Source organism: Pseudomonas sp. NPDC089406 (genome assembly GCF_044900265.1).
Taxonomy (GTDB): domain Bacteria; phylum Pseudomonadota; class Gammaproteobacteria; order Pseudomonadales; family Pseudomonadaceae; genus Aquipseudomonas; species Aquipseudomonas fakonensis.
In genome coordinates, this window is the sequence record NZ_JBJDNC010000011.1 from 55,731 (window position 1) to 111,872 (window position 56,142).

Sequence of the window (56,142 nt, forward strand, 5' to 3'; positions counted from 1 at the left end):
GGACAGTTTCAGCAACGTACAGTTGCCGGTCGACGGCGGCCTGGACGACGCCGACGTGATCATCCTCCCGGCGTTCTGGGACGACTTCGACAACCTGCTGCAACGCTACCCGCAAGTGCTGCCCTGGCTGCGCGCGCAACACGCCCGTGGCGCGGTGCTGTGCGCCGAGGCCAGCGGGGTGTTCTGGCTGGCCGAGTCCGGCCTGCTGGACGGCAAGGAGGCGACCACCTACTGGCGCTTCTTCGGCAGTTTCGAGGAGCGCTTCCCCAAGGTGCGACTGAACCAGGACAAACACCTGACCGACGCCGACAACCTGTACTGCGCCGGCGGCACCACCTCGGCCTGCGACCTGTACATCTACCTGATCGAGCGCTTCTGCGGGGCCAACGTGGCCCGCGCCGTGGCCCGCGACATCCTCTACGAGGTGCAGCGCAGCTACACCCCGGGGCGCATGGGCTTCGGCGGGCAGAAGCTGCACCAGGACCTGATCATCCTGCAGATCCAGCACTGGCTCGAAGAGCACTTCGCCGACAAGTTCCGTTTCGAGGACGTGGCCCGCAACCACGGCATGAGCATTCGCAATTTCATGCGCCGCTTCCAGAGCGCCACCGGCGACAAGCCGCTGCACTACCTGCAGCGCTTGCGCATCGAAACCGCCAAGGGCCTGCTGTCGAGCACGCGCAAGAGCATCAAGACCATCAGCTACGAGGTGGGCTACGACGATGCGAGCTTCTTTGCGCGGTTGTTCCGCCAGCACACGGAGCTTTCGCCGAACCAGTACCGGCAGCAGTTCATGCAGGAGGCTTGAAAGCAGCGGCAAGTTTCTAGCTGCAAGCTACAAGAAAAAGCAAAAAGCCAGAGCAGTTCGCGGTCTGCTCTGGCTTTTTCTTGTGGCTTGCAGCTTGCCGCTGCCGTCATTCTGCCGTCAAGGCTTGTGCGCGCGCGACAGGAACTCGTGGGACTGCATTTCCAGCAAGCGGCTCAGGGTACGCTGGAACTCGAAGCTCAGGCGCCCACCGGTATACAGGTCCTTCAACTCGACCTCGGCCGAGATGATCAGCTTGACGTTGCGGTCGTAGAACTCGTCCACCATGTTGATGAAACGGCGGGCAATGTCGTCGGTGGTCACGCCCATCTGCTCGACGTTGCTCAGCAGCACGGCGTGGAAGATCTTGCCCAGCTCGATGTAGTCGTTCTGGCTGCGCGGCCCGTCGCACAGGGCGCGGAAGTCGAACCAGGCAACGTCGTCGCAGGTACGCAGGGCGTTGATCGGGCGGTTCTCGATCATCAGCACGTCGTTCTCGACCGCCTGGGTGCACTCCGGGGTCAGCGCCTTGAAGCTGGCACGCATGCTCTGGTGGGCGGCGTCGTTGAGCGGGAAGTGGAACAGTTCGGCCTGCTCCAGGTGGCGCAGGCGGTAATCCACGCCGCTGTCGACGTTCACCACATCGGTGTACTGCTTGATCATGGCGATGGCCGGCAGGAAGCGCGCGCGTTGCAGGCCGTCCTTGTACAGGCCGTCCGGCACGATGTTGGAGGTGGCCACCAGCGACACGCCGTTCTTGAACAGCTCTTCCATCAGGGTGCCGAGGATCATCGCGTCGGTGATGTCCGAAACGAAGAACTCGTCGAAGCAGATCACCCTGGCCTCTTCGCTGAAGCGCTTGGCGATGATGGTCAGCGGGTTCTTCTCACCCTTGAGGGTCTTCATTTCTTCGTGCACACGCTTCATGAAGCGGTGGAAGTGCGTACGCATCTTCTGCTTGAACGGCAGCGCTTCATAGAAGGTGTCGACCAGGTAGGTCTTGCCTCGCCCTACCCCGCCCCAGAAGTACAGGCCCTTGACCGGGGTCTGCTCCTTCTTGCCGAACAGCTTGCCGAATACACCCGGCTTGTTGTTCTGCGCGTGTACCAGGTCGTCGTACAGGCGCTGCAGGTGACGCACCGCAGTTTCCTGCGCCGCGTCATGGAAGAAGTCGGGACGTTTCAGATCTGCTTGATAGCGTTCTAAGGGAGTCATGATTCGTTAGCGAGGCAACAAAAAACGGGCCGTCACTGTAGCGACCGGCCCGCTTGATGGCAATGATACATGCGGCCATTTGACTCATTGGACGCAATAGGCATGCCCCTGTAGGAGCGGCCTTGTGTCGCGAAAGGGCCGCAAAGCGGCCCCGGCAATATCAGCTTGATGCACAAATCGTGGGGCCGCGTTGCGGCCCTTTCGCGACACAAGGCCGCTCCTACAGGTGAGACAGGCTTACTCCTGAGCGGGCTGCAGCGCTTCGCGCAGGCTCTGCACCGCGGCGTCACGCGCATCGCTGTTGGCGAACTGCGGCCCTTCGGCCACCTGCTCGCCAGCCAGCCACAGGCTGAAGCCCAGGCCATCGATGCGTACATCTGCCTCACCGCCCTGCTGCAGCTGCTTGCTCACCGCACCTGCGCTCTTGCCATCGGCGAAGCTGCGCGACAGCAGCAATTGCTCGCCATCGGCGGCCAGCAGGCGGAAGCGGAAGCTGCCGTCCTCGTCACGGAAGCTGACAAAGCGCGCGCTCTTGGCAGCTTTTTTCTTCACTTCGGTGCCGGCCTGCACGCTGCTGCGGAACGAACGCAGGCCAACGGCCTCGCGCAGTTGCTCGAGGAACGGGGTGGCGGTCTTGCGGGCCTTGGCGGCGCCGGCCAGCAAGATGTCTTCGAGGTCCGAGGGGCGCGAAATCAGCTGGTGGTAGTGCTCGCGCTTTTCTGCCAGTTGGCCGTCCAGCAACTGGAACAGTCGTTGCTTGGCCTCGCCCCAGCCCAGGCCCTGCAGCAGCTCATCGCGAAACTCCGCGCACTGCGCCGGCGCAGAGAACGCCTGGAACAGGGTGAACAGGTGCGAGTTGTCCGGGTCTTTGGCCTCGCCCGGCGCACGGGAGTCGGTGACGATGCGCGAGATCGCGTCTTTCATCTCCTTGGCGCTGGTGAATAGCGGGATGGTGTTGTCGTAGCTCTTGGACATCTTGCGACCGTCCAGGCCTGGCAAGGTCGCCACGCTCTCCTCGATCACCGCTTCGGGCAGGGCGAAAAAGTCCTGGCCCTGGCCGAACAGGTGGTTGAAGCGCTGGCCGATGTCGCGGGCCATTTCCACGTGCTGGATCTGGTCACGCCCCACCGGCACCTTGTTGGCGTTGAACATCAGGATGTCCGCAGCCATCAGCACCGGGTAGCTGAACAGGCCCATGGTCACGCCGGCGTCCGGGTCTTCACCGGCCTCGACGTTCTTGTCCACCGAAGCCTTGTAAGCGTGGGCACGGTTGAGCAGGCCCTTGGCCGCAACGCAGGTCAGCAGCCAGGTCAGCTCGGGGATTTCGGGGATGTCGGACTGGCGGTAGAAGGTCACCTTGGCCGGGTCCAGGCCGCCGGCCAGCCAGGTGGCGGCGATTTCCAGGCGCGAGCGCTGGATGCGCAGCGGGTCGTCGCACTTGATCAGGGCGTGGTAGTCGGCCAGGAAGTAGAACGAGTCGACGCCCGGCTGCTGGCTGGCGAGGATTGCCGGGCGAATGGCACCGGCGTAGTTGCCCAGGTGCGGGGTGCCGGTGGTGGTGATACCGGTAAGGATGCGCGTGGTCATGGTGTTCGCTTATTCAGGCTTGGCTCAGTTCGAAAGGCGCGGCAGCAGCAGATCCTTCAGATCGGTCAGCTTGCCATGGAAGAAGTGTCCGCATTCTGCCACTTTCAGCAGCTCATGGGGGCGCGGCAGGGCCTCGGACCAGTCGTAGACCAGCTGCGGCTCGACCACCTCATCGCTGTCTGGCTGCACCAGGGTGATCGGGCAGCGCTGTGGCAACGGGAAGTCCGCCGTCAGGCGCATCACGGCCGGGGCGATCATGAACAGGTGCTGCAGGCTTGCCCCGGCGGCCTCCAGGCGGCCAGCCAGGCTGGTAGCGACAAAGCCGCCGAACGAGAAGCCCATCAGCACCAACGGCAGCTCAGGGTGCTTGGCACGCAGCCAGGCCGCAACGGCCTCGGCATCGGCCACTTCGCCTGCGCCCATATCGTGGCTGCCGGCGCTCTGGCCGACGCCGCGGTAGTTGAAACGCAATGTCACGTAACCCGCGTCACGGGCCGTGCGCTGCAGGGTCGAAACCACCTTGTTGAGCATGGTGCCGCCCTGGACCGGGTTGGGGTGGCAGATCAGCACCACGCCACGGGCATCGGCCACGTCCAGGTACAAGGCTTCCAGCGGGCCGCTCGGGCCATCGATGAACAAGGGGGTTTCGCGGATAAGCAAGGCACTACTCCGTGACCTCGGGGAGGGTCGACACGTCTAGCTGAGGAATTCTGTTCTGATTTGCGATCGCTCGCGGTATACAGCGCAGGTCTGAGCCGTTAACGTAAAGCAAAGCCGTTTATAGAGGAAGGACTCGTGGAACACTCGCTCCTTGTTTGGTTGCTGCCGACCCTGGCCCTGGTCATTGGTGTCGTCGCAGGTTTCGCGCTGGCCCGCCTGCTGCCCAATGCGGCGCCCAGCAATACACAGCGCCAGCTGGATGACATCCAGCAGCGTTTCGACACTTATCAGAACGAAGTGGTCACCCACTTCAACAGCACCGCTTCGCTGGTGCGCAAGCTGACCCAGAGCTACCAGGACGTCCAGGACCACCTGGCCGATGGCGCCAACCGCCTGGCCCTGGATGAGCTGACCCGCCAGCGCCTGCTGGCCGCGCTGCACTCCGAAGCCAGCCAAGGCCCGCGCGACCGCCTGACGCCGCCAAAGGATACCGCCGAAGTGCCACGCGACTACGCGCCGAAAACCCCGAACTCGCCGGGCATGCTCGACGAGAGCTACGGGCTCAAGCGTTGATTCGACCGACATGAAAAAGGCCGCGCAAGCGGCCTTTTTTGTGCCCCGTCGCCGGCAATGGCCTGCGCTCCTACAATGAATTGGGCCCACCTGCACCTACGATGCGCCCAGGCCTGAAGAGCCGGCTCCTGCAACGGCTCGCGCTCCCCTGTAGGAGCCGGCTTGCCGGCGATGGGGCCCGAACAGTTCAACACGCCTGCAACGCCTGGCGCACATCCGCAATCAAGTCCTCGATATCCTCCAGCCCCACCGACAAGCGCACCAGCCCTTCCGAAATACCATGCTCGGCGCGCTCCTGCGGCGTATAGCTGGAATGAGTCATGCTCGCCGGGTGCTGGGCCAGCGACTCGGCATCCCCCAGGCTCACAGCCCGGGCAAACAGTCCCAGCGCGTTCATGAAACGTCGCCCAGCTTCGATGCCGCCCTTGAGCTCAAAGGCGATCATGCCGCCCGGCAAGCGCATCTGCCGCATCGCCAGACTGTGCTGCGCGAAACTCGCCAGGCCCGGGTAGCGAATCAGCTCCACCTGCGGCTGGCGCGCCAGGTACTCGGCCAGTTGCTGGGCATTGGCGCAGTGGCGGTCCATGCGCAGGGCCAAGGTCTTGATGCCACGCATCAGCAGCGATGCATCATGGGGCGAGAGCACCGCGCCGGTCATGTCCTTGAGCCCCTCGAGGCGAATGCGATCCACCAGCGCTTTGCGCCCCACCACCAGCCCGGCGGTGATATCGCCGTGGCCCGACAGGTACTTGGTGGCCGAATGCACCACCAGGTCGGCGCCCAGTTCCAGCGGCCGTTGCAAGTAAGGGGTGCAGTAGGTGTTGTCGACCACGATGCTCAAGTCATGGCCACGGACGGCCTCGGCCACGGCGGCGATATCCACCAGTTGCATGTTGGGGTTGGCCGGGGTTTCGAAGTAGATCATCCGGGTTTTTGCAGTGATCGCCGCCTTCAGTGCAGCGATATCGCTGAGGTCGACATGGCGGATCTTCACCCCGAACTCACCGATACCATGGTGCAGGTAGGCGAACGTGCAGCCGTACAAGGTGCCGCCAACGATCAGCTCATCGCCCGGGCGTAGCAGCGTCCACAGCGTGGAAGTAATGGCCCCCATGCCCGAGGCCAGCGCCAACCCCGCCTCGCCGCCCTCCAGCGACGCCATGCGCTGCTCCAGCAGGGCCAGGGTGGGGTTGGAGATACGGCTATAGAAGTGCCCGGCCTCTTCGCCGGCAAAGCAGGCCGCGCCGAATTCGACAGTGGGGAAGGCGTAGGTGGCGGTCTGGTACACCGGCGGCACCAGCGCGCCGCCATGGCTCAGCGGGTCATAGCCGTGGTGGATGGCGCGGGTAGCAAAACCTGTGTGTCGGGAGTCGTCCATGGCAACAGCCTCTTGGGGTTTGTTATAAGCTTATGCCACCGGCCAGCTGCGATTTTTCCAATCTTGCCCAGCAATTCGCGGCAGTTCGGCAACAAAAACAACAAAAACCAACGCAGGAGGGCAAAGCATGCCTTCAACCCTTGACCGCACCGACCGCGCCCTGCTCGCCGCCCTGCAGGACAACGCCCGCCTGACCATCGCCGAGCTTGCCGACCAGGTGGCCCTGACCACCTCCCCCTGCTGGCGGCGGGTCAAGTTGCTGGAAGAAAACGGCTACATCACCGGCTACCAGGCCACCCTTTCGCCCAAGGCGCTGGGCTTTGGCATTACCGCGTTCGTCAGCATCATGATGGAGTCGCACACCAAGGACATGGCCCTGGCCTTCGAGCAGCGGCTGATGCAAATCCCCGAGATCGTCGCCTGCCACAACATCTCCGGGCGCTATGACTTCTTGCTGGAAATTCTGGCGAGGGACTTGGAGTCATTTGGTGAATTCACCCGCGAGGTGCTGCAACGCTTGCCGGGGGTGAAGGAAATCTATTCGAGTTTTTCTTACAAGGCGGTGAAGGAGCGGCGGGTGATTCCGGTATCGGAAATACACATATAGCCAGCGCCCACAGGTATTGCGTGACTTACAGGACTGCGCTGCACCGGCAGGGGGGCTGACTTGCCGGCGATAAGGCCAGTACAGGCGTGGATGGCACCGGCTGCGCCGGTGTTCGCGGGCAAGCCCGCTCCCACAGGGGATCGCACCAGTTTTTAGAAATTGAGCAAGACAGTGCTCGCACAGGGAGCGCATAACCCTCAGGCCTGCGCTGCACCTGTAGGAGCCGGCTTGCCGGAGATGAGGCCAAGGCAGGTAACGCAAGGCGGTTCCGCCAACAGCAATCACGCCCACGCCTGGAACATCAGCAAGGCAGTGTGCCCACCAGCAAATCGCACACCAATAAAAAACCCCGCCGAAGCGGGGTTTTTCACATCACATCAGGCAACCCGATCAGATCGCCCCACGCTGGCGCAGCACATCCAGCACCAGCTTCACGCCTTCATCGACGCTGACCGACTGGGTGTCGATCACCAGGTCCGCATCCAGCGGCACGTCGAACGGGAAGCTTTCGCCCGGGATGTTGTCGCCAGCGGCGGCATACAGGCCCTGCGGGTCGCGTTCGCGGCACACCAGCGGCGAGGCCTGCACGTACACGGTCACCAGGCGCTCCTTGCCGATCAGCGCCTTGGCCTGCTCGCGGCCTTCGGCGTCGGGGGCAACGAAGGCAGCCAGGGTCAGCAGGCCGGCTTCGTTGAACTGGCGCGCCACATGGGCGGCGCGACGCCAGTTCTCGGTACGCCCGGCACGGTCCTGGGGCAGGCCCTTGTTCAGGTCGTGGCGCAGGTTCTGGCCGTCGAGCACGTACACCGCACGGCCCATGTCGAACAGCTTGCGCTCCACGGCGTAGGCCAGGGTGCTCTTGCCCGCGCCAGACAAGCCGCTGAACAGCACGGTGGCCGGCTGCTGGCCAAAGCGCAGGGCGCGCTCTTCGGTGGCCACGTGGGCCAGCTTGCCATGCTGGCCGCTGCTGCCGTGTGGCAGTACCGGCGGGGCGATGATCATGCCGGCGCCGACGGTGCCATTGGTCAGGCGGTCGATGACGATGAATGCACCGGTGGTGCGGTTGCTGTCGTAACCGTCCAGGGCGATGGCGCTGTCCAGCGCCACTTTCACCCGGCCGATCTCGTTCAACTGCAGCGCGCTGGCAGCGCCCTGCTCGAGGGTGTTCACATCGACCTTGTGGGTGATGCTGGCGATCGAGCCCGGCACATAGCTGGTGGCGCGCTTGATGTCGTACTTCTTGCCCGGGAGCATCGGCTCCTCGGCCATCCATACCAGCATGGCGTCGAACTGATCGGTCACCTGCGGTACGTTGTCGGCGTGCACCAGCAGGTCGCCACGGGAGATGTCGATCTCGTCTTCCATGGTCAGGGTCACGGCCTGGCCGGGGCCGGCGTTCTCCAGCTCACCTTCGAAGGTGACGATGGACTTGACCCGGCTGCTCTTGCCCGACGGCAGCACGACGATTTCATCGCCCTTGTGCACCACGCCACCGGCGATAGTGCCGGCAAAGCCGCGGAAGTTCAGGTTCGGGCGGTTGACGTACTGCACCGGGAAACGCAGGTCGGTGACGTTGCGGTCGGCGGCAATCTCAACGCTTTCGAGAATTTCCATCAGCACCGGGCCGGTGTACCACGGCGACTGCTCGCTGCGGTTGACCACGTTGTCGCCCTTGAGCGCCGACATCGGCACGAAGTGCAGGCTCGACGGCTTGAGGTTGATGCTCTCGGCAAACTTCAGGTAGTCGGCCTTGATCGACTCGAACACCTGCTCGTCGAAGCCCTTGAGGTCCATCTTGTTGACCGCGACGACGATGTGCTTGATGCCCAGCAGGGAGGCGATGTAGCTGTGCCGGCGGGTCTGGGTCTGCACGCCATAGCGGGCATCGACCAGGATGATCGCCAGGTCGCAGGTGGACGCACCGGTGGCCATGTTGCGGGTGTACTGCTCGTGGCCCGGGGTGTCGGCGATGATGAACTTGCGCTTGGCGGTGGAGAAGTAGCGGTAGGCAACATCGATGGTGATGCCCTGCTCGCGTTCGGCCTGCAGGCCGTCCACCAGCAGTGCCAGGTCGACTTCTTCACCGGTGGTGCCGGACTTTTTCGAGTCGCGGGTGATGGCCTCGAGGTGGTCCTCGTAGATCATCTTGGAGTCGTGCAGCAGGCGCCCGATCAGGGTGCTCTTGCCGTCGTCCACGTTGCCGCAGGTGAGGAAGCGCAGCAGCTCTTTACGCTCATGCTGGGCCAGGTAAGCGAGGATGTCCTCGCTGATCAGATCAGATTGGTGCGACATGACGAAACCCTGAAATTAGAAGTAGCCTTGGCGTTTTTTGTCTTCCATCGAGCCTGCACCATCGTGGTCGATGACGCGGCCCTGGCGCTCGGACGTCCGGGTCAGGAGCATTTCCTGAATGATGTCGGTCAGGGTCTCGGCTTCGGACTCGACCGCACCCGTCAACGGGTAGCAGCCCAGGGTACGGAAACGCACTTTCTTCTTGACGATGCGCGCCTTCTCTTCATCGCTCAGATGCTCGAGGATGCGCTCGTCGTCGATCATGATCAGGGTGCCGTTCTTCTCGATGACTTCACGCTCGGCGGCGAAGTACAGCGGCACGATCGGGATGCCTTCGAGGTAGATGTACTGCCAGATGTCCAGCTCGGTCCAGTTCGACAGCGGGAAGACGCGGATCGACTCGCCCTTGTTGACCTTGCCGTTGTAGATGTTCCACAGCTCCGGGCGCTGGTTCTTCGGGTCCCAGCGGTGCTTGCTGTCGCGGAACGAGTACACCCGCTCTTTCGCCCGGGACTTCTCTTCGTCGCGGCGCGCGCCACCGAAGGCGGCATCGAAACCATGCTTGTCCAGCGCCTGCTTGAGGCCCTGGGTCTTCATGATGTCGGTGTGCTTGGAGCTGCCATGGGTGAACGGGTTGATGCCCTGCGCCACACCCTCAGGGTTGACGTGGGTGATCAGCTCCAGGCCCATCTCCTCGACCATCTTGTCGCGGAAACTGTACATCTCCTGGAATTTCCACTGGGTGTCGACGTGCATCACCGGGAACGGCAGCTTGCCCGGGAAGAAGGCCTTGCGCGCCAGGTGCAGCATGACCGCGGAATCCTTGCCGATCGAGTACAGCATCACCGGGTTGTCGAACTCGGCGGCCACCTCGCGGATGATGTGGATGCTCTCCGCCTCCAGCTGTTTCAAGTGCGTCAGATTGTCGACCATGGCTACTCACGAAAAACGATCTTATGGACGGCCTGCGGGCCGTGTTCGAGCGAGCCACTTTATCACAGCACCTGATTCTATTTAGGCGACGGGCTAGATCGAAACAATCTAACGATATGACTGGGGGTTTGGGTCAGGAGCATCACGTAACCGCTGAACAACCTCGAATCCTGTAGGAGCGGCCTTGTGCCGCGAAAGGGCCGCAAAGCGGCCCCGGCAATGCTGCATGATTCCAACACCCTGGGGCTGCTACGCAGCCCTTTCGCGGCACGAGGCCGCTCCTACAGGGACCGTGATTGCCTGTGGCAAGGCGATCAGATCGGGTTGGGGCAATCGATGAACAGGTGCTCCAGGGCAAACCGGCGCGCCAGGTAATCGCCCAGCGCCTGCACACCATAACGCTCGGTGGCATGGTGCCCGGCGGCGATGAAACTGATGCCGTTCTCGCGGGCACTGTGGAAGGTCTGCTCGGAGGCCTCGCCGCTGAGGAACAGGTCGACCCCGGCGGCAATCGCGGTATCGATGTAGCCCTGCCCGCCCCCGGTGCACCAGCCCACCCGGCGGATCATCTGCTCGCCCTCGATGACCAGCGGCTCGCGGCCCATGGCCTCCTGCACCCGGCGGGCGAAGTCACGCGCCGACACCGGTTCCGCCAGCGAGCCGACCAGCCCGACCACCTTGGGGTTGCTCGGGTCCAGCGGGCCTTCGACGGTGATATCCAGTTGCCGCGCCAACTGCACGTTGTTGCCCACTTCGGGGTGCACGTCCAGCGGCAGGTGGTAGGCCAGCAGGCTGATATCGTGCTTGAGCAGGGTCTTCAGCCGGCGCTGCTTCATGCCGGTGATGCAGGGGTTTTCACCTTTCCAGAAATAGCCGTGGTGCACCAGCACCAGGTCAGCATCAGCTTCCACCGCCGCGTCCAGCAGCGCCTGGCTTGCGGTTACACCGGTGACGATGCGGCTGACCTGCGGCCGGCCCTCGACCTGCAGGCCATTGGGGCAGTAATCCTGGATCTTCGCGCTGGCCAGATAGCGCTCGGCTTCCTCGACCAGGGTATTAAGGGCGACGGCCATGAAAATCTCCTCGAAATCTGCATTTTTGCGGGTTTCAACACCCGTATAATGGCCGCCATTATGGGCCGTCGACGGTTTCGGGGAAACCGCCGGCACGGGCCCGGGGTGGCGCCATTGGCGGGTAGACCCGCTCCCACAGGGGTAGCTGAACGCTGTGGGAGCGGGTTCACCTGCGAAACAGGCGCCGCAGATTTCGCGCCATGGATCAGCGGTGTATCATCGCGCGCGCTTGCGCCCCGGGCTGCACTGAAGTGGCCCCTGCCCCATTTCCAGGACTCGTTCATGTTCAAGGCTCTGCGTTACTTCGGCTGGCCCCTGCTTACTGGCGTACTGATCGCCATGCTGATCATCCAGCGTTTCCCGCAATGGGTCGGTTTGCCGAGCCAGGACGTCAACCTGCAGCAGGCGCCGCAGACCTCGCGCATCATGCAGGGCCCGGTCTCCTATGCCGACGCCGTGACCCTCGCCGCCCCGGCGGTGGTCAACCTGTACACCACCAAGGTGGTCAACAAGAGCGCCCACCCGCTGTTCGAAGACCCGCAGTTCCGCCGCTTCTTCGGCGACAACCTGCCCAAGCAGAAACGCTGGGAGTCGAGCCTGGGCTCGGCAGTGATCATGAGCCCCGAGGGCTACCTGCTGACCAACAACCACGTCACCAGCGGCGCCGACCAGATCGTCGTGGCCCTGAAGGACGGCCGCGAAACCCTGGCCCGGGTCATCGGCAGCGACCCGGAAACCGACCTCGCGGTGCTCAAGATCGACCTGAAGAACCTGCCGTCGATCACCATCGGTCGCTCCGACAACATCCACATCGGCGACGTGACCCTGGCCATCGGCAACCCGTTCGGTGTCGGCCAGACCGTGACCATGGGCATCATCAGCGCCACCGGCCGCAACCAGCTGGGCCTGAACAACTACGAAGACTTCATCCAGACCGACGCTGCGATCAACCCGGGCAACTCCGGCGGCGCGCTGGTAGACGCCAACGGCAACCTGGTGGGTATCAATACAGCGATCTTCTCCAAGTCCGGCGGCTCGCAGGGCATCGGCTTCGCCATCCCGGTCAAGCTGGCCCTTGAGGTAATGAAGTCGATCGTCGAGCACGGCCAGGTAATCCGCGGCTGGCTGGGCATCGAGGTGCAGCCGCTGAGCCAGGAGCTGGCCGAATCGTTCGGCATGCAGGGCCGCCCGGGCATCGTGGTGGCGGGGATCTTCCGCGACGGGCCGGCGGCACGTGCGGGGCTGCAACTGGGTGACGTGATCCTGAGCATCAACGGCGAGCCGGCCGGTGACGGGCGCAAGTCGATGAACCAGGTGGCGCGGATCAAGCCGACCGACAAGATCACCATCGAAGTGCTGCGCAATGGCCAGCAGCTCAAGCTGATTGCCGAAGTGGGGCTGCGCCCGCCACCGGCGCCGGTGGCCACGCAGGAAGAGAAGTAACGCGCCAAACGCCATCGCCGGCAAGCCGGCTCCTACGGGAAAACGCATCCCCCTGTAGGAGCCGGCTTGCCGGCGATGCTTTTTTCAATGTCAGTGCAAAATCTGACTCAGGAACAACTTGGTCCGGTCATTGCTCGGCCGGTCAAAGAAGTCATCCGGCGCCGCCTGCTCGACGATCTCGCCCTTGTCCATGAAGATCACCCGGTTGGCCACGGTGCGGGCAAAGCCCATTTCATGGGTTACGCAGAGCATGGTCATGCCATCCTCGGCCAGGCTGACCATGGTGTCGAGCACCTCCTTGACCATCTCCGGGTCCAGCGCCGAGGTGGGTTCGTCGAACAGCATGATCTTCGGCTTCATGCACAGTGCCCGGGCAATCGCCACGCGCTGCTGCTGACCACCAGACAACTGCCCCGGGTACTTGTGCGCCTGCTCCGGAATACGCACGCGCTCCAAAAAGTGCATGGCGATTTCCTCGGCCTTGCGCCGCGGCAGCTTGCGCACCCACATGGGTGCCAGGGTGCAGTTCTCGAGAATGGTCAGGTGCGGGAACAGGTTGAAGTGCTGGAACACCATGCCCACCTCGCGGCGGATGGCCTCGATCTGCTTGAGGTCGTTGGTCAGTTCCACGCCATCGACCACGATGCGCCCCTGCTGGTGCTCTTCCAGACGGTTGAGGCAGCGGATGGTGGTGGACTTGCCCGAGCCCGACGGGCCGCACAGTACGATGCGCTCGCCCTGGCGCACGTTCAGGTTGATATCCTTGAGCACGTGGAACTGGCCGTACCATTTGTTCACGCCCTGCATCTGGATGATGCCTTCGGGGCCGGCAGGCTGCTTGATCGCTTCACTCATTTCGAAACTCCTAACGCTTGTGGCCAGTGTCCAGCTTGCGCTCCAGATGCATGGAGTAGCGGGACATACCGAAACAGAAAATCCAGAACACCAGGGCCGCGAACACATAGCCCTCGGTCGCCATGCCCAGCCAGGCCGGGTCGGCAGCGGCTTGCTTGACGCTGTTGAGCAGGTCGAACAGGCCGATGATGATGACCAGGCTGGTGTCCTTGAACAGGGCAATGAAGGTGTTGACGATGCCGGGGATCACCAGCTTCAGCGCCTGGGGCAGGATCACCAGGCCCATCGCCCGCCAGTAGCCCAGGCCCATGGCCGCAGCCGCTTCGTACTGGCCCTTGGGGATGGCCTGCAGGCCGCCACGTACCACCTCGGCGATGTACGCCGACTGGAACAGGATCACCCCGATCATCGCCCGCAGCAGCTTGTCGAAGCTCATGCCTTCGGGCAGGAACAGCGGCAGCATCACCGACGACATGAACAGCACGGTGATCAACGGCACGCCGCGCCAGAACTCGATGAAGGTCACGCAGACCACCTTCACCGCCGGCAGGTTCGAACGCCGCCCCAGCGCCAGCAGAATGCCCAGCGGCAAGGCGCCGACGATGCCCACGGTGGCGATCACCAGGGTCAGCATCAGGCCGCCCCACTGGCTGGTGGCAACGGTTTCGAGCCCGAGCATGCCGCCGTGCAGCAGGGTGTAGGCGATGATCGGGTACAGCACCAGGAAGCCCAGGCCGTACACCGCCTTGCGCGGGAAGCGGTTGATGAACAAGGGCGCGGCGCCAAGCACTGCCAGCCACACGGTCAGGTCCACGCGCCAGCGCAGTTCTGCCGGGTAGTAGCCGTACATGAACTGGCCGAAGCGCTGCTGCACGAACACCCAGCAGGCGCCTTCCTTGGTGCAGTCGGCGCGGGTGGTGCCGACCCAGTTGGCGTCGATCAGCGCCCACTGCACCAGCGGCGGCACGATCAGCCACACCAGGTACAGGGCGAACAACGTCAGCAGGGTATTGAGCCAGCTGGAGAACAGGTTTGCCCGCATCCAGGCGAGCACGCCCACGGTCTTCACCGGTGGCGGCATATCAGGTTTGAAAACATGGGCTGTCACGGTTGGACCCTCACCGCTCGATCAGCGCAATGCGCTTGTTGTACCAGTTCATCAGCAGCGAAATGCTGATGCTGATGGCGAGATAGACGCTCATGGTGATGGCGATCACCTCGATGGCCTGGCCGGTCTGGTTGAGCACAGTACCGGCGAACAGCGAGACCATCTCCGGGTAGCCGATACCGGCAGCCAGCGACGAGTTCTTGGCAAGGTTCAGGTACTGGCTGGTCAGCGGCGGAATGATCACCCGCAAGGCTTGCGGGATGATCACCTTGCGCAGGGTCGGGCCCTCGCGCAGGCCCAGCGAGCGGGCGGCCTCGGTCTGGCCGTGGCTGACCGACTTGATGCCCGAACGCACGATCTCGGCAATGAACGCTGCGGTATAGATGGTCAGCGCCAGGGTCAAGGCCAGCAGCTCAGGGATCAGCACCCAGCCGCCGACGAAGTTGAAGCCCTTGAGCTGCGGCACTTCCCAGTGCACCGGGCTGCCGAACAGCAGCGCACAGACGCCGGGGATGCCGATAAACAGCAGCAGGCCCACCCAGAACTTGTGGAACGGCTCGCCAGTGGCATCGAAACGCTTGTTGGCCTGGCGCACCATCACCACGATGGCAACGATCGCCAGCACCAGCGCCACCACAAATGGCCAGAAACCGTCGGCCATCGAAGCGCCGGGCATGTTCAGGCCGCGGTTGCTGATGAAGAAGGTGTCGTCGATGTTGATGCTGCCCTTGGGCCCCGGCAGGGTGAGAAACACCGCGAAGTACCAGAACAGGATCTGCAGCAGCGGCGGGATGTTGCGGAAGGTCTCCACGTACACCGTCGCCAGCTTGTTGATCATCCAGTTCGGCGACAGACGCGCCACGCCGATGATGAAGCCCAGCAAGGTGGCCAGGAAGATGCCGATGAAGGTCACCAGCAAGGTGTTGAGCAGGCCGATGACGAACACTCGGGCGTAGCTGTCCGATTCCACGTAGGGGATCAGGTGCTGGGCGATGCCGAAGCCGGCGCTGCGCTCGAGAAAGTCGAAGCCCGAGGTGATGCCCCGGTGCTGCAGGTTGGTTTGCGTGTTGTGAAACAGGTACCAGCCCAGGCCAACCACGAACAATACCGTGATGACCTGGAACAGCCACGCGCGCACCCGTGGATCGCTAAGGGAAAACCCCTTTCGTGCGCCGATTTGATTTTGCATGAAGTGCCCCGGAAAGAAGGGTATGAAACGACCCGCGGCGGCAGGATGCCGCCGCGGGGTGCCGCCATCAGCGCACTGGAGGTGCGTACTGGATGCCGCCGTTGTTCCACAGGGCGTTCAGGCCACGGTCGATCTTCAGGTCAGTGCTCTGGCCAAGGTTCTTCTCGAACACTTCGCCGTAGTTGCCGACCTGCTTGACGATCTGCACGACCCAGTCCTTCGGCAGCTTCAGGTCCTTGCCGTACTCGCCGTCACCGCCCAGCAGGCGGGCGTTGTCCGGATTCTTGGTGGACTTGGCTTCGGCCTCGACGTTCTTCGAGGTGATGCCTGCCTCTTCAGCGTTGAGCATGGCGAAGAGGGTCCACTTGACGATGCTGAACCATTCTTCGTCGCCCTTGCGCACCACCGGGCCCAGAGGCTCCTTGGAGATGGTTTCAGGCAGTACCACGTACTCGGTCGGTCCGGCCAGCTTGGAGCGCTGAGCGAACAGCTGCGACTTGTCCGAGGTGAGCACGTCGCAACGGCCCGACTCCAGCGACTTGGCGCTTTCATCCGAGGTGTCGAAGGTGATCGGGGTGTACTTCAGACCGTTGGCACGGAAGTAGTCGGAAACGTTCAGCTCGGTAGTGGTACCGGCCTGGATGCAGATGGTCGCGCCATCGAGTTCCTTGGCGCTGGAAACGCCAAGCTTCTTGTTCACCAAAAAGCCTACGCCGTCGTAATAAGTGACGCCGGCGAACACCAGGCCCATGCCGGCATCACGCGAGCTGGTCCAGGTGGTGTTGCGCGACAGCACATCGACTTCGCCGGACTGCAGCGCGGTGAAGCGCTCCTTGGCGTTGAGCTGGCTGAACTTGACCTTGGTGGCGTCGCCGAACACGGCGGCGGCCACGGCGCGGCACACGTCGGCGTCGATGCCGACGATCTTGCCCTGGGCATCAGGTACCGAGAAGCCCGGCAAGCCGTCGCTCACGCCACACTGGACGAAGCCCTTCTTCTTCACCGCATCGAGCGTGGCACCGGCCTGGGCGAAGCTGGTGGCGCCCAGCGCGGCGGCAGCGGTCAGGACTGCCAGGGTGGTTTTCAACATCTTCATTCACAACCTCCAAATCGCTCTTGTTGTACGAGCCGGAATTGCACCGCACCCTTATGAGGCGCATCCGACCCTTGTTGGCTTGTTTTTGGGTCAATTGGCGCAATGGGCTGTTCTGTGACAGCCTTTGATTCATACGAGGGGTGTTACCCACATAGGCCCACCCCAACGCATGACTCGTACACAGCAAAGTGCGTACCACAGTTGCAGGCTTAAGCGATTAAGCGGGAGTCAAGTAGGAAAAGTTGTAGAGTTGCGACATCTTTTTCTGGCATTAACCCACCCTGCCTTCTTTTTATGCACTCAATCTGTACCTGCGCACTCTTTCGGAGCAGTGAATGACCCAGCCTTTGATTCTCGAACCGCAAAAAACCGCTGATGCCTGTGTGATCTGGTTGCACGGCCTGGGCGCCGACCGTTACGACTTCCTACCGGTGGCCGAATTCATGCAGGAACGGCTGGCCAGCACGCGCTTCGTCATGCCCCAGGCCCCGACCCGCGCGGTGACCATCAACGGCGGCTACGCCATGCCCAGCTGGTATGACATCAAGGCCATGACCCCGGCCCGGGCCATCGACGAGGCGCAGCTGGAAGAGTCGGCCGACCAGGTGATCGCCCTGATCAAGGCCGAACAGGCCAAGGGCGTCAGCCTGTCGCGGATCATCCTCGCCGGCTTCTCCCAGGGCGGCGCGGTGGTGCTGCACACGGCTTATATAAAGTGGCAAGAAGCACTTGGCGGGGTAATTGCCCTGTCCACCTACGCCCCCACCTTCAGCGACGAGCGCCAGCTCAGCGCCTGCCAGCAGCGCACCCCGGCCCTGTGCCTGCACGGCGTGCACGACCCGGTGGTGATCCCGTCCATGGGCCGTACCGCGTTCGAGTACCTCAACACCTGGGGCGTCGCCGCGCGCTGGCACGAGTACCCGATGGAGCACGAGGTGGTGGTCGAGGAACTCACCGACATCTACAACTGGTTGAGCCAGCAGCTCGGTTGAGCCCCCCGCCTGTAGCCCGCCGAGCATTCCACTACGCCGCGCCCGGTTCTTGCATTACACTGCCCGGCGTACATTCCTTAACCAGTTGACGAGACGATCGTGCTCAAGGCACTCAAGAAAATATTCGCCAAGCCGGACGCCGCGCCGCAGGCCGCCGAGCCTGTCGCCGTGAGCGCCCCTGCGCCGGCGCCGCAGGTTGCCAAGCCGGCCCGCGCCAGCGCCAAGCCCAAGCCGCCCATCAAGCCCCGCAGCGAGGCCAAGCCGGCCGAGCCCGAGGCCCCGCGCGCCGAGCAGCCCGCCGCGCCCAAGCCGCGCCGCGAACGCAAGCCCAAGCCCCAGGCCAGCCTGTGGAAGCCCGAGGACTTCGTGGTCGAGCCGCAGGAAGGCAAGACCCGCTTCCACGACTTCAAGCTCTCCAACGAGCTGATGCACGCCATCCACGACCTGGGCTTTCCCTACTGCACGCCGATCCAGGCCCAGGTGCTGGGCTACACCCTGCGTGGCCAGGACGCCATCGGCCGGGCCCAGACCGGCACCGGCAAGACCGCCGCGTTTCTGGTGTCGATCATTTCGCAGCTGCAGCAGGTACCACCGCCCGGCGAACGCTACATGGGCGAACCGCGCGCGCTGATCATCGCCCCCACCCGCGAGCTGGTGGTGCAGATCGCCAACGACGCCATCGCCCTGACCAAGTACAGCGGCCTGAACGTGATGAGCTTCGTCGGCGGCATGGACTTCGACAAGCAGCTCAAGGCCCTGGAGTCGCGCCACTGCGACATCCTGGTGGCCACCCCGGGCCGTTTGCTGGACTTCCACCAGCGCGGCGAGGTGCACCTGGACATGGTCGAGGTGATGGTGCTGGATGAAGCCGACCGCATGCTCGACATGGGCTTCATCCCGCAGGTACGCCAGATCATCCGCCAGACCCCGCCCAAGAGCGAACGCCAGACCCTGCTGTTCTCGGCCACCTTCACCGATGATGTGATGAACCTGGCCAAGCAGTGGACCACCAACCCGGCCATCGTCGAGATCGAGCCGGAGAACGTGGCCAGCGAAACCGTCGAGCAGCACGTCTACGCCGTGGCCGGCAGCGACAAGTACAAGCTCTTGTACAACCTGGTGACGCAGAACAAGTGGGAACGGGTGATGGTGTTCGCCAACCGCAAGGACGAGGTGCGGCGCATCGAGGAAAAACTGGTGCGCGACGGCATCAACGCCGCGCAGTTGTCTGGTGATGTGCCGCAGCACAAGCGCATCCGTACCCTGGAGAACTTCCGCGAAGGGCGCATCACCGTGCTGGTGGCCACCGACGTGGCCGGCCGCGGCATCCACATCGACGGTATCAGCCACGTGATCAACTTCACCCTGCCGGAAGACCCGGACGACTACGTGCACCGCATCGGCCGTACCGGCCGTGCCGGCAGCAGCGGTGTGTCGATCAGCTTTGCAGGTGAGGATGACTCGTACCAGCTGCCGGCCATCGAGGAGCTGCTGGGGCGCAAGATCAAGTGCGAGATGCCGCCGGACGAGCTGCTGACCGCGGTGCCGCGCAAGCATCACTGATACCCGGGGCTACCGAACGCTGCCCATGGACCATGCGCAGCATCAGCCAGCACCGCGACCCCTGTAGGAGCTGGCTTGCCAGCGATGAGGCCGGCAGCCTTCTTACAAGGCCCGGCCTTTGTTGTTTCAGGCCAGGCCCTATCGCCGGCAAGCCGGCTCATACAGCATCAGCCAGCGCCGCGAAACCTGTAGGAGCTGGCTTGCCAGCGATGAGGCCGGCAGCCTTCACACAAGGCCCGGCCTTTGTTGTTTCAGGCCAGGCCCCATCGCCGGCAAGCCGGCTCCTACAAAATCAGCCAGCGCCGCGAAACCTGTAGGAGCTGGCTTGCCAGCGATGAGGCCGGCAGCCTTCACACAAGGCCCGGCCCTTGTTGTTTCAGGCCAGGCCCCATCGCCGGCAAGCCGGCTCCTACAGCACCAGCCAGCACCGCGAACCCTGTAGGAGCTGGCTTGCCAGCGATGAGGCCGGCAGCCTTCTTACAAGGCCCGGCCCTTGTTGTTTCAGGCCAGGCCCTATCGCCGGCAAGCCGGCTCCTACAGCATCAGCCAGCACCGCGACCCCTGTAGGAGCTGGCTTGCCAGCGATGAGGCCGGCAGCCTTCACACAAGGCCCGGCCTTTGTTGTTTCAGGCCAGGCCCCATCGCCGGCAAGCCGGCTCCTACAAAATCAGCCAGCGCCGCGAACCCTGTGGGAGCGGGTTTACCCGCGAACCGGGGCGTAGCCCCGGCCATTCACCACCGGGCTACCACCGCCCCGCCGCATCCTGGTCACTTTGCTTGCCTTCCACCCAGCGCGGCCCTTCCTGAGTGTTCTCCTTCTTCCAGAACGGCGCCCGGGTTTTCAGGTAGTCCATGATGAAGTTGCAGGCATCGAATGCGGCCTGGCGGTGCGCACTGGCAACACCAACAAACACGATCGGCTCACCCGGCTCCAGCGCCCCGATGCGGTGCAGCACCTCGACCTTGAGCAGCGGCCAGCGGCCCTCGGCCTCCTCCACGATCTTGTGCAGCGCCTTCTCGGTCATGCCCGGGTAATGCTCGAGGAACATCCCCGCCACGTCCCGGCCATCGTTGAAATCACGCACATAGCCGACAAACCCCACCACCGCGCCCACGCCAACGTTGGCCGCGTGCATGGCATTGACCTCGGCACCTGGGTCGAACGCCGCTTGTTGTACCCGTACGCCCATGCTCAGCCTCCGGTCACCGGCGGGAAGAACGCCACGTCGTCGCCGTCCTCAACTGGCTCATCCAGCCGGCACAGCTCCTCGTTGCGCGCGCACATCAGGTTCTGCTCGGCCAGCACGGCATACTGCCCGCCCTTGGCCACCAGCGCCTGGCGCACATCGTCGAGCACCTTGAACTCGCCTTCCAGGCGCTCGGCATCGACGCCCAGCAGCTCGCGGTAGCGGGCGAAATACATGACCCTGACCTTCATTACCCTTGCACCTTGTAGTCGCCGCTCTTGCCGCCGGTCTTTTCCAGCAGGCGCACCTGCTCGATGACCATGCCCTTGTCCACGGCCTTGCACATGTCGTAGATGGTCAGCGCGGCAACGCTGGCGGCGGTCAGCGCCTCCATTTCCACACCAGTCTGCCCGGCCAGCTTGCAGCGGGCAGTGATGTGCACCACCTCCTCGCCCTCGGCGCGCAGCTCGACCTTGACGCTGGTGAGCATCAGCGGGTGGCACAACGGGATCAGGTCGCTGGTCTTCTTCGCCGCCTGAATGCCGGCAATGCGCGCCACGGCGAACACGTCACCCTTGGGGTGTTCGCCGTCGACGATCATGCGCAGCGTGGCCGGCAGCATGCGCACCCGCGCCTCGGCGATCGCCTCGCGGGCGGTCACGGCCTTTTCGGTGACGTCGACCATGTTGGCGCGCCCCTGGGAATCAAGATGGGTCAGCACTGCTCTGCTCCTGGGAAGGGAGCCGACAGTGTAAACCTGGCAGTCAGGAAATTTGTAAGAGAAAACGCTTGAAGGCAGCCTGGCGGCACACTGCCCGCCGTCGTTATCAAATTAAATCATCTTAAAATCAAACTAAATAAACACTTGTCATAATTAGCTTATGCATAAAAAGACTTTCCCACTTGGTTTTTATCGCATTAATTTCTCTGAAACACCCAACAGGTTGATGACAGGACTGACCTGACCACCCCTCTACCCCCTATCAAGCTGTACCCACGCCACGGGCCAGTGCCAGGATCAACGGATACTTCCAGCACATGCCAGCGATTACCCCTTCTGCGCGCTCGATGCTCGCCAGCACCCTGCTGCTCTCCGCGCTCCCCTTCGCTGCCGACGCAGCCACGCAAGACCCGACCCTGGGCACCGTCACGGTGATTTCCACCGGCCTGCGCGGCCAGGAACGCAGCGTGGCCGACAGCCCGGCCCCCATCGACGTGATCAACAGCGAGCAATTGCTCAGGACCGGTCGCGCCGAGCTGTCCGAAGCCATCTCCAAGCTGCTGCCGTCGTTCAACTTCGGCACCAATATCGCCGGCTACAACTCGGTCACCCGGCCGCTGAGCAACCGCAGCCTGGGCCCGGCCTACACGCTGGTGCTGGTGAACGGCAAACGCCGGCACAACGGCGCCACCGGCCAGCGCGGCTCGATCGACAACAGCGGCGCCAATGCCGTGGACATCGACCTGATCCCGGTCAGTGCGGTGGACCACATCGAAGTGCTCAAGGACAGCGCCGCCGCGCAGTACGGCTCGGACGCGGTGGCCGGGGTGATCAACATCATCCTGCGCTCGGACAACGCCGGCGGCCACGTTGAAAGCAGCTACGGCAAACTGTTCTCGGGCCAGGGCGAAACCATCAAGCTCGCCGGCAACCAGGGTTTTGCACTGGGCGACGGCGGTTTTGTGCACCTGTCTGCCGATGCCCGCAAGCGTGGCAGCGCGTCCTGGAACGACAAGGCCGACAGCAGCGTGCGGGCCTTCCAGGACCCGGCCAAGGAAGCGGCCTGGGACCGCGAGGCAATCAAGAACGGCGACCCCGAGCTCAAGGCGTTCAACCTCGCCTACAACGCCGAGCTGCCGCTGGACGGGTTGACCCTGTATTCGTTTTCCACCTACGGCGAGCGCGACGCCGAAGCCGCCAACTACTTTCGCCTGCCCACCGGCACCGCCGCCGTACCCGAAGTGTTCCCGGACGGCTACTACCCGCTGAACAACATCAAGGACCGCGACTACCAGCTGCTGTTCGGCGGCAAGGGCCAGGCGGCGGACTGGAACTGGGACCTGAGCACCACCTACGGGCGCAACAACGTGCACCACTCCAGCGACCTGAACATCAACCCGTCATTGGGTACCGCCTCGCCGACCCGCTTCGACAACCTGGCCACCTTCCGCTTCGAGCAGTGGACCAACAACCTGGACATCACCCGCCACTACGACAGCCTGTTCGACCTGACCACCCCGGTACAGGTATCGGCAGGCCTGGAACACCGCTGGGAGCGCTTTAGCACCTTTGCCGGCGACCCCGAGGCCTACATCACCGGCACCTACCCGGCAGCCTCCGGCGCACAGGCGGCCGTGACCATTCGCCCCGAAGACGAGGTCAGCCTGATCCGCAACAACTACGCCGGTTACCTGGACCTGGCCTTCGACCTCACCGAGCGCTGGTTCCTCGACGTGGCCGGCCGTGTGGAGCACTACGACGACGACTCGGGCAACACCTTTGGCCTCAAGCTCAACTCGCGCTACGAGCTGACCGACAGCGTGGCGGTGCGCGGCACCATCGGCACCGGCTTTCGCGCGCCCTCCCTGACCCAGATCGGCTACACCGTGGCCGACAACCGCGTGGCCACCGACGTCAACGGCAACGTGGTGCCCGCCGTGACCCGCCTTACCCCGTCCGGCAGCGCGCTGGCCAAGGCCCTGGGCGGCGACGACCTGAAACCGGAAAAGTCCCGCAACCTGGGCCTGGGGCTGACCTGGCAACCGGCGCCGCGCACCAGCATCACCGCCGATGCCTACCTGATCGATATCGATGACCGTATCGCCCTCACCACCAACATCTATGACCAGGGCAATGGCGCGATCAACAGCATCCTTGCGGCGCAGGGGGTGGCGCCGGGTACCTGGGTCAACTACTACACCAACGCTTTCGACACCCGCACCCGCGGCCTGGATATCGTCGCCGACCACACCACCTTGCTCGGTGCCTGGGGCGACATTCGCTGGAACCTGGCCTTCAACTGGAACAAGACCACCATCGAAGGCACCCGTGACACGCCGGCCGCCCTGGCAGGTTCGGGGGTCAACCTGGTGGGCCGCGACCGGGAGGGCGACCTGACCGACGCTTCGCCAAAAACCAAGTGGATCGTCGGCGCCAACTGGAAGCTGGCAGACCTTGCGGTGAACCTGCAAACCACCCGTTACGGCTCGGTCAAGACCCTGGCGGTGAACCCCAGCGGCGACCGCAGCTTCGGCGCGAAATGGATCACTGATCTGGATGTGAGCTACAGCTTCGGCGAACACCTGACCGCAAGCATTGGCGGCACCAACATCTTCAACGAGCGCCCGGATGACCACGCGGTGTACAGCGCCCTGGGCCTGGCGCCTTATGGCAACCCGCCGTTCTATCCGGGTGGGGGTTACTGGTACACCAAGCTTGCTTATGACTTCTGAGCAGGCAGATTGGGGCTGCGTTGCAGCCCTTCGCGGGTAAACCCGCTCCCACAGGTTAGGCGCTCACCTCAAGGCATGCGCCGTCCCTGTGGGAGCGGGTTTACCCGCGAAGGGCCGCAACGCGGCCCCAGTTGGCTCAGGCCAAGCCGGGCGCAACCCGCCCGGCCTGGAAGGTTTACAGATGCGACTCGGCGTACTCGGCCAGTACCGAGCGCGGTACACCCTGCAGGGTGATGTGCACGCCGTGGGGGAAGTCCTTGAAGCGCTCGGTGAGGTAGGTCAGCCCCGAGCTGGTCGCGGACAGGTAGGGGGTGTCGATCTGCGCCAGGTTGCCCAGGCAGACCACCTTCGAACCACTGCCGGCACGGGTGATGATGGTTTTCATCTGGTGCGGGGTGAGGTTCTGGCACTCGTCGATCAGGATCAGGCTCTGCTGGAAGCTGCGCCCGCGGATGTAGTTCAGCGATTTGAACTGCAGCGGTACGCGCTCGAGGATGTATTCGACGCTGCCATGGGTGCTCTCGTCATCCATGTGCAAGGCTTCGAGGTTGTCGGTGATGGCGCCCAGCCAGGGCTCCATCTTCTCCGCTTCGGTGCCCGGCAGGAAGCCGATCTCCTGGTCCAGCCCCTGCACGCTGCGCGTGGCGATGATACGGCGGTAGCGCTTGCTGACCATGGTCTGCTCGATGGCAGCAGCCAGCGCCAGGATGGTCTTGCCGGAGCCGGCGGCGCCGGTCAGGTTGACCAGGTGGATATCCGGGTCGAGCAGGGCGAACAGCGCCAGGCTCTGGTGGATGTCGCGCGGTTTCAGGCCCCAGGCCTCCTGGTGCAGCAATGGCTCCTGGTGCAGGTCGAGCAGCAGCAGCTCGTTTTCACGGATGCCTTTGATCCAGCCGACGAAGCCCTGTTCGTCGATGATGAACTCGTTGATGTGTACCGCCGGCAGCGCCTCGAGCAGTTGCACGCGGTGCCAGGTGCGGCCGCGCTCCTGGCGGGTGTCGACCTTGCTGACCCGGTCCCAGAAGGAGCCGGTGACCGAGTGGTAGCCCTTGGACAGTAACGAGACGTCGTCGACCAACTGGTCGGTGCTGTAGTCCTCGGCGGCGATGCCGCAGGCGCGCGCCTTCAGGCGCATGTTGATGTCCTTGGTGACCAGGATCACGTCCAGGTCGGCGCGCTTGCTGCGCAGGTCCAGCAACTGGTTGATGATGATGTTGTCGGCGAGGTTTTCCGGGAGCACGCGGTTGGGTTCGTTGCGCGTGCTCATGAGGATGGACAGGAAGCCCTTGGGCCCGCTCTTGCCACGCTGGATCGGCACGCCGCGTTCGACATCGCTGGGCGAGGCATCACCCAAGGTCTGGTCGATCAGGCGGATGGCCTGGCGGCATTCGGCGGCGATGGTGTGCTTGCCGGTCTTGAGCTTGTCGAGTTCCTCCAGCACCGTCATCGGTATGGCGACGTGGTGCTCCTCGAAGTTGAGCAGGGCGTTGGGGTCGTGAATCAGGACGTTGGTATCGAGCACATACAGGATTGGCTTGCTGGAGGAAGGGTTGCGTCCTTGGTCATCCATACTCGGTCACCTTATGTGGTAGCGACACGGCGCGAACTGCTGCGCCGCAGAGTGACCGCCGATCTCCCCGTATCCGCGTCGTTACGGGCGGGGAGCGCACCTGACAGGAGGGCCTGGATGACGCCACCTGTGCTGCAGGGTTCGGCTGTCTGACTTCTTCATACCGCAAAAACCATGACCGAAAAAAGACTTTTTACGCTTGGGTGAAGTTTATTTTTCCAATTGACGAACAGGGGTTGGCGGGGGGGCCGGGCGGGACTAAAGTCAGAGATCAGGTGTGCCTATAATGGCCTCATCGCCGGCAAGCCGGCTCCTACAAAGCGCATTGGCTGATCCCGATGCAACCTGTGGGAAGCGGCCTTGTGTCGCGATGGGCTGCGTAGCAGCCCCAGGATCTAGACCTCATGCAACATCGCCGGGGCTGCTACGCAGCCCATCGCGACACAAGGCCGCTTCCCACAGGGATCGTGCAAGCTTTTGGACATTGAGCAAGACAGTTGCTCCCGCAGGCCATCTATTCCCTCAAGCCATACCCCTGACAATCCTCCCAACCGATCCCGCTCTGCGCCGTATGCTGCAGCAACCACTCCAGCGCCGGCTGCGCCTTGGGCAGGCTGTCGCGGAACTGGATCACCCCCTTGCGCCACAACAGCATCAGGGTCATCACCCGCTGCGCCGAAGCCTCGGCGCTCAATGGCCCGTCATCCTGGGCGTCGATATCCCACAACGATACGCGCAACTGCTGGCTGGCCATGAAGCCTTCGCCATCGCTGCGCCGCTGCCCGTAGGGCGGACGGAACAGCGGCACGTACAGCTCGGGCAGGTCGGCCTGCACCTGCGCCTGGCTGCGCCGCAACGAATCCTGCCAGCCCTGCCACTGGGCGTGGGAGCGGTACTCCCAGCCCTGAATACCCACGCATTGCCCGGCATACAAGCTGGCCACCGGCCCCGCGTCGCGGCGCTGCTTGAAGCGGTTGCCGAGCACGAAGAAGATGCCCTCGAGCTTCTGCCGGCGCAAGTAGCCGGTGAGCGCGTCGGTGCTGCTACCTTCGGGGCCCGGGCCGCCGACGAATGTCAGCAGGAACATGCGGTCGTTCAACTCCTCGCCGTTGCGCTCGCGGCTGGAGAGTTTGTCCACCTCGCTGCTGGTCTGCGGGAACACCGCGGCCTTGCGCAGCTGTTCATCCAGGTAGCGGCTGTGGAACTGATGGCTGGGCTCGACCCAGCCGGTATAAAAGGTGCCAACATCAGTGGCGAAGATTGCCGCCTGCATGCGCAAGTCAGCCATCGACGCCACCGGGTAGCAGAACGAGGCATCCTGCCCGCAACTGCGCTGGGCCTGCTGGTAGCTGGTCCACAACCGCTGCCACAGGCGCGCCCGCACTGCGCGCACCACCGGCAGGTTGACCTGCCTGAGCCCCAGGCGCGTGGCCAGGGCCTGCTCATCGAGCATCTCGCTTTCGTGCAGCACCCGGGCGAACGACAGGATCTCGGCCCGCGAGGCCACATCGAACAGCGCCGGGCTGTCCAGCTGCTCGGGCCACAGGTTGCGGTCGAGGCTGACGAAATCCGCCGGGGCGGCCTGCACGCCAAGGCTGAGCAGCCCGGCCAGCAAGGCAGTAGCGATACGCACGATGGGCAATCTCCCTGATGAAGGCATGGCGCGCACTATAGCGCGCCGCGCCCTGATGTTCGGTGTCTATCGTCGCCATAGTTTGGCGAAGCCCGGCCAGCCCCGTAGAATCACCCGACGATTACAGGAGCCGAACCGATGCTGACGGTGATTTCCCCCGCCAAGACCCTCGACTACGACACCCCGCCGGTCACCCAACGCCACACCCTGCCGCAGTACCTGGACGACTCTCAAGAGCTGATCGTGCAGCTGCGCGAGCTGTCGCCGGCGCAAATCGCCGAGCTGATGCACCTGTCGGACAAGCTCGCCGGCCTGAACGCCGCGCGCTTCGGCAGCTGGACCCCGGATTTCACCCCGGCCAATGCCAAGCAGGCACTGCTGGCGTTCAAGGGCGACGTATACACCGGGCTGGACGCCGAAACTCTCAGTGAGGACGACTTCAGCTACGCCCAGGAGCACCTGCGCATGCTCTCCGGCCTATACGGCCTGCTGCGCCCGCTGGACCTGATGCAGCCCTACCGCCTGGAGATGGGCACCAAGCTGGCCAACGCCCGCGGCAAGGACTTGTACGCTTTTTGGGGCACGCGCATCAGCGAATGGCTGAACCAGGCCCTGGCCGAGCAAGGTGACGACGTGCTGCTGAACCTGGCCAGCAACGAGTACTTCAGCGCGGTGAAAAAGAGCGCGCTCAAAGCGCGGGTGATCAACGTCGACTTCAAGGACTGGAAGAACGGCCAGTACAAGATCATCAGCTTCTATGCCAAGAAAGCCCGCGGCATGATGAGCCGCTTCGTCATCGAGCAGCGCATCAATGACCCCGAGCAGCTCAAGGCCTTCGACGTGCAGGGTTACTACTACAGCGCCGAGCAGTCCAAGCCGGACCACCTGGTGTTCTTGCGCGATCACGCCGAAGACTGACCCGCCGCAAGCCCGCGACCGGGCGCAACCCCTGTAGGAGCCGGCTTGCCGGCGATAGGGCCAGCAGCCACAACACTGGCCTGTGCTTTTATTTGCAGGCCCGGCCTCATCGCCGGCAAGCCGGCTCTCATAGAACAAACTACAACTCATTGATTTAGCAGGGGCCTGTGGGAGCGGGCTTGCCCGCGAACACCGGCGAAGCCGGTGCCAGACACCGCGTCGCCTGCTTCGCGGTGGTTCGGCACCCCGACAAGCCCGCTCCCACAGGGGCTGCGGCGGGCTCGTGCCCAGTTCTCTGCGCGACAGCGCAGCCCTAGAGGGCTGTGTGGTCTCCTACAGGTATCGTGCCCGGCTGCGGGCACAGTTTTTCACGGCAGCAGCACCTCCCCTGCCGCCAGCCCCTCGACCTGTACCCCTTGCACCACTGCCTGCCCGACCACCACCGGCACTTGCTGCCCGGCATGCCCGGCGTCTGCCCGATACACCACATAATGCCGGCCAGCCGGGTCGGTGCGCAGGGCTTCTTCGGGCACCGCGATACCCTGCTCGCTGCGATACAGCACAACCGCCACCTGCACACGCATACCCAGCCTCACCCCCAAGGCCAGCGGTTCCGGCTGCGCGGCAAGCTGCACCAGCACATCGAACCAAGCGCCCTGCCCTTCCCCCTCCCTGGCCTGCAAACCCAGCGACACCACCTCACCCTGCAGCACCTGCCCGGCGAACCCATCCCCGGTGACCTCGACCAGCATGCCCTCGCGCACCTTGGCCAGATCGCCCTGCTCCAGCGCTGCTGAAACCTGCAAGCGGCCCAGCTCGACCAGCCCGAGCAATGGCATGCCCTGGCTGGCGAGTTGACCGGCTTCCACCAGCCGCTGACGGTCTTGCGCCTCACTGGCCGGGCGGGTCACCAGCCCGGTAAACGGCGCTTTGAGCACACGCTGGTCGCGCAGTGCCGCCAGCCCGTCGTAGCGCGCCTGGGCATTGCCAAGCTCCATCCGGGCGATGGCCAGGTAATCACCCGCGCCCCGCGCCAAAGTCTGCTGCAATTCGTCCTTGGCACTGACCTGCTCAAGGCGCTGGGCGCTGACTTGCTGGCTCAGGGTGTCCAGCTCCTGACGCGCGACAATGCCGCGCCCGAACAAACGCCGGGTATCCTCCAGCGCCGCCTCGCTGTGCTGTAGCGCACGTGTGGCTACGGTCAACGCACGTTGTGCCCGGGCCACCTCCGGCCCGTCCGCCCATCCCTGCAACTCGCGCAACGCACGGCTGGCCTTGAGCCGCTGGGCATCCGCTTCGCGCAACTGGATGTCCAACTGCGTGGTATCCAGCTCCAGCAAGGGTTGGCCCTCGACCACCTGCTGCCCCTCCTGTACCAACAACACCTGAACCGAACCCTGGAAAGGTGCAGCCAAGGTGACCTGCTGCGCGGGCTGAATACGCCCCAGCAGCCCCAGCCGGCGCTCGAGCACCTGCGGCTCTGCGCGCACCCAGCGCCCCTGCTCGGCAAGCTCGCCAGCGCCCTGCCAGGGGTGCCATGCCATCAGCAGCGCAACCACGGCAAACGCCGCCAACAACCCCAGCCCCAGCCTAGTCATTGAGCGCCACATCCCAGCTGTCCAGCGTGGTGCCCAGGGCCAGGTCGAGCGCAGCCTGGGCATTCAGGTAGGCAATCAGGGCATCCAGCTGAACGCTCTGGGCATCACGCAAATCACCCTCGAAGCTCAACACCTGAAAGTTGCTGGAACGCCCCAGCGCAAGCTTTTCCTGTTCGATTTCCAACTTGCGCCGGGACAGTTCAAGCGCACGCCCGGCGATCTCCTGCTGGCGCCAGCGCACGTCGATATCACGCACCGCATCGGCGACCTGGCGTTGCAGTTGCTGGCGGCTTTCGGCCATGCGCTCCTGCTGGCTGGCCAAGGAAACCTCCGCGCGCACCAGCGCTTGCCCACGGCTGAGGTCGCCAATGGGGATCTCCAGTTCCAGCCCCACATACTGCTCCCAGTCACGGCGGCTGCCGGGGCGCTCACGGGCCTGGCTGGCCCCGGCCAGCAGCGACAGGTCCCAGCGCTGCTCGTCACGCGCCAGGTGCACACCCATACGGGCCTGCTGCTCTGCAATCAGTTGCATCAGGTAACCGGGCTGCAGCGCTTCGGCCTGCAACAGGGCCTGGCCGGCATCCACCTGCAGGCGCTGCACCTGCGGCAGCTCGGTTGCCTGCAAGGGCGTGGCCAGGTCCAGCGCCAGGGCCTGCAGCAGGGCCAGCCGGCTGGCGTGCAGGTGGTTGCGGCTGCCCTCCAGGGCCAGCTCCTGGCTGGCCACCTGGGCCTGGGCCTGAACGATGTCGAAGGCCGGCATGCGCCCGGCAGCGATCAGCGCGTGGTTCACTTCGACCAATTGGTTGGCGCGCAGCAGGGCGTCGCTGGCAATGCGCAGTTGTTCCTGGGCGCGCAGCAGCTCACGGTACAGGCCGATGGTGTAGGTGATGGTCTGCGCCACCGTATCCTTGAGCGCCAGGCGGTTGGCCTGCTCGCTCAACTGCGCCTGACGCAAGGGCGCGCTGGCGACCTCGCGGCCCGCCCCGCGCAGCAACGGCTGAATGACCATCAGGTTGGCCCCATCGCGATAGCGCGGGCCAGCCGCATTGGCGCGGGTATGCCCGTAGGCCCAATCAAGGCTCACCCGTGTGCCATAGGGGGTCAGCAGGCTGGCCGCCGGCGCAAGGTCGGCCTGGCGGTAGCGGTCGGCGTGGTTGCGATTGCCCAGGTAGCGCGCCTTGAGCGTCAGTTGTGGGGCAAAACGGTCATAGGCCACGCGCAAGTCGAACTTCTGCGCAATGCGTTCAAGGTAAGCGCTGCGTATCGCCCGGTTGTCACGTAACGCCAGGGCCACGGCATCGGCCAGGGCCAACTCCACCTGCGGCGCCTGCGCCGCCGCGTAGGCCCTGGCCGATACCGAGCCCGCCTGGCTCGGCTGCGACGGTGCCAGGCTTTGCCCGGCAACGGCGGGCAAACCGAACAGCAGTACCAGCAGCCCACGCAGCTCAATCATCGCGCAGCGCCACCACAGGCTCCAGGCGCGCGGCCGCCAACGCCGGCTGCAACCCGAAGAACACCCCGCAGCCCAAGGCGCTCGCCACCCCCAGGGGTATCGACCAGGGGTCGAGGCGCAGCAGCCAGCCGCTGCCAGCGGTAAAGGCCCAGGCTGCCAGCAGGCCGACCAGCGCACCGAGCAAGGCACCCGCAACCGCCAGCAACGCGGCTTCGAGCAGAAACAGCCAGGCGATATCCACAGGCCGTGCGCCCAACGCCATGCGCACACCAATTTCGCGGCGGCGCTCACTGACATTCATCAGCATCACGTTCATCACCCCGACCCCGCCCACCAGCAGGGCAATCGCCCCGAGCCCGGCAAGCAGGCCGGTGAACAGCCGGGCCTGGCGCGCCATGCCGTCGAGCAACTGCTGCGCCAGCAGTACTTCCACCTGCACCGTCGGCAACCGCCCTTGCAGAAACACCTGCAGCACCCTTGCCGCCTCGGCCACGCCCGCGCCGTCGCCCGCCAACGCCAGTACCACGCTGGGCTGGGCCGAAGCCGACAATCGCCGAAGGCCCGGTAGCGGCATCAGCAGCGCATCGTCCACGGCTACCGGCACCATCGGGTTATAGCCCTGTGGCGCCAGCACGCCGACCACCTCGAACAGGTAGCGCCCCAACTGCAAGCGGCCACCCGCCGAGGCGCCCAGCTGCTGCGCCAGGCCCGCGCCCAACAGCACGTGGGTGCTGTCGGCATCCCGGGCTGCCAGCAGCCGCCCCTGCTGCACCTGCAAGCCCAGCACCCCGGCCAGGGCCGGCGTGCTGCCGACCACCATCACCGACTGGCAGGCGCTGGTGCTACGTGCATCGGCCACCGCCATGGCCATCGGCGCCAGGCCGCGCAACGCAGCCGGCAGCGCCTGCAGGTCCAGCACGGCGGCCACGCGGCTTGCACTGTCTTCGACCGGGATGAGGTTGGCCACCATCAACTCGCTGCCCATGCCCTGAAACAGTTGCTGCGCATGCATGGCCGCGCTGTGCCCGACATTGAGCAGCGCCACCACCGCTGCGCAGCCCACCGCGATACCCAGCACCGCCAGCCACGCCCGGCGCCCGAGCTGGCGCAAGCTGGCCACGCTCTCGCCCAGGCGCATCTGCAACCCGGGGCCATAGTGCTCAGGCGGCCCGCACATCGCTCACCTGCCCGCCGCACACCTGGAGGCAGCGCTGCATATGGCTGGCCATGCCGGGGTCGTGGGTGACCATCACAAGAGTCAGCCCGCGCTCGCGGTTGAGCGCCTTGAGCAACAGCAGAATGTCGGCGGCGGTGGTGCCGTCCAGGTTGCCGGTAGGCTCGTCAGCCAGCAGCAGGCGCGGCTCGGTCACCAGTGCCCGGGCGATGGCCACCCGCTGGCGCTGGCCACCGGACAACTGCGCCGGGTAATGCAGCCTGCGCGCCTGCAAACCCACCGCCGCCAGTTGCAGCTCAGCCGCCCGGCGCGCCGCGTGCAGGCCGATACCCCGGTAGCTCAACGGCAGCGCGACGTTGTCCAGCGCCGTCAGCCGCGCCAGCAAGTTGAAGCTCTGGAACACGAAGCCCAGGCTGCGATTACGCATGATCGCCCGTTGCGCCGCGCTGGCCCGGGTCATGTCATGGCCATCGACCAGCAGCCGGCCACTGCACGGCTGGTCGAGCAGCCCGATCAGGTTCAGCAAGGTGCTCTTGCCCGACCCGGACGGCCCGACGATCGCGCAGGTTTGGCCAACGGGGATGGATAACGACACCTGGTCGAGAATCGACTGACCACCGAGGTGGCGGGTGATGCCTTGAAGAGTCACGCTGTCGGCCATCAACTTGAACCTTTGCAAAGGGCATTTTCGCTCGGGGCGGCACACGCCACAGGTAGCTTGAAAACCAAGGCGCTCACAGCTTCTTGTCGCTTTCGGGGTTTTGCGGATTTGCAGGCTGATCCTGCTCCAGCGCATCTGCCTCCTCTGCCCACTCATTGACCATCAAGTCGAACAGCGATAGGCGGACATCGGGAATCTCAATCCCAAGCCCTTTCGACTTCAAAAGGATGTCCATTTCATAGTTCCCATACTGCGCAACCTCTATGCGCGGCAGAGAGTTGTAGAACGCCAAAACCTCCAGATCGCCTTGATCGCTCCTACCTGTCAGTTGATATTCCGCACGCATTCTGTCGATCACGCCACTGGACCAGCGCTCGTGCTGAACATCGCGCTCATCTCGTGCCGCACGTCTTTCATTGACGGTAAACGCACCACTCTCATCGTAAATAATCAGGCTCAACTGCTCACGGCTGAAACCTTTGAAGGGGTTTTCGCCCTTGCCGTTGGAGAAATCCGTAGCGCGGCGAGCACGCTCGAGCAGCTCTGGGTCTGTGGTGTCCGGTAGCGCGTTGTCATGAATGTCCTTGGCGACGTTATACGTCTGGCCGAACAACTTCTGCATCACAGCCGATGCAAAGGCTGCGAGCTCCTTGCGTGAAAGCGTGGCATCACGAGCGGCCGCTCGCTCCGCAGCGGCACTCAACTGCTTGGCCAGGCTGGAAAGTTCCGGTCCCTCCTGTTCACTCTGCAACTCTTCGTTTGTTTTTGTATCAAGGCTGCCGGCTACTCGTTGCACACCTGAAAGCGAGGAAACACCGGGGGCCAATCCATTACTTCGAATGTTTTCTACCACTTTTGTTCTCCTGAGCTTCACCCCAAACTGCGCCGCCCTAACGAGGAACAGCGCAGTTGAGTGACGGGCGAAAAGCTTTTATTTCATGGTGAATTCAACAGCCCATGAGTAATCCGCACTGGTTCGAGTGATGGTCGCGGTACAGGTCGCACCACCGCTTGGGGTTGCAGTCTTGGTCCACTGGGGTTGCTTGATTCCGCCTGCTAACGTACGCATCAGGTAGGTGGTCCGAATGCGCAAGTCTTACCGCCGCTGGTGTAACGCAGCTGAGCCCCATTCACATCGGGGCTGACAATCCGCTGCACCGTTACTCTGGTAGCCGCCCCCGGTTTGACCTCTCGATCAGGCTTTGGATTGGCAATCTGATGCGTGCTGATTTCATTGCTCGTAACGAGCTTGAGTTCAGCGTTCTGGCTTCCCAGGTTCTTGAAGGTCACCTCCACTGGCGGGCCAGCGTGTGCCAAGCCAGCGACAAGCAACGAGGCCACCGCAAAAACGCCCTTCGACATCACATTTTTCATCGATCCATCCCTCTCAACATCCCTTTTTGTATGAGCCCAGGCGCTACGACTGCGCGCCCTGCCCACTCTTTTTTGAGAAGCGCACCGGGAGACCCCATTGGCCAGCCAGCGGTAGTTCCCTTCGAGCACCTGCCCGCACCAAAACGGGGCGAACATGCGTGCTGTGCCCGGCACAACCACCGCACCAACCTAGCCAATTTTATGGCGTCAAGAAACAAACATTGCGTTCCTTATTTCCGATCGCCATAAGACCGTTCGTACAAAAATTGACGGATTTTGAAAAAAATTTTTACATGCTGGCACATGAGCATCCCGCTTCGTTTTCGCCCTTTATAACCGGGGGTGAAACTAAGCAGTGCCATCAAAGTGCGAGTATTTTTCACTGAAAAAATATTTAGAAATCTTTCATCCGCGCGGAACCCAGCCAGGAACTTCTGCTACGACCAATGGCTCATAGCACCCGTAACGAGTTTCAAGCGTGCAACGTGAGAAATGACTTACAGATGACAACAAGCGGGTATCCACTACCCGCATGGAAACCCAGGCAGGCGCAACGGGTAATACCCTAAAGCCCTGCCCATCATGGAGAGACGCGCCCCCTTAAAATCGTCCTAGTGGTTGATTTCAAAAGATTTTTTAATTTGAAAGAACAAGCACAGCAGTTCGCGAAGTGCGTTCTGCAATAAAGACGGCTGCATTTCAGGGCACGCCTTTTTAATACTGGCCTTTGACTGCCAACTTTGAGTGCATAAGTTTTTGCGCTCCGGATTTATTCATGCCTGCGCGCGGTGAAGTGTGCTCTCGCCATGGCACCGTGCGCCCGAAAACTGCTGGTCAATCAACCCGGTCGGCTCTTGCGAGCAAGGGCTGGCGTGATTAAACACACGAGGTGAATGCGATGCGTATCAGCATCTTTGGTTTGGGTTATGTGGGTGCAGTCTGTGCAGGTTGCCTGTCGGCACGGGGCCATGAGGTGATTGGTGTGGACGTGTCCCGCACCAAGATCGACCTGATCAACCAGGGCAAGTCGCCCATCGTCGAACCGGGCCTTGAAGAACTGCTGCAGCAAGGCCTGGCCAACGGTCGCCTGCGTGGCACCACCGACTTCGCCGAAGCCATCCGCGCCAGTGACGTGTCGATGATCTGCGTGGGCACCCCAAGCAAGAAAAACGGCGACCTGGGCCTTGAGTACATCGAGTCGGTGTGCCGCGAGATCGGCTACGTGCTGCGTGACACCACCCGCCGCCACACCATCGTGGTGCGCAGCACCGTACTGCCGGGCACCGTCAAGAACGTGGTCATCCCGATTCTGGAAGACTGCTCGGGCAAGAAGGCCGGCGTCGACTTCGGCGTGGCGGTGAACCCCGAGTTCCTGCGTGAAAGCACCGCGATCAAGGACTACGACCACCCGCCGATGACCGTCATCGGCGAACTCGACAGCGCCAGCGGCGACGTGCTGCAGGCCCTGTACGAAGAACTCGACGCCCCGGTGATCCGCAAGCCGATCGAAGTGGCCGAGATGATCAAGTACACCTGCAACGTGTGGCACGCCACCAAGGTGACCTTCGCCAACGAGATCGGCAACATCGCCAAGGCCGTGGGCGTGGATGGCCGCGACGTGATGGACGTGGTCTGCCAGGACAAGGTGCTCAACCTGTCGCAGTACTACATGCGCCCGGGCTTCGCCTTCGGCGGCTCGTGCCTGCCCAAGGACGTGCGCGCCCTCACCTACCGCGCCTCGAGCCTGGACGTGAAAGCGCCGCTGCTCGACTCGCTGATGCGCAGCAACGAGTCGCAGGTGCAAAACGCCTTCGACATCATCGAAAGCCACGACAAGCGCAAGGTCGCGCTGCTGGGCCTGTCGTTCAAGGCCGGCACCGACGACCTGCGCGAAAGCCCGCTGGTGGAGCTGGCCGAGCGCCTGATCGGCAAGGGCTACGAGCTGAACATCTACGACCAGAACGTCGAGTACGCCCGGGTGCATGGCGCCAACAAGGAGTACATCGAGTCGAAGATCCCCCACGTTTCCTCGCTGCTCAACGCCAACTTCGAACAGGTGGTAGGCGACGCCGACATCATCGTGCTCGGCAACCGTGACGAGAAATTCCGCGCCCTTGCCCAACAGGCACCGGCCGGCAAGCAGGTGATCGACCTGGTCGGCTTCATGAGCAAGCCGACCTGCACCACCAGCCGCACCGAAGGCATCTGCTGGTAAACCCGCACGGGCGGCGCGTCCCTCCCCAGCGCGCCGCCCTGCCTACCCCGAATTCTCGACGGATGCCGAACATGCAAAGGTTCCAGACAGTGCTGCTGCAGTGCGCCGGATGGCTGGTCTACATGAGCCTGCTCATGCTGATCGCCCTAGCCCTGCCCAGCGATATCTTCGACTCGCAGTCGAAGCACTTCATCTTCCTGGTCGGCGCTGTCGGCATCTGGCGCTACTCCATGGGCGCCACCCATTTCATCCGCGGCATGCTCTTCCTGTACATCGTCTACCCCTACCTGCGCCGCAAGGTGCAGAAGCTCGGCAAGGCCGCCGACCCGTCCCACGTCTACCTGATGGTCACCAGCTTTCGCATCGAGGCACTGACCACCGCCCAGGTGTACAGCTCGGTGATCCGCGAGGCCATCGAGTGCGGCTACCCCACCACCGTGGTGTGCTCGCTGGTGGAGATGAGCGACGAGCTGCTGATCAAGAGCCTGTGGGCCAAGTACAACCCGCCCGAGCACGTCACCCTGGACTTCGTGCGCATTGCCGGCACCGGCAAGCGCGACGGCCTGGCCTATGGCTTTCGCGCCATCTCGCGGATGATGCCCGACGACCACGCCGTGGTGGCAGTGATCGACGGCGACACCGTGCTGGCCGAAGGCGTGGTACGCAAGACCGTGCCGTGGTTCAAGCTCTACCCCAACGTCGGTGGCCTGACCACCAACGAATTCTGCGAAGTGCGCGGCGGCTACATCATGAGCGAGTGGCACAAGCTGCGCTTCGCCCAGCGCCACATCAACATGTGCTCGATGGCCCTCTCCAAGCGCGTGCTGACCATGACCGGGCGCATGTCGATGTTCCGCGCAAGCGTGGTCACCGACCCCGAGTTCATCGCCGACGTCGAAAGCGACTCGCTGATGCACTGGCGCCTGGGCCGCTTCAAGTTCCTCACCGGTGACGACAAATCCAGCTGGTTCAGCCTGATGCGCCTGGGCTACGACACCTTCTACGTGCCCGATGCCGCCATCAACACCGTGGAGCACCCGCCCGAGAAGAGCTTCATCAAGGCCAGCCGCAAGCTGATGTACCGCTGGTACGGCAACAACCTGCGGCAGAACTCCCGCGCGTTGGGCCTGGGCCTCAAGCGCCTGGGGCTGTTCACCAGCATCGTGCTGCTCGACCAGCGCGTATCGATGTGGACCAGCCTGCTCGGCCTGACCGTGGCGGTGATCGCCAGCTTCAAATTCGGCCTGCAGTTCCTGCTGGTGTACCTGCTGTGGATCGGCATCACCCGCCTGATCCTCACCATCATGCTGCTGTGCTCGGGCCACAACGTAGGCCCCGCCTACCCGCTGATTCTCTATTACAACCAGATCGTCGGCGCGGTGATGAAGATCTACGTGTTCTTCCGCCTCGACAAGCAGTCCTGGACCCGCCAGCCCACTGCCCTCAAGCGTGACCTCGCCAGCTTTCAACAATGGTTCAACACCTGGTCCTCGCGGACCATGACCTTCTCGGCCGCGAGCATCTTCGTCGCCGTGCTGTTCATGGTCGTGTGAGCCCACCCCGGATCGGATAACAGGAACGAAATCACCATGAATACCGCCGTGAACGTCAATGTCGTGCATGAGTCCGAAGCGCAGCGCCAGCACGCCCGGGTGCGTATCCCCGCCAAGCTGCGCTACCGCGACGCCAACAACGACCCGCAGGAAGTGAAGGTCGATGACCTGTCTGCCGGCGGCCTGTCGTTCCACGCCAAGGGCGCCCTGCCGGTGGACGAGGTGATGCGCGGCCGTCTGCAGTTCGTGGTCGACAACCTCGGCCTGTCGATGGATGTGGAGTTTCTGGTGCGTACCAGCAACCCGCAAACCGGGCGTACCGGTGCCGAGTTCCAGAACCTCGAGCCACGCGACATCGCCACCCTGCGCCACATCATCACCACTCACTTGTCCGGTGAGCTGATCAGCGTCGGCGATGTGCTCAGCACCCTGCAGCGCGACAACTTCACCAAGGCGCGCAAGCAGCGCGACGGTGGCTCGGGCCTGTCGGCGTTCGGCCGCCTGCGCGCCGTCACCGTCACCGCCGGGGTGTTCGCGGTCGGCCTGGTGGCCTTCGGCTTCGTTGCCAAGTCGCTGTACGGCCTGTACTTCGTCAGCCATGCCGAAGCCGGCGTGGTAGCGGTGCCTGCCACCAGCGTCACCATGCCCCGCGACGGCAGTGTGCAGAGCCTGGTCGAAAGCGGCACGGCTGTGGCCAAGGGCGCGCCGCTGGCGACCTTCAACACCAGCATGCTGGACTTGCTCAAAGGCCACCTGGACGACTCGCAACTGGAGCCGGCCAAGGTCGAGGAACTGTTCGGCAAGCAGCTCTCCGGCACCCTGACCAGCCCGTGCGATTGCGTAGTTTCGCGCCAGCTGGTGGATGACGGCCAGTACGCCAGCAAAGGCCAGCCGGTGTTCACCCTGGTACCGCGCACCAGCATCCCCACCGTCGAGGCGCGCTTCAGCTACCGCCAGTTCGACGAAGTGAAGCCAGGCACCCGGGTCAACTTCCAGATCGCCGGCGAAAACGACGTGCGCACCGGCCGCATCGTCGGCAGCGAAAGCCTGGACACCGACAACCTGGCCTCCGACATCCGCGTGCAGATCAAGCCTGACGAAAGCCTGCCGGCAGAACTGGCCGGGCGCCCGGCCTCGGTCAACAGCGACCGTGGCCCGTCGCTCAACTGGCTGATCGACAAGGCCGTGGCCCGCGGGCTGTAAGAGGGACAGAAGATGAACAACAACCACCTCGCCACCTGTAGGAGCCGGCTTGCCGGCGATCGGGTGCACAGCACCCGCCCAGCAGATGCAGCGCCTGAACGGGCCAATCGCCGGCAAGCCGGCTCCTACAAGGGCAACCTCAACCTGGGCCTGTGCAGCCTGGCCCTGGCCATCACCCTGGCCGGCTGCGCCGGCCTGCCCGACCAGCGCCTGGCCAACGAAGCGCTCAAGCGCGGCGACACCGCCACCGCCGAGCAGAACTACAAGGCCCTGGCCGATCTGGGCTACAGCGACGCGCAAGTGGGCCTGGCCGATATCAAGGTGGCCACCCGCGACCCGGCCAAGCTCAAGGAGGCCGAGGCCACCTACCGCGACGCCGCCGCCACTTCGCCACGGGCCCAGGCGCGCCTGGGCCGCCTGCTGGTGGCCAAGCCCGACAGCACCCAGGCCGAACGTGAAGAAGCCGAAACCCTGCTCAAGCTCGCCGCCCAGCGCGGCGAAGGCAACACCCTGATCCCGCTGGCGATGCTCTACCTGCAATACCCGCAGAGCTTCCCCAACGTCAACGCCCAGCAGCAGATCGATACATGGCGCGCCGCCGGCAACCCCGAGGCGGGCCTGGCCCAGGTACTGCTGTACCGCACCCAGGGCACCTACGACCAGCACCTGGGCGAGGTGGAAAACATCTGCAAGGCCGCACTCAGCAGCACCGACATCTGCTACGTGGAGCTGGCCACCGTGTACCAGAAGCGCGCCCAGCCCGACCAGCAGGCCGCCCTGCTCAAGCAGCTGGAGTCGGCTTATGCCCGTGGCACTGTCCCCGCCAGCCGGGTCGACAGCGTGGCCCGTGTGCTCGCCGACCGCAGCCTTGGCCAGACCGACGAAAAAACCGCAAAAGAGCTGCTGGAGAAAGTCGCCCCGGCCAACCCGGCCTCGTGGGTGACCCTCGCCCAGTTGCTCTACGACTTCCCCGAGCTGGGCGACACCGACCAGTTGATGGCCTACATCGACAAGGGCCGCGAAGCCGAACAACCGCGCGCCGAGCTGCTGCTCGGCCGCCTGTACTACGAAGGCCGCAGCGTGCCCGCCGACGCGCCGAAAGCCGAGCAGCACCTGCAGGCCGCGGCCGATGCCGGCGAAATCAGCGCCGACTACTACCTCGGCCAGCTGTACCGCCGTGGGTACCTGGGCGACGTGGCACCGCAAAAGGCCGTCGACCACCTGCTGGCCGCCGCCCGCGGCGGGCAGAACAGCGCCGACTATGCCCTCGCCCAGCTGTTCAGCGAAGGCCACGGCATTCGCCCGGCGCCGACCAACGCCTGGGTGTTCGCCCAGCTGTCCCAGGCCAACCCCACGCCGCAGTCCACCGAGCTTGCCCAGCAACTCGACCAGCAACTGAGCCCTGAGCAACGCAGCCAGGCCCAGCAGTTGCTGGCGCAGGAACAGAAGGCCCGCGCCAGCCTGTTCCAGGGCGCCAACAGCACCCTGGCCCTCGAGGCCCTGCAAGACGACGAAAAAGCAGTAGACGCCGAGGACTCGCTATGACGCTCAATCCCTTCGTGAAAGCCGGCATCGGCCTGAGCTTCGCCCTGCTGTGGTCGATGCCGACCCTGGCCGCCGAGACCGCGCAGAAGAACTTCGGCCTGGACGTGAAAATCACCGGCCAGTCCGAAGACGACCGCGACCTGGGTACCCGCTCCGGCGGCGACGTCAACGGCCTGGGCCTGGACCTACGCCCGTGGGTGTACGGCGAGCGCGGCAACTGGAGCGCCTACGCCATGGGCCAGGCGGTCACCGCCACCGACACCATCGAAACCGACACCCTGCGCCAGAACGACGACGGCACCAGCACCGACACCGCCGCCGACGGGCGCAAGCAGGACAAAAGCTACCTGGCCATGCGCGAGTTCTGGGTCGGCTACAGCGGCCTGACCGCCTACCCCGGCGAGCAACTGCGCTTCGGCCGCCAGCGCCTGCGCAGCGACGACGGCATGTGGCGCGACACCAACATCGAGGCGCTGAACTGGACCTTCGACACCACCCTGCTCAAGGCCGATCTGGGCGTGGCCCAGCGCTTCAGCGAGTACCGCACCGACCTCACCGAGCTGGCCCCGGAAGACAAGGACCGCACGCACCTTTACGGCAACGTCGCCACGCAGTGGACGCCCGGCCACTGGGTTGGCCTGCGCGCCCACCACACCCATGACAGCGGCAGCCTGAAAAGCCCCGGCGAAACCGTCGATGCGCTGGACAAGACCCGCACCGGCGACCTCACCTGGCTGGGCCTGGAAGCCAACAGCGACGCCTACAACTGGCGCAACGACCATACCGTCAACTACTGGGGCAGCGTCACCTGGCTGACCGGCGATCGCGACACCCTCAGCACCCAGACCGTGGGCAACGACCAGGTGGCCACCGGCAAGCAGAGCGGCGACGTCAACGCCTGGGCCACCGACCTTGGCATTCGCCTGCGCCTCGACCCGCAATGGCAGGTGGGCGCGGCCTACGCCCGCGGAAGCGGCGGCGGCGGTGATGACGGCTCGAACAACTTCGAGCAGACCGGCCTTGAGAGCAACCGCTCCAACTTCACCGGTACCCGCTCGCGGGTGCACCGCTTCGGCGAAGCCTTCCGCGGCGAGTTGGGCAACCTGCAGGCGGCCACCCTGTTCGCCAGCTGGCAGCTGCGCGAGGACTACGACGCAAGCTTCATCTACCACAAGTTCTGGCGCGTGGACGGCAAGCAGAACATCGGCTCCAGCGGCATCAACGCGGTGGTCGACGACGGCGGCGTGAACCGCCCGCTGATCAACGGCGAAAAAGACCTCGGCCAGGAAATGGACGTGGTGGTGACCAAGTACTTCAAGCAAGGCCTGCTGCCGGCCTCGATGAGCCAGGCGATCGACGAGCCTTCGGCCCTGGTGCGCCTGCGCGCCGGTGTGTTCAAGCCGGGCGATGCCTACGGCAAAGAAGCCGACTCGTACATGCACCGCGCCTTCGTCGACGTGATCTGGCGCTTCTGAGGCCGGGAGAGGACCCTTATGAACCTGCACCCGAACCTTCGCCACAGCCTGCTCGCCAGCGCCCTGCTGCTGGCCAGCGGTATGGTGGCCGCCGCAGAACCTGCGGTGATCGCCAAAGAGCTGCAACAGGCCAAGACCTACACCGTGGCCAGCGCGCCGATCGAGCCGCTGCACATGGACCCGCCCAAGCTGCCTGACCTGTCCGGCTACACCGCCGAAGCGGTGGAGAAAAAGATCGACCGCCGCCACAAGGGCAAGGTCAGCGTGCGCCGCATGCTCCAGGAGCAGTCGCTGAAGGAGTTCATCGGCGGTGACAACAAGGGCGCCGAGTGGGTGCGCCGCCAGCACGGCATCCCCCAGGCGATCTTCATCGACGACGGCCATGTCGACCTGGTCGAGCTGAGCAAGAAGGTGCCCAAGCAGTACCTGCGCGAAACTGCACCGGGCGTGTACCTGGCGCGCCTGCCGATCGTGGTCGGGCAAAAGGGCGTGCTGGAGATCGACGGCAAGGTCAAGCAACTGCGCCTGTCCGAAGAGGGCGGCTCGTTCATCGTCAACGATGGCAAGCTGTTCGTGCGTGACACCCAGGTGACCGGCTGGCGCGAACAGGCCAACGGCCCGGCCACCTTCCGCAAGCCTGACGAGTTTCGCCCGTTCCTGCTCAGCTGGGGCGGCACCGAGACCTACATCGTCAACAGCAAGATGGAAAGCTTCGGCTACTCCAAATCCAAGTCATACGGCGTGAGCATCTCGCAGTACACCCCGAACATGGCCAAGCAGATGGGCCGCAGCGAACCCACCGGCTGGATCGTGGGTTCCGAGTTCAGCGACATGTGGTACGGCTTCTACTGCTACGAGACCAGCGACTTCGTGGTCAAGGACAGCACATACCGCGACAACATCGTCTACGGCATCGACCCCCACGACCGTTCGCACCGCCTGATCATCGCCGGCAACACCGTGTTCGGCACAAAAAAGAAGCACGGGATCATCGTTTCGCGTGAGGTCAACGACAGCTGGATCATCAACAACAAGAGCTACGACAACAAGCTCTCGGGTGTGGTGATCGACCGTAACAGCGTCAACAACCTGATCGCCTACAACGAGATCTACCGCAACCACACCGACGGCATCACCCTGTACGAAAGCGGCGACAACCTGATCTGGGGCAACAAGCTGATCAACAACCGCCGCCACGGCATCCGCGTACGCAACAGCGTGAACATTCGCCTGTACGAAAACATCGCCATGGCCAACGGCCTGGTGGGGGTGTACGGGCACATCAAGGACCTTTCCGACACCGACCGCGACATCGCCCTCGACCCGTTCGACACCAAGGTGTCGCTGATCGTGGTCGGTGGCGAGCTGGCGGCCAACGGCTCCGGCCCCTTGTCGATCGACTCGCCGCTGTCGGTGGAGCTGTACAAGGTGTCCATGCTGATGCCGCGCAAGTCCAGCGGCATCAGCCTCAACGGCGTGCTTGGCGAGCGCCAGGACGAAATCCTCGACCTGCTGGTGCGCCAGCAAAAGGCTGTGCTGATCGACCCGGTCGAACGCCAGACCGAAATGATCGACTAAGGAAGCCCAGACCATGACCCCACACCTGATGAAATTGCTGGGCCTGTCCGCTGCCCTCCTGGCCATCAGCCAGGGCGTGCGCGCCGAAGAGGTCGTTGCACCGACCTTCAGCGCCGAGCCTTGCTGCCAGCTGTGCCCCGAAGCCCACGATGCCAGCCGCTACACCACCCGCTACCAGCAGAACTTCACCACCCTGGTGCAAGCCCAGGGCGACTGGCTGTTCCGTACCCGCGAAGACCTGCGCACCGAGTTCGACACCACAGCGCTCGGCTACAAGCGCCTGCAGCAAGTGCACGATGCGTTCAAGAAGCGCGGCGTGGAACTGGTAGTGGTTTACCAGCCGACCCGGGGCCTGGTGAACCGCAACATGCTCAAGCCTGAGGAAAAGGCCGCCTTCAACTATCAAAAGGCCCTGCACAACTACCAGGCCATGCTCGCCCGCTTCAGCAAGATGGGCTACAACGTGCCCGACCTGTCGCCGCTGACCAACGAACAGTTGGCCGCCGCCGACCAGGGCAAGGACTTTTACTTCCGCGGCGACCAGCACTGGACGCCCTATGGCGCCGAGCGCGCGGCAAAAATCGTCGCCGACACCGTGCACAAGATGCCGGCCTTCGAGGGCATTCCGCGCAAGGAATTCGAAACCAAGAAGTCCGGGCGCATGGGCAAGACCGGCACCCTGCACAACGTCGCAGGCCAACTGTGCGGCACCAGCTACGCGGTGCAGTACATGGACCAGTTCGCCACCGAACCCAAGGGCGCCGCTGGCGGCGACGACCTGTTCGGCGATGCCGGCAACGCCCAGATCACCCTGGTGGGCACCAGCCACAGCGGCAAGAACTACAACTTCTCGGGCTTCCTCGAGCAATACATCGGCGCCGACGTGCTCAACGTCGCCTTCCCCGGCGGCGGCCTGGAAGGCTCGATGATCCAGTACCTGGGCAGCGAAGAGTTCCAGAACAACCCGCCGAAGATCCTGGTGTGGGAATTCTCGCCGCTGTACCGCCTCGACCAGGAAACCATCTGGCGGCAGATCCTTGGCCTGCTCGACGACGGCTGCGACGACCGCCCGGCGCAGATGAGCGCCAGCGCCACCCTCAAGCCCGGCACCAACGAGCTGATGGTCAACGGCAAGAACGGCGTGATCAAGGACCTGGTCAACCGCAACCACCAGCTCGACATCAAGTTCGAGGACACCTCGGTGAAGGTGCTGCAGGCCACCCTGTGGTACCTGAACGGCCGCCACGAAGACATCAAAATCGAGAAGCCCGAAACCTCCGACACCGATGGCCGCTTCGTCTTCCAGATGCGCGAAGACGAAGACTGGGCCAGCCAGAACCTGCTGGCGCTGGAGGTGCAAGGGCCGGAAAGCGGCACCCAGAAAGTCGAAGCGAAACTGTGCAAACGCAATAACTTCGCCAGCCCCGCGCAACATACCGCGCAGGCCGGCCAGTGAGGCGACCCATGACATCGTTCAGCCGCAAGACCGCACCCGCCCTGCTCGCCCTCGCCCTGTTCGGCACGGCAGCGCAGGCCGCGCTGGTGCCGCCCCAGGGCTACTACGCCGGTATCGACAAGCTCAAGACCGGCGACGGCAACTTTAGCTGCGAAGCGGCGCCCAAGCCGTACACCGGCTCGCTGCAGTTTCGCAGCAAATACGAGGGCTCCGACAAGGCCCGCGCCACCCTCAACAAAGCCTCGGAAAAGGCCTTCCGCGATTCCACCGCCGACATCACCACCCTTGAGCGTGGCGTCAGCAAGATGGTCGGCCAATACATGCGCGACGGCCGCCCGGCCCAGCTCGACTGCGTGCTCGGCTGGCTGCAGAGCTGGGCCAAGGCCGATGCGCTGGAGTCCACCGACTACAACCACACCGGCAAATCCATGCGCAAATGGGCGCTGGGCAGCATGAGCGGTTCGTGGCTGCGCCTGAAGTTCTCCAACTCCCAGCCGCTGGCCGCGCACCAGGCCCAGGCCGAGCAGATCGAAAAATGGCTGGCGCGCCTGGCCGAGCAAACCGTGCGCGACTGGAGCGACCTGCCGCTCGAGAAGATCAACAACCACAGCTACTGGGCGGCCTGGTCGGTGATGGCCACCGCCGTGGCCACCGACCGGCGTGACCTGTTCGACTGGGCAGTGAAGGAATACAAGGTCGGCGCCAACCAGGTCGACGAGCAGGGCTTCTTGCCCAACGAAGTCAAGCGCAAGCAGCGCGCCCTGGCCTACCACAACTACGCCCTGCCGCCGCTGGCGATGATCGCAAGCTTTGCCCAGGCCAACGGCGTGGACCTGCGCGCCGAGAACAACTTCGCCCTGCAACGCCTGGGTGAAGGCGTGCTGGCCGGCGCCCGCGACCCGATCCAGTTCAGCAAGCGCGCCGGGGTCAAGCAGGACCTGCATGACATGAAAATCGAGAGCAAGTACGCCTGGCTCGAACCCTGGTGCGCGCTGTACCACTGCGTGGGTGACAGCCTTGAGCGCAAGCATGAAATGCAGCCGTTCAACAGCTTCAGGCTGGGCGGCGATGTGACCCGGGTCTACGACCCGAGCGCGGAGATTAAAAAGTAACACCATCCCTGTGGGAGCGGGTTTACCCGCGAAAGGGCCAGGCCTGCCTTCTGCCGTGCCTGTGCCGGCCTCTTCGCGGGTAAACCCGCTCCCACAGAGGTACTAGGTTGCCTTCCGGTTTTGAACTGGGGGGTTTGGGGGGCGCTGTGCCCCGAGTGCTGTGCATAACTAGGAGAACCGGGATGGTCTTCTCGTCCAACGTGTTCCTGTTCCTGTTCCTGCCGGTTTTCCTCGGCTTGTACTACATAAGCGGGAACCGCTACCGCAACCTGCTGCTGCTGGTTGCCAGCTACATCTTCTACGCCTGGTGGCGGGTGGACTTCCTCGCCCTGTTCGCCGGGGTCACCCTGTGGAACTACTGGATCGGCCTGAAAGTGGGCGCCGCCGGGGTACGCACCAAGCCCGCGCAGCGCTGGCTGCTGCTGGGGGTGGGCGTCGACCTGTGCATCCTCGGCTACTTCAAGTACGCCAACTTCGGCGTCGACAGCCTCAACGCGATCATGACCTCCATGGGCCTGGAGCCGTTCATCCTGACCCACGTGCTGCTGCCGATCGGTATCTCGTTCTACATCTTCGAGTCGATCAGCTACATCATCGACGTGTACCGCGGCGACACCCCGGCCACCCGCAACCTGATCGACTTCGCCGCGTTCGTGGCGATCTTCCCGCACCTGATCGCCGGCCCCGTGCTGCGCTTCAAGGACCTGGTCGACCAGTTCAACAACCGCACCCACACCCTGGACAAGTTCTCCGAAGGCTGCACCCGCTTCATGCAGGGTTTCATCAAGAAAGTGTTCATCGCCGACACCCTGGCGGTGGTCGCCGACCACTGCTTCGCCCTGCAGAACCCCACCACCGGTGATGCCTGGCTGGGCGCGCTGGCCTACACCGCGCAGTTGTACTTCGACTTCAGCGGCTACAGCGACATGGCCATCGGCCTGGGCCTGATGATGGGCTTCCGTTTCATGGAGAACTTCAAGCAACCCTACATCAGCCAGTCAATCACCGAGTTCTGGCGCCGTTGGCACATCAGCCTGTCAACCTGGTTGCGCGACTACCTGTACATCACCCTGGGCGGTAACCGCAAAGGCACCTTCAACACCTACCGCAACCTGTTCCTGACCATGCTGCTGGGCGGGCTGTGGCACGGCGCCAACTTCACCTACATCATCTGGGGCGCCTGGCACGGCCTGTGGCTGGCCATCGAGCGCGCGCTGGGCCTGGACACCAACCCGCAGCGCTTCAACCCGGTGAAATGGGCCTTTACCTTCCTGCTGGTAGTGGTCGGCTGGGTGATCTTCCGCGCCGAGAACCTGCACGTGGCCGCACGCATGTACGGCGCCATGTTCAGCTTCGGCGACTGGCAGCTGTCGGAACTCAACCGCGCCCAGCTCACCGGCCTGCAGGTTGCCACCCTGGTGGTCGCCTACCTGACCCTGGCGTTCTTCGGCCTGCGCGACTTCTACCGCAACGCCACCCCGGCACAAGCGCCACGCACCCCGGTGCACATCAATACCGACGGCTCGATCGGCCTGGACTGGACCCGGGTAATGACCCGCGCCCTGGTGCTGCTGCTGTTCGTCGCCTCGGTGCTCAAGCTCTCGGCGCAGAGCTACTCACCGTTCCTGTACTTCCAGTTCTGAGGCCTCGATCATGAACCGGACACTTCGCATCACCTATTCGCTGTCGTTCATGGGCCTGCTGGTGGGCCTGGGCGCCTGGTCGGTCGGCGGGCTGGAAAGCTTCAACCGCACCGAACAGATGACCCTGCTCAACGGCAAGCTGGCCAAGGCCGCCGAAACCCACTACGACGAGCAGTTCCCGATCAAGCGCATCGGCACCAACCTGTGGGCCGCGCTGGACTTCAAGCTGTTCAACGAAGGCCGCCCGGGCGTGGTGCTGGGCCGCGACCAGTGGCTGTTCACCGACGAGGAGTTCAACCCCACCGCCGGTGCCCAGCAACAGATGCAGGACAACCTGGCGCTGGTGCGTGGCGTGCGCGATGCGCTGCAGCGCCAGGGCGTGCAACTGGTGCTGGCGATCGTGCCGGCCAAGGCGCGGCTGTACGCCGAATACATCGGCAAGGAGACCCCGGCCAGCCTGCACGACGACCTGTTCAACCAGTTCCACGCCCAGGTGCGCCAGGCCAACGTGCTGGCCCCCGACCTGCTGGCGCCGCTGGAGCAGGCCAAGGCCCGTGGCCAGGTGTTCCTGCGCACCGATACCCACTGGACGCCGATGGGCGCCGAGGTGGTGGCCCAGGCCGTGGCCGAGGCGGTCAGCCGCCAGCAACTGCTCAGCGGCGAGCCGCAACAGTTCATCACCGAGGCCGGCGCCAGCGCGCCCTACAAGGGCGACCTGACCAACTTCCTGCCGCTGGACCCGCTGTTCAGCAACCTGCTGCCGACCCCGGACAACCTGCAACAGCGCAGCACCCACCCGGTGCAGGCCGAAGGCCAAGGCGGTGACGCGCTGTTCGGCGACAGCCAGATCCCGGTGGCGCTGGTGGGCACCAGCTACAGCGCCAACCCGCACTGGAACTTCCTCGGCGCGCTGCAGCAGGCGCTGCGCAGCGACGTCGCCAACTACGCCGAAGACGGCCATGGCCCGCTGTTGCCGATGCTCAAGTACCTGCAAAGCGATGCCTTCAAAGACGCCCCGCCACAGGTGGTGGTGTGGGAATTCCCCGAACGCTATCTGCCGATGAAAAACGACCTCAGCAGCTTCGACCCGCAGTGGATCGCGCAGCTGAAGAACTCCCGCAAATCCGAAGAAAACCTGGCCTTGTCGTCCAACCGGACGGACCACTGATAGAGAGGAACACGCACATGACTAGCAAAACCAAAATTGCCAAAGCCCTCACCCTCGCGGCCGGCCTGACCCTGGCTTCGATGCAGGCCTTCGCCGGCGCCGACGCCGCCCTGTATGGCCCAAGCGCGCCCAAAGGCTCGACCTTCGTGCGCCTGTACAACGCCGCCAGTGCCCCGACCGCAGCCTCGGTGGGCAACACCCAGATCAAGCAGGTCGGCGCCCAGGCCAGCAGCGACTTCAGCTTCCTGCCAGGGGGTGACTACACAGCCCAGGTGGGCGGCAAGAGCGTGCCGGTGAAGCTGGCCGCCGACAAGTACTACACCCTGGTCAACAACGCAGGCTCCAACCCGCAACTGATCGAAGAGCCGCCGTTCAAGAACAAGCAAAAAGCCCTGGTGCGCGTGCAGAACTTGAGCGACCAGCAACTGACCCTGAAGACCGCCGACGGCAAGACCGAAGTGGTCAAGCCGGTGGCCGCCAAGGGCCGTGGCGAACGTGAAATCAATCCGGTCAAGGTCAACCTTGCCCTGTATGCAGGCGACAAGAAAGTCGGCGACGTCAAACCCGTCGCCCTGGAGCGCGGCGAAGCGGCCGTGCTGTATGTCACCGGTTCCGGCAACAGCCTGTCGCCGGTGTGGGTAACTCGCCCCGTGGCTAGCAACTGATCCCCCTGCCTCTTAAAAACTATTGGAGAAACATGATGATCCCGGTAATTCTTTCTGGTGGTAGCGGTTCGCGTCTGTGGCCTCTGTCGCGCAAGCAGTTCCCCAAGCAGTTCCTGGCACTGACCGGCGAACACACGCTGTTCCAGCAGACCATCGAGCGCCTGGTGTTCGAAGGCATGGACACCCCCATCGTGGTCTGCAACAAGGACCACAAGTTCATCGTCCAGGAGCAGCTGGGCGCCCTGAAACTTGAAACCCAGGCCATCCTCATGGAGCCGTTCGGGCGCAACACCGCCCCTGCGGTGGCGATGACCGCCATGAAGCTGGTCAACGAAGGCCGTGACGAGCTGATGCTGGTGCTGCCGGCCGACCACGTGATCGAGGACCAGAAAGCCCTGCAACGCGCCCTGGCCCTGGCCACCGTGGCCGCCGAGCGTGGCGAGATGGTGCTGTTCGGCGTGCCGGCGACCAAGCCTGAAACCGGCTACGGCTACATCCGCTCCAGCCAGGATGCGCTGCTGCCCGAAGGCGTGGCGCGGGTTGCGCAGTTCGTCGAAAAGCCTGACGAAAAACGCGCCAACGAGTTCGTCCGCGCCGGCGGCTACTTCTGGAACAGCGGCATGTTCCTGTTCCGCGCCAGCCGCTTCCTCGAAGAGCTGAAAAAGCACGACCCGGACATCTACGACACCTGCCTGCTGGCCCTGGAGCGCAGCGACGAAGAAGCCGATGTGCTGAGCATCGACGAAGCCACCTTTGCCTGCTGCCCGGACAACTCCATCGACTACGCGGTGATGGAAAAGACCCAGCGCGCCTGCGTGGTGCCGCTGTCGGCCGGCTGGAGCGACGTGGGCTGCTGGTCGTCGCTGTGGGAAGTGCACGAAAAGGACGACAACGGCAACGTCACCAAGGGCGATGTGGTGGTGCAGGACAGCCACAACTGCATGATCCACGGCAACGGCAAGCTGGTGTCGGTGATCGGCCTTGAGAACATCGTGGTGGTCGAAACCAAGGACGCCATGATGATCGCCCACAAGGACAAGGTTCAGGGGGTCAAGCAACTGGTCAACACCCTCGACGCCCAGGGCCGGACCGAAACCCAGAACCACCTCGAGGTGTACCGCCCGTGGGGCTCGTACGACTCGGTGGACATGGGCGGGCGTTTCCAGGTCAAGCACATCACCGTCAAGCCCGGTGCTGCGCTGTCGCTGCAGATGCACCACCACCGCGCCGAGCACTGGATCGTGGTGTCCGGAACGGCCGAGGTGACCTGCGACGAGAACGTGTTCCTGCTCACCGAGAACCAGTCCACCTACATCCCGATCGCCTCGGTGCACCGCCTGCGCAACCCGGGCAAGATCCCGCTGGAGATCATCGAGGTGCAGTCCGGCAGCTACCTGGGCGAGGATGACATCGAGCGCTTCGAGGATGTGTATGGGCGTACCTCCACGCCGGTGGAGCGTGGGGTTTCAGTGAAGACCATCGCGCAGTAACCGCTTAGGGCCCTATCGCCGGCAAGCCGGCTCCTACAGGGTACTCTGTAGGAGCCGGCTTGCCGGCGATGCTTTTTGAGCCCCACCCTATTTCCCGCTAGGATGATCGAACCCCCGCCACCAAGGCCTGCCCACCATGATCATCGGCGCCCTGCTCATCCTCACCTGGCTGGTCCTGCTGCTGCGCTACCCGGCCAAGGCCCTGCCGATTTCCCTGGCAGCCGTGTGCGGCCTGGGGCTGGTGGCGCTGGGGGTGGTCTGGCAGGACACCCGCGAGGCCTCGCAACTGGCCCGCCTGGACATCCGCCTGAGCTACGCCCCCGACCAGTGCCCCGCCGACCGCGCCCTGCAGGTGCGCATGAAAAACGGCAACAAGGCCCCTCTCACCGAACTGCGCTGGCGCGTGGCGGCCTATGCCCCCGGCGACACGGTGAACCTGGCCGAGAACACCTACAACGCCCCGCGCTACCGAGGCCCCGGCGAATTGCAGCCGGGCCGCGAGTGGAGCGACTGCCTGCCAGTGCCGCCACTGCGCTCGGGGTACCGGCCACAAACCCTGGAGTTTCGTGCCGAGCACCTGCAAGGTACATTCGCCAACTAATGTATTGCCTGTCCCGACCTCTTCGCGGGCAAGCCCGCTCCCACAGGACTGCGCGACCCCTGTAGGAGCGGGCTTGCCCGCGAAGGGGCCAGCACAGCCAACATCAAAAAATCCAGACTACAGGCCCCCTCCATGCCCACCGTCCTCATCACCGGTTGTTCCAGCGGCATCGGCCGCGCCCTGGCCGACGCTTTGCGCGATGCCGGCCACGATGTCTGGGCCACCGCCCGCAAGCAGCAGGATGTCGAACAGTTGAGCGCCGCAGGCTTCACTGCCCGGCAACTGGACGTCAACGATGCCGACGCCCTGACCCGCCTGGCCGAAGAACTGCCGCAACTGGACATGCTCATCAACAACGCCGGCTACGGCGCCATGGGCCCGCTGCTGGACGGCGGCGTCGACGCCATGCGCCAGCAGTTCGAAACCAACGTGTTCGCCGTGGTGGGCGTAACCCGCGCGCTGTTCCCGCTGCTGCGCCGCTCGCGCGGGCTGGTGGTGAACATCGGTAGCGTCTCTGGCGTGCTGGTGACCCCGTTCGCCGGCGCCTACTGCGCCTCCAAGGCCGCCGTGCATGGCCTGTGCGATGCCCTGCGCCTGGAGCTGGCGCCGTTCGGCATCCGCGTGATGGAAGTGCAACCCGGCGCCATCGCCTCGCAGTTCGCCAGCAACGCCCAACAGCAGGCCGAGCAGGTGCTGGCCGCCGATTCGCCGTGGTGGCCGCTGCGCGAACAGGTGCAGGCCCGCGCCCGCGCTTCGCAGGACCGGCCCACCCCGGCAGCGGTGTTCGCCCAGGGGTTGCTGGCCGCCACGCGCAAGTCGCCGGTGCCGGCGCTGGTGCGTATCGGCAATGGCAGCACCGCCCTGCCGCTGATGGCACGGCTGCTGCCGCAGCGCTTGCTCGACTGGGTGCTGCGCAAGCGCTTTGGCTTGTTGCGCCCGCTTTGAGCTGGGTGTGTAAGCCATTCCCTGATATCAAAATGCCTTGACCCAGGTTTACCATGGTTTTATCCGGCCCAAGGGGGGCCGCCCCGACGAAAAGGACTTTCGGCCATGGCAAAGCCTGCAGCCCGCGTCAGTGACACCCACAGTTGCCCGATTCCCGGCCACGCCCCCAACCCGATTGCCGCCGGCTCCGGCGACGTGATCGCCGAGGGCATGCCAGTGGCCACCGTCGGCCACGCCTGCGCCTGCGGCGGCGCGATCACCCAAGGCATGCCCACGGTGTTCGTCAACGGCCAGCCGGTGGCCTACCTTGGCAGCCCCACCAGCCATGGCGGCAGCATCATCAGCGGCGCCGGCACGGTATTGGTCGGCAGCACTGTCACCCCTGCCCCGTTCAGCGGCCTGGCGCCGATGCCCGGGCACTTCAACGAACACTTCGCCCTGCAGTGCGCCGACACCGGCGAACCCCTGGCCGGGCGCGCCTACACCCTGACCACCGCCTCCGGCCGGGTGCTCAAGGGCATCACCGACAGCAAAGGCCGCACCCAGACCATCGGCTCTTCGGAAGCGGAAGCCGTGCACCTGGAATTCGAACCGCAAACGGAAGTGGTACTCGCCTAAGGACCCGGCATGGCTAACGAAACCGCGCAATCCAACCTGAGCCCGAGCAACAACAAGCAGGGCTCGGTGGTGCAGTCACGACAGTTCAAGATCACCGACATTCCCGATGCCATGGACAAGATGGGCTGGCCGGTGTCGGCAAAGCTGATGCGGCACTGGTTCAAGGGGCGGCCTTGGGATACGCCGGATGGGGGGATGGACCACGACGTAAAGAAACATATCGCCTTCGCACCAGACGAGTTTATCGAGGAAAGCATCGTCAAAATGAGCTGGGTAATGAACTATGCCAGGGCACGTGAAAAAATGGCCGTGCTGGAAGCGAACTGGAATAACGCCAACGCACAGATCGAAATCACCGCCGCGATTCTTAAATTCGTCGATGGAAAGCCACCCGGTTCATACCCAATAAAATTCAACGGACTGGCTTCGAAAGCCGAACGCTTTCCCTACTTCAACTCACGCTCGGTTGAGTTCAACCAGACGGGTGATGACGACCTCAATGACCTGCGCGGTGCTTTGGCAAACTTCAACTTGCGGGTGATTGCCGAAGGCAATGTTGCTGTGCTCACCGACAGTATTATCTTTACGGCCAGCACACTCGGTTTCTATGTAGAGGACAGCTATGATTTCGTTGATGATACATTCTGGAGCCAGCCGCTAGGCTTCTGGAACTTTGACGGCATTGCGCCAAGTATCGCCTCCGCAATGGCAACCAATAACGGCATCGATCAAATGTCTTCCGCATCGGCAATGTATTCGATGTCTGGCAATCCACAGGCGGAAGCCCGTTACCGGGAAATTCAGGAAGCCCGATATTTTCTGATCACCAATGGCAGCTTCGCAAAATACCGTAAAATACAGAAAAAAGGCGGAGACTTCCGTGTGTTTTCGGATATCTATTACAAGCCACTGGCGTCTCCCGTCACTATCAAGGTCAAATAATGAAACGTCTCAGTCGCACCCAGAAAGCCGTCGCCCTGATTGCCGGCTTTCTGCTCGTGCTTGTAGCCGAGGCTATTCGGCAGACACAGCTTGAACCTTGGGTCGAGACAATCAGCCCATCAGGAAAATACAGACTCGAAAACGTAAAAGTTGGCGGCCCACTGTTCATTGCCAGTGCCAAGGGCTACCTGCGCGTGGTCAACATCAATGACCCCAAGGAGGCCTATCGGTCGCCACTCTACGATTGGGAATCGGTAGACATGGGTAGCCGTGAGTATGAAGACGGGGTGGGTATTCGATGGCTCACGTTCCACAAAGAAAAGAAAGACTTTGATATCGCGTTGCCTGACTGGCAGGAAAGTTGGCAGAATTTCTTCATCAGCAACACGCCGTACACCGTTTTTCCAAACTGATTGGCTTTTGCCGCTCTGCCAGACCTGGAGCACCGCATGAAGAAAAATCCGGGTCGGCTGCCACACTGGGGAGGGCCGCAATGGCGAGAGCACTGGCAGAACCTGTTCATCGGCAATACGCCGTGCACGGTCTTTCCAAACGGTTAGGCCTATGGACAGGACAATGAAATTACGTAACTCATGGCAATGGAGCATGCTGACAGCCAGTATTTTTTTGCTCCTTCTGATGGAAGTTTTGCGTCAGACACATCAGGTGGCAGATGTCATATCCAACAGTCCATCAGGTGACTTCAGGCTTGAACATGTAGAAGTTGGCGGCCCCTTCTTTTTATTCGGCAGCATGGCTTACTTGCGCGTCGTCAACACCCGGCACCCCAATGAGGTCTATCGCTCACCGCTCTATAACTCCGAGACGGTCGACATGACCAAATTCGAAGACGACAAGACGGTCGGTATCTACTGGGTAACATTCCGCAAGCAGGAAAAGGACTTCGAAATCGCACTGCCTGACTGGCAGGCGCACTGGCAGAACCTCTTCATCAGCAATACGCCCTACACGATCTTCGACAACGACTGAACGTTTGTCGGAACCAGCTTGCTGGCGATCACCGGTAACGCCGGTGCCAGGCTCGCGGGCTGTGTTGTCTGGGCCGGCCTCATCGCCGGCAAGCCGGCTCCTACAGGTATGGTGCAAGCCTGGAAGTGATGCGATCCCTGTGGGAGCGGGCTTGCCCGCGAACACCGGCAACGCCGGTGCCAGGCTCGCGGGCTGTGTTACCTGGGCTGGCCCCATCGCCGGCAAGCCGGCTCCTGCAGGTGCAGCGCAGGCCTGGAGGTGATGCGATCCCTGTAGGAGATCACCCAGCCCTTTGGGCTGCCCTGTCGCGCAAAGAACAGAATTCGCAAGCGCTTGCGTACCCTGTGGGAGCGGGTTTACCCGCGAACACCGGCAACGCCGGTGCCAGGCTAACGGGCTGTGTTGCCTGGGCGGGCCTCATCGCCGGCAAGCCGGCTCCTGCAGGTGCAGCGCAGGGCTGGAGGTGATGCGATCCCTGTAGGAGATCACCCAGCCCTTTGGGCTGCCCTGTCGCGCAAAGAACAGAATTCGCAAGCGCTTGCGTACCCTGTGG

General features: G+C 63.8%; 48 protein-coding genes (1 of these 48 cut by a window edge). 26 read left to right on the forward strand and 22 right to left on the reverse strand.

Translation table 11 applies throughout. From position 1 onward, the window contains the following. A protein-coding gene (locus ACI2KK_RS10210) for a GlxA family transcriptional regulator (protein WP_369992114.1) crosses the window boundary here: on the forward strand, nucleotides 1-808 show its 3' portion. Its footprint begins 89 nt before the window's first position; only the last 808 of its 897 coding nucleotides appear in the window; the start codon falls outside the window, past its left edge; the stop codon is at nucleotides 806-808. 117 nt (nucleotides 809-925) lie between these two features. Here ACI2KK_RS10210 and zapE read toward each other — a convergent pair whose 3' ends face one another. From zapE to ACI2KK_RS10225, 3 genes are all read right to left on the reverse strand, one after another. Beyond that, complete coding sequence (gene zapE, locus ACI2KK_RS10215; RefSeq protein WP_404668837.1) at nucleotides 926-2,020, reverse strand: cell division protein ZapE; 1,095 nt, start codon at nucleotides 2,018-2,020, stop codon at nucleotides 926-928. Nucleotides 2,021-2,257: 237 nt separating this feature from the next. Next, a complete protein-coding gene (locus tag ACI2KK_RS10220) occupies nucleotides 2,258-3,607 on the reverse strand; it encodes a tryptophan--tRNA ligase (RefSeq protein ID WP_404668838.1) in 1,350 nt (449 codons plus the stop codon). 24 nt (nucleotides 3,608-3,631) lie between these two features. Beyond that, nucleotides 3,632-4,267: an alpha/beta hydrolase gene (locus ACI2KK_RS10225; protein WP_404668839.1), complete on the reverse strand. Its 636-nt coding sequence runs from the start codon at nucleotides 4,265-4,267 to the stop codon at nucleotides 3,632-3,634. A 135-nt stretch (nucleotides 4,268-4,402) separates the two neighbouring features. Here ACI2KK_RS10225 and ACI2KK_RS10230 point away from each other — a divergent pair, with 135 nt between their 5' ends. Further along, the gene (locus tag ACI2KK_RS10230; RefSeq protein ID WP_217841893.1) at nucleotides 4,403-4,840 is read left to right on the forward strand and encodes a YhcB family protein; all 438 of its coding nucleotides are present in this window, start codon (nucleotides 4,403-4,405) and stop codon (nucleotides 4,838-4,840) included. Between the two features lie 187 nt (nucleotides 4,841-5,027). Here the strand turns inward: ACI2KK_RS10230 and ACI2KK_RS10235 are convergent, their stop codons facing one another. Then, a complete protein-coding gene (locus tag ACI2KK_RS10235; RefSeq protein WP_404668840.1) occupies nucleotides 5,028-6,218 on the reverse strand; it encodes a methionine gamma-lyase in 1,191 nt (396 codons plus the stop codon). Between the two features lie 127 nt (nucleotides 6,219-6,345). Between ACI2KK_RS10235 and ACI2KK_RS10240 the strand changes: the two genes are divergently transcribed. After that, the gene (locus ACI2KK_RS10240; RefSeq protein WP_404668841.1) at nucleotides 6,346-6,825 is read left to right on the forward strand and encodes an Lrp/AsnC family transcriptional regulator; all 480 of its coding nucleotides are present in this window, start codon (nucleotides 6,346-6,348) and stop codon (nucleotides 6,823-6,825) included. Between the two features lie 390 nt (nucleotides 6,826-7,215). Here ACI2KK_RS10240 and cysN read toward each other — a convergent pair whose 3' ends face one another. From cysN to ACI2KK_RS10255, 3 genes are all read right to left on the reverse strand, one after another. Next, nucleotides 7,216-9,117, reverse strand: coding sequence for a sulfate adenylyltransferase subunit CysN (gene cysN, locus ACI2KK_RS10245; protein WP_217887813.1), 1,902 nt, complete (start codon nucleotides 9,115-9,117; stop codon nucleotides 7,216-7,218). A 15-nt stretch (nucleotides 9,118-9,132) separates the two neighbouring features. After that, nucleotides 9,133-10,050, reverse strand: coding sequence for a sulfate adenylyltransferase subunit CysD (gene cysD / locus ACI2KK_RS10250; protein ID WP_194789197.1), 918 nt, complete (start codon nucleotides 10,048-10,050; stop codon nucleotides 9,133-9,135). Between the two features lie 314 nt (nucleotides 10,051-10,364). Further along, nucleotides 10,365-11,123, reverse strand: a complete 759-nt coding sequence (locus ACI2KK_RS10255; RefSeq protein WP_404668842.1) for a Nif3-like dinuclear metal center hexameric protein — start codon at nucleotides 11,121-11,123, stop codon at nucleotides 10,365-10,367. 282 nt (nucleotides 11,124-11,405) lie between these two features. Between ACI2KK_RS10255 and algW the strand changes: the two genes are divergently transcribed. Then, nucleotides 11,406-12,566 (forward strand): Do family serine endopeptidase AlgW, encoded by a 1,161-nt coding sequence (gene algW / locus ACI2KK_RS10260; RefSeq protein ID WP_404668843.1) that lies wholly within the window; start codon nucleotides 11,406-11,408, stop codon nucleotides 12,564-12,566. A 90-nt stretch (nucleotides 12,567-12,656) separates the two neighbouring features. Here algW and ACI2KK_RS10265 read toward each other — a convergent pair whose 3' ends face one another. From ACI2KK_RS10265 to ACI2KK_RS10280, 4 genes are all read right to left on the reverse strand, one after another. Then, nucleotides 12,657-13,421 (reverse strand): amino acid ABC transporter ATP-binding protein, encoded by a 765-nt coding sequence (locus ACI2KK_RS10265; protein WP_217841886.1) that lies wholly within the window; start codon nucleotides 13,419-13,421, stop codon nucleotides 12,657-12,659. A 10-nt stretch (nucleotides 13,422-13,431) separates the two neighbouring features. Beyond that, nucleotides 13,432-14,529 carry an amino acid ABC transporter permease gene (locus ACI2KK_RS10270; RefSeq protein WP_404668844.1) on the reverse strand — a complete coding sequence of 366 codons (1,098 nt, stop codon included), beginning with the start codon at nucleotides 14,527-14,529 and terminating at the stop codon, nucleotides 13,432-13,434. Between the two features lie 10 nt (nucleotides 14,530-14,539). Further along, the gene (locus ACI2KK_RS10275) at nucleotides 14,540-15,718 is read right to left on the reverse strand and encodes an amino acid ABC transporter permease (RefSeq protein WP_404668845.1); all 1,179 of its coding nucleotides are present in this window, start codon (nucleotides 15,716-15,718) and stop codon (nucleotides 14,540-14,542) included. Nucleotides 15,719-15,785: 67 nt separating this feature from the next. Continuing rightward, on the reverse strand, nucleotides 15,786-16,814 hold the full coding sequence (locus tag ACI2KK_RS10280) for an amino acid ABC transporter substrate-binding protein (protein WP_404668846.1): 1,029 nt from the start codon (nucleotides 16,812-16,814) through the stop codon (nucleotides 15,786-15,788). A 335-nt stretch (nucleotides 16,815-17,149) separates the two neighbouring features. Here ACI2KK_RS10280 and ACI2KK_RS10285 point away from each other — a divergent pair, with 335 nt between their 5' ends. Both ACI2KK_RS10285 and rhlB read left to right on the forward strand, forming a co-directional pair. Beyond that, nucleotides 17,150-17,806 (forward strand): alpha/beta hydrolase, encoded by a 657-nt coding sequence (locus ACI2KK_RS10285; RefSeq protein ID WP_217887808.1) that lies wholly within the window; start codon nucleotides 17,150-17,152, stop codon nucleotides 17,804-17,806. 99 nt (nucleotides 17,807-17,905) lie between these two features. Further along, on the forward strand, nucleotides 17,906-19,369 hold the full coding sequence (gene rhlB / locus ACI2KK_RS10290; RefSeq protein ID WP_404668847.1) for an ATP-dependent RNA helicase RhlB: 1,464 nt from the start codon (nucleotides 17,906-17,908) through the stop codon (nucleotides 19,367-19,369). 743 nt (nucleotides 19,370-20,112) lie between these two features. Here rhlB and moaE read toward each other — a convergent pair. Genes moaE through moaC form a run of 3 tightly spaced genes read right to left on the reverse strand, consistent with a single transcriptional unit; the run spans nucleotide 20,113 to nucleotide 21,277 of the window. Next, nucleotides 20,113-20,559 (reverse strand): molybdopterin synthase catalytic subunit MoaE, encoded by a 447-nt coding sequence (moaE, locus tag ACI2KK_RS10295; RefSeq protein ID WP_404668848.1) that lies wholly within the window; start codon nucleotides 20,557-20,559, stop codon nucleotides 20,113-20,115. 2 nt (nucleotides 20,560-20,561) lie between these two features. Further along, nucleotides 20,562-20,807: a MoaD/ThiS family protein gene (locus tag ACI2KK_RS10300; protein WP_404668849.1), complete on the reverse strand. Its 246-nt coding sequence runs from the start codon at nucleotides 20,805-20,807 to the stop codon at nucleotides 20,562-20,564. Continuing rightward, nucleotides 20,807-21,277, reverse strand: a complete 471-nt coding sequence (gene moaC, locus ACI2KK_RS10305; RefSeq protein ID WP_404668850.1) for a cyclic pyranopterin monophosphate synthase MoaC — start codon at nucleotides 21,275-21,277, stop codon at nucleotides 20,807-20,809. The genes ACI2KK_RS10300 and moaC overlap by 1 nt, the downstream gene beginning before the upstream one ends. A 317-nt stretch (nucleotides 21,278-21,594) precedes the next feature. On the opposite strand from moaC, the gene ACI2KK_RS10310 reads away from it, so the two are divergent. Continuing rightward, nucleotides 21,595-24,009 (forward strand): TonB-dependent receptor plug domain-containing protein, encoded by a 2,415-nt coding sequence (locus ACI2KK_RS10310; RefSeq protein WP_404668851.1) that lies wholly within the window; start codon nucleotides 21,595-21,597, stop codon nucleotides 24,007-24,009. 175 nt (nucleotides 24,010-24,184) lie between these two features. On the opposite strand, the gene ACI2KK_RS10315 is transcribed toward ACI2KK_RS10310, so the two are convergent. Then, nucleotides 24,185-25,579: a PhoH family protein gene (locus ACI2KK_RS10315; protein WP_217841876.1), complete on the reverse strand. Its 1,395-nt coding sequence runs from the start codon at nucleotides 25,577-25,579 to the stop codon at nucleotides 24,185-24,187. A gap of 514 nt (nucleotides 25,580-26,093) precedes the next feature. Next, nucleotides 26,094-27,212: a polysaccharide deacetylase family protein gene (locus tag ACI2KK_RS10320; protein WP_404668852.1), complete on the reverse strand. Its 1,119-nt coding sequence runs from the start codon at nucleotides 27,210-27,212 to the stop codon at nucleotides 26,094-26,096. A 138-nt stretch (nucleotides 27,213-27,350) separates the two neighbouring features. Between ACI2KK_RS10320 and yaaA the strand changes: the two genes are divergently transcribed. After that, a complete protein-coding gene (yaaA, locus tag ACI2KK_RS10325; RefSeq protein ID WP_404668853.1) occupies nucleotides 27,351-28,130 on the forward strand; it encodes a peroxide stress protein YaaA in 780 nt (259 codons plus the stop codon). A 368-nt stretch (nucleotides 28,131-28,498) separates the two neighbouring features. Here yaaA and ACI2KK_RS10330 read toward each other — a convergent pair whose 3' ends face one another. The 6 genes from ACI2KK_RS10330 to ACI2KK_RS10355 form a co-directional block, all read right to left on the reverse strand. Further along, entirely contained in the window at nucleotides 28,499-29,728 is a 1,230-nt protein-coding gene (locus ACI2KK_RS10330; RefSeq protein ID WP_404668854.1) for an efflux RND transporter periplasmic adaptor subunit, read from the reverse strand. Beyond that, nucleotides 29,721-31,181: a TolC family protein gene (locus tag ACI2KK_RS10335; RefSeq protein WP_404668855.1), complete on the reverse strand. Its 1,461-nt coding sequence runs from the start codon at nucleotides 31,179-31,181 to the stop codon at nucleotides 29,721-29,723. The genes ACI2KK_RS10330 and ACI2KK_RS10335 overlap by 8 nt, the downstream gene beginning before the upstream one ends. Continuing rightward, nucleotides 31,174-32,358, reverse strand: coding sequence for an ABC transporter permease (locus ACI2KK_RS10340; RefSeq protein WP_404668856.1), 1,185 nt, complete (start codon nucleotides 32,356-32,358; stop codon nucleotides 31,174-31,176). The genes ACI2KK_RS10335 and ACI2KK_RS10340 overlap by 8 nt, the downstream gene beginning before the upstream one ends. Continuing rightward, complete coding sequence (locus tag ACI2KK_RS10345) at nucleotides 32,342-33,016, reverse strand: ABC transporter ATP-binding protein (protein ID WP_404668857.1); 675 nt, start codon at nucleotides 33,014-33,016, stop codon at nucleotides 32,342-32,344. Before ACI2KK_RS10345 ends, ACI2KK_RS10340 begins: the two co-directional genes overlap by 17 nt. 73 nt (nucleotides 33,017-33,089) lie before the next feature. Beyond that, entirely contained in the window at nucleotides 33,090-33,869 is a 780-nt protein-coding gene (locus tag ACI2KK_RS10350; RefSeq protein WP_404668858.1) for a hypothetical protein, read from the reverse strand. A gap of 215 nt (nucleotides 33,870-34,084) precedes the next feature. After that, nucleotides 34,085-34,390, reverse strand: a complete 306-nt coding sequence (locus tag ACI2KK_RS10355) for a hypothetical protein (protein WP_404668859.1) — start codon at nucleotides 34,388-34,390, stop codon at nucleotides 34,085-34,087. A gap of 898 nt (nucleotides 34,391-35,288) precedes the next feature. Between ACI2KK_RS10355 and ACI2KK_RS10360 the strand changes: the two genes are divergently transcribed. The 18 genes from ACI2KK_RS10360 (at nucleotide 35,289) to ACI2KK_RS10445 (ending at nucleotide 55,589) form a co-directional block, all read left to right on the forward strand. Beyond that, nucleotides 35,289-36,605: a nucleotide sugar dehydrogenase gene (locus tag ACI2KK_RS10360; RefSeq protein WP_217841867.1), complete on the forward strand. Its 1,317-nt coding sequence runs from the start codon at nucleotides 35,289-35,291 to the stop codon at nucleotides 36,603-36,605. A gap of 71 nt (nucleotides 36,606-36,676) precedes the next feature. After that, on the forward strand, nucleotides 36,677-38,158 hold the full coding sequence (locus ACI2KK_RS10365; protein WP_404668860.1) for a glycosyltransferase family 2 protein: 1,482 nt from the start codon (nucleotides 36,677-36,679) through the stop codon (nucleotides 38,156-38,158). 36 nt (nucleotides 38,159-38,194) lie between these two features. Then, a complete protein-coding gene (locus tag ACI2KK_RS10370; RefSeq protein ID WP_369989832.1) occupies nucleotides 38,195-39,361 on the forward strand; it encodes a PilZ domain-containing protein in 1,167 nt (388 codons plus the stop codon). A gap of 12 nt (nucleotides 39,362-39,373) precedes the next feature. After that, entirely contained in the window at nucleotides 39,374-40,906 is a 1,533-nt protein-coding gene (gene algK, locus ACI2KK_RS10375; RefSeq protein WP_404668861.1) for an alginate biosynthesis TPR repeat lipoprotein AlgK, read from the forward strand. Further along, nucleotides 40,903-42,381 carry an alginate export family protein gene (locus ACI2KK_RS10380; RefSeq protein ID WP_404668862.1) on the forward strand — a complete coding sequence of 493 codons (1,479 nt, stop codon included), beginning with the start codon at nucleotides 40,903-40,905 and terminating at the stop codon, nucleotides 42,379-42,381. The genes algK and ACI2KK_RS10380 overlap by 4 nt, the downstream gene beginning before the upstream one ends. Before the next feature lie 18 nt (nucleotides 42,382-42,399). Further along, on the forward strand, nucleotides 42,400-43,959 hold the full coding sequence (algG, locus tag ACI2KK_RS10385) for a mannuronan 5-epimerase AlgG (RefSeq protein WP_404668863.1): 1,560 nt from the start codon (nucleotides 42,400-42,402) through the stop codon (nucleotides 43,957-43,959). Between the two features lie 13 nt (nucleotides 43,960-43,972). Next, entirely contained in the window at nucleotides 43,973-45,415 is a 1,443-nt protein-coding gene (locus ACI2KK_RS10390) for an alginate O-acetyltransferase (protein ID WP_404668864.1), read from the forward strand. 8 nt (nucleotides 45,416-45,423) lie between these two features. Beyond that, entirely contained in the window at nucleotides 45,424-46,527 is a 1,104-nt protein-coding gene (locus ACI2KK_RS10395; RefSeq protein ID WP_404668865.1) for a mannuronate-specific alginate lyase, read from the forward strand. A gap of 182 nt (nucleotides 46,528-46,709) precedes the next feature. Further along, a complete protein-coding gene (locus ACI2KK_RS10400; protein ID WP_404668866.1) occupies nucleotides 46,710-48,170 on the forward strand; it encodes an MBOAT family O-acyltransferase in 1,461 nt (486 codons plus the stop codon). Nucleotides 48,171-48,180: 10 nt separating this feature from the next. Next, entirely contained in the window at nucleotides 48,181-49,338 is a 1,158-nt protein-coding gene (locus ACI2KK_RS10405; RefSeq protein ID WP_404668867.1) for an alginate O-acetyltransferase, read from the forward strand. Between the two features lie 17 nt (nucleotides 49,339-49,355). After that, nucleotides 49,356-50,003, forward strand: a complete 648-nt coding sequence (locus ACI2KK_RS10410; RefSeq protein ID WP_369989819.1) for an alginate O-acetyltransferase AlgF — start codon at nucleotides 49,356-49,358, stop codon at nucleotides 50,001-50,003. Between the two features lie 35 nt (nucleotides 50,004-50,038). Continuing rightward, the gene (locus ACI2KK_RS10415) at nucleotides 50,039-51,493 is read left to right on the forward strand and encodes a mannose-1-phosphate guanylyltransferase/mannose-6-phosphate isomerase (protein WP_404668901.1); all 1,455 of its coding nucleotides are present in this window, start codon (nucleotides 50,039-50,041) and stop codon (nucleotides 51,491-51,493) included. A 136-nt stretch (nucleotides 51,494-51,629) separates the two neighbouring features. Then, nucleotides 51,630-52,094, forward strand: coding sequence for a multidrug transporter (locus ACI2KK_RS10420; protein WP_404668868.1), 465 nt, complete (start codon nucleotides 51,630-51,632; stop codon nucleotides 52,092-52,094). A 132-nt stretch (nucleotides 52,095-52,226) separates the two neighbouring features. Continuing rightward, on the forward strand, nucleotides 52,227-53,039 hold the full coding sequence (locus tag ACI2KK_RS10425) for an SDR family oxidoreductase (RefSeq protein ID WP_404668869.1): 813 nt from the start codon (nucleotides 52,227-52,229) through the stop codon (nucleotides 53,037-53,039). A gap of 105 nt (nucleotides 53,040-53,144) precedes the next feature. Beyond that, nucleotides 53,145-53,657, forward strand: a complete 513-nt coding sequence (locus ACI2KK_RS10430) for a PAAR domain-containing protein (RefSeq protein ID WP_404668870.1) — start codon at nucleotides 53,145-53,147, stop codon at nucleotides 53,655-53,657. A gap of 9 nt (nucleotides 53,658-53,666) precedes the next feature. Continuing rightward, on the forward strand, nucleotides 53,667-54,599 hold the full coding sequence (locus ACI2KK_RS10435) for a DUF6402 family protein (RefSeq protein WP_404668871.1): 933 nt from the start codon (nucleotides 53,667-53,669) through the stop codon (nucleotides 54,597-54,599). After that, entirely contained in the window at nucleotides 54,599-55,012 is a 414-nt protein-coding gene (locus ACI2KK_RS10440) for a hypothetical protein (RefSeq protein WP_404668872.1), read from the forward strand. Before ACI2KK_RS10435 ends, ACI2KK_RS10440 begins: the two co-directional genes overlap by 1 nt. A 163-nt stretch (nucleotides 55,013-55,175) precedes the next feature. Next, complete coding sequence (locus tag ACI2KK_RS10445; RefSeq protein ID WP_404668873.1) at nucleotides 55,176-55,589, forward strand: hypothetical protein; 414 nt, start codon at nucleotides 55,176-55,178, stop codon at nucleotides 55,587-55,589. The last annotated feature ends 553 nt before the right edge of the window (nucleotides 55,590-56,142 follow it).

Coding starts and splice junctions, on each gene's coding strand:
- zapE (WP_404668837.1), bottom strand. CDS start 2,020: ATGACTCCCTTAGAACGCTATCAAGCAGATCTGAAACGTCCCGACTTC.
- ACI2KK_RS10220 (WP_404668838.1), bottom strand. CDS start 3,607: ATGACCACGCGCATCCTTACCGGTATCACCACCACCGGCACCCCGCAC.
- ACI2KK_RS10235 (WP_404668840.1), bottom strand. CDS start 6,218: ATGGACGACTCCCGACACACAGGTTTTGCTACCCGCGCCATCCACCAC.
- ACI2KK_RS10240 (WP_404668841.1), top strand. CDS start 6,346: ATGCCTTCAACCCTTGACCGCACCGACCGCGCCCTGCTCGCCGCCCTG.
- cysN (WP_217887813.1), bottom strand. CDS start 9,117: ATGTCGCACCAATCTGATCTGATCAGCGAGGACATCCTCGCTTACCTG.
- cysD (WP_194789197.1), bottom strand. CDS start 10,050: ATGGTCGACAATCTGACGCACTTGAAACAGCTGGAGGCGGAGAGCATC.
- ACI2KK_RS10255 (WP_404668842.1), bottom strand. CDS start 11,123: ATGGCCGTCGCCCTTAATACCCTGGTCGAGGAAGCCGAGCGCTATCTG.
- algW (WP_404668843.1), top strand. CDS start 11,406: ATGTTCAAGGCTCTGCGTTACTTCGGCTGGCCCCTGCTTACTGGCGTA.
- ACI2KK_RS10265 (WP_217841886.1), bottom strand. CDS start 13,421: ATGAGTGAAGCGATCAAGCAGCCTGCCGGCCCCGAAGGCATCATCCAG.
- ACI2KK_RS10275 (WP_404668845.1), bottom strand. CDS start 15,718: ATGCAAAATCAAATCGGCGCACGAAAGGGGTTTTCCCTTAGCGATCCA.
- ACI2KK_RS10280 (WP_404668846.1), bottom strand. CDS start 16,814: ATGAAGATGTTGAAAACCACCCTGGCAGTCCTGACCGCTGCCGCCGCG.
- ACI2KK_RS10285 (WP_217887808.1), top strand. CDS start 17,150: ATGACCCAGCCTTTGATTCTCGAACCGCAAAAAACCGCTGATGCCTGT.
- moaE (WP_404668848.1), bottom strand. CDS start 20,559: ATGGGCGTACGGGTACAACAAGCGGCGTTCGACCCAGGTGCCGAGGTC.
- ACI2KK_RS10300 (WP_404668849.1), bottom strand. CDS start 20,807: ATGAAGGTCAGGGTCATGTATTTCGCCCGCTACCGCGAGCTGCTGGGC.
- ACI2KK_RS10310 (WP_404668851.1), top strand. CDS start 21,595: ATGCCAGCGATTACCCCTTCTGCGCGCTCGATGCTCGCCAGCACCCTG.
- ACI2KK_RS10315 (WP_217841876.1), bottom strand. CDS start 25,579: ATGGATGACCAAGGACGCAACCCTTCCTCCAGCAAGCCAATCCTGTAT.
- yaaA (WP_404668853.1), top strand. CDS start 27,351: ATGCTGACGGTGATTTCCCCCGCCAAGACCCTCGACTACGACACCCCG.
- ACI2KK_RS10330 (WP_404668854.1), bottom strand. CDS start 29,728: ATGACTAGGCTGGGGCTGGGGTTGTTGGCGGCGTTTGCCGTGGTTGCG.
- ACI2KK_RS10335 (WP_404668855.1), bottom strand. CDS start 31,181: ATGATTGAGCTGCGTGGGCTGCTGGTACTGCTGTTCGGTTTGCCCGCC.
- ACI2KK_RS10340 (WP_404668856.1), bottom strand. CDS start 32,358: ATGTGCGGGCCGCCTGAGCACTATGGCCCCGGGTTGCAGATGCGCCTG.
- ACI2KK_RS10345 (WP_404668857.1), bottom strand. CDS start 33,016: ATGGCCGACAGCGTGACTCTTCAAGGCATCACCCGCCACCTCGGTGGT.
- ACI2KK_RS10355 (WP_404668859.1), bottom strand. CDS start 34,390: ATGAAAAATGTGATGTCGAAGGGCGTTTTTGCGGTGGCCTCGTTGCTT.
- ACI2KK_RS10360 (WP_217841867.1), top strand. CDS start 35,289: ATGCGTATCAGCATCTTTGGTTTGGGTTATGTGGGTGCAGTCTGTGCA.
- ACI2KK_RS10365 (WP_404668860.1), top strand. CDS start 36,677: ATGCAAAGGTTCCAGACAGTGCTGCTGCAGTGCGCCGGATGGCTGGTC.
- ACI2KK_RS10370 (WP_369989832.1), top strand. CDS start 38,195: ATGAATACCGCCGTGAACGTCAATGTCGTGCATGAGTCCGAAGCGCAG.
- algK (WP_404668861.1), top strand. CDS start 39,374: ATGAACAACAACCACCTCGCCACCTGTAGGAGCCGGCTTGCCGGCGAT.
- ACI2KK_RS10380 (WP_404668862.1), top strand. CDS start 40,903: ATGACGCTCAATCCCTTCGTGAAAGCCGGCATCGGCCTGAGCTTCGCC.
- algG (WP_404668863.1), top strand. CDS start 42,400: ATGAACCTGCACCCGAACCTTCGCCACAGCCTGCTCGCCAGCGCCCTG.
- ACI2KK_RS10390 (WP_404668864.1), top strand. CDS start 43,973: ATGACCCCACACCTGATGAAATTGCTGGGCCTGTCCGCTGCCCTCCTG.
- ACI2KK_RS10395 (WP_404668865.1), top strand. CDS start 45,424: ATGACATCGTTCAGCCGCAAGACCGCACCCGCCCTGCTCGCCCTCGCC.
- ACI2KK_RS10400 (WP_404668866.1), top strand. CDS start 46,710: ATGGTCTTCTCGTCCAACGTGTTCCTGTTCCTGTTCCTGCCGGTTTTC.
- ACI2KK_RS10405 (WP_404668867.1), top strand. CDS start 48,181: ATGAACCGGACACTTCGCATCACCTATTCGCTGTCGTTCATGGGCCTG.
- ACI2KK_RS10410 (WP_369989819.1), top strand. CDS start 49,356: ATGACTAGCAAAACCAAAATTGCCAAAGCCCTCACCCTCGCGGCCGGC.
- ACI2KK_RS10415 (WP_404668901.1), top strand. CDS start 50,039: ATGATCCCGGTAATTCTTTCTGGTGGTAGCGGTTCGCGTCTGTGGCCT.
- ACI2KK_RS10420 (WP_404668868.1), top strand. CDS start 51,630: ATGATCATCGGCGCCCTGCTCATCCTCACCTGGCTGGTCCTGCTGCTG.
- ACI2KK_RS10425 (WP_404668869.1), top strand. CDS start 52,227: ATGCCCACCGTCCTCATCACCGGTTGTTCCAGCGGCATCGGCCGCGCC.
- ACI2KK_RS10430 (WP_404668870.1), top strand. CDS start 53,145: ATGGCAAAGCCTGCAGCCCGCGTCAGTGACACCCACAGTTGCCCGATT.
- ACI2KK_RS10435 (WP_404668871.1), top strand. CDS start 53,667: ATGGCTAACGAAACCGCGCAATCCAACCTGAGCCCGAGCAACAACAAG.
- ACI2KK_RS10440 (WP_404668872.1), top strand. CDS start 54,599: ATGAAACGTCTCAGTCGCACCCAGAAAGCCGTCGCCCTGATTGCCGGC.
- ACI2KK_RS10445 (WP_404668873.1), top strand. CDS start 55,176: ATGAAATTACGTAACTCATGGCAATGGAGCATGCTGACAGCCAGTATT.